The organism is Haladaptatus sp. W1, from assembly GCF_001723155.1.
In the GTDB taxonomy this organism is placed as follows: Archaea; Halobacteriota; Halobacteria; order Halobacteriales; family Haladaptataceae; genus Haladaptatus; species Haladaptatus paucihalophilus.
The window spans coordinates 1-48280 of the sequence record NZ_MEIH01000305.1 but is presented as its reverse complement, the minus strand read 5'-3'; the positions used below and the strand labels follow the sequence as shown (position 1 = coordinate 48280).

Sequence of the window (48280 nt, the reverse complement as noted above, 5' to 3'; positions counted from 1 at the left end):
TCGGTGATCCGGAGAGTGATTATGTTGATGACGAGAGCGAATTGCTCTATGCACGTACCAGCAAGGAATCCGAATGACTTCACTCGATCGAGAGCATACGCAGATCACATTCTGGTCGACTTCTTGTTTGAAGGTGCTCCCTCACACTAGATAGCGATCAGCCATACCAACGAATAACTGCTAAGGTAGAATCCAGATCATCCGACGTGCTTCCGCCTTCTTTTTGCGAGTCTCACCATCATCCGTAAACCTGTTCGAAATCTCATACGCTGTCCGCCATGGCCATCTACGCTCCTCCGCAATTTCACACGTCATATAGCGTTCGAGCGGTTTCATGACCGCAAGGACATCCGCTGGCTTCCGTTCCTGAACGAACTCGCCCCTTCTCCTCGCGCTCTCTCACATCCTCTATCAAGATTTTTTAAACCTGACCTCTGCAACATCCCGAACCGGTTCTGACCCATCTGACGTCGTGTAGTGTGGGTCACCACCTGGATGATCAAATTCCTCGTTACCATCGTCCTTATGGAGTACCGCAGTAAGCGTTTGGGTGCCCGTCTTAGACGGGGACACCGCTATCTTGAGTCCACCGTAGTGACCTTGTTCAAGATACTCAGAGTGACCGATGATATTCATCATCTGATGATCACCTTCGCCGCGCATATGGTCTTCATGTCGACCTTCATGGATTACGATCCACCCGCCTTCCGGAAGATCGGCCCGCGGAACTACGATGGTGGTCGGTTTATCTTCTTGGACGCGACTGGTCTGTTTATTGAACGTGATACGGGGAGTTCTGGAACGTGTCTCGCCGCTGCAAGCCGCTCCCGAGTGCAGTAGTTATTCCTCCTCCAAGGAGACCTATAACTGTTCGTCGTGGTAATTCGTACATTGAGGCGTAACCCTCTGGTACATCCGTCACAATACCCGCAATAAAGATATTGCATATATGATTTATTATTTATCTCTCAATACACTAATTATATTCGTTTAATAATGAATGGGTGTGTTGAGAAAGTCGGTCAGTCACCCTGCTTACCGGGAGATTTCCAGCTGAGGATGACGATTAGCGACTATCTCGAACGACTCTACGATCGAGTTGTGACAATACTAACAGCAGAGTTGGGACGTGATTTATCCGAAAAAGAACTACCAAGCTGTGGTTCTCTACTCCTTTGCGAGCTTCTCGTACGTTTCGGCATGCTCTTTCCGCTCAAGTGCCGCCATCTCACGCATTACTTCACGGCGTTCCTGTGCTGTCTCCGCTGCTTGCAGTTGCTTCCGGAGACGGGCACGCTCGGCCGCGAAGTCAGCTGCTGTGTCCGAGTTCATTCGATATCCACTGGTACCCGCTCGAACCCCATCGTCGAAAAGTCACTGTCGAAGGCAAACAGATGCTCTATCTCGTGCTCTCGAGCAAGCACGGCACTCGTCTGGTCAACAAAGGAAATCTGCTGGTCGCCATATCGTTTCGAACTCCTCACACGCCGCGTCAAACGTCGCCTTGCCCACCGGTAGGATGTTGAACGTCCTGATTGGCGAACCGTCGAAAGGGCCTCAACGGCCGCTGTGTGACCAATCTGGTACAACATTAACGTCGCAAACTCCGAAAGCACATACCGACTGGTAAACACTGGCCCATCGCCGACCCTCACATCGCACGCAAAGCCCAGGAGGCCGTCTCGACGAACTCATCGAGTGTATGGGGTGTAACCAAGGCTGTATTCAGCGCATCTACGACGGTGCGGCCTGCCGGTGTGTGCTGAATCCGGCGACGGGGTTCGAAGCCGAACTCGGCGTCGGGACGCTCACGAAAACGACCGATCCGAAGGACGTCTTCGTGGTCGGGGTGGCCCGGCCGGAATGAAGGCCGCGGAGGTCGCCGCCGTGTTGGTCATCAGGTTACCCTGTGTGAACGGGACGAGACGCTCGGGGGACAGGTTCGATTCGCGAAGGAGATTCCGAACAAGGCCGAGTTCGAGAAACCCATCCTCTGGCTCCGTGAAGCGCTTGACCGGGAGAACGTCGATGTCAGGACCGGCGTCGAGGTGACGACCGAGTTCGTCGAACGAGCGGCCCCGGACACGGTCATCGTAGCGACCGGGTCCTCACAGCCGACGTTCCCGCGGGGGTATCACGGCCTCGGAATTCGTGCCGAAGACGTTCCGGGATGGGACGATGCCCGAGTGATGACAAGCACACAGGTATTGTCAGAAGCGGTTGGTCCGAGTGGAACGACGTACGAGGACCCCGGAGACCGAGTTCTCGTTATCGATGACGGGGAGCACCACTGGAAGGGCGTTGGCACCGCGAAGTTCCTCGCTGAAGAAGGGCGGACGGTGCATTTCGCACAACCGGGAGGTGACCCGGGTGGTGAACTCACCGGCCCGACGAAGGCGAAACTTCATCGCGATCTCTTCGGGATGGAAAACCCGGTCGAACTGCATACGTTTGCAACCGTCGACCGCATCGACTGGCCGACGGTGACACTCCAAACACAAGGTAAAGCGGTCGAACTATCCGACCTCGACGGCATCGTTCTCGCGGGATTTCACCGGTCGAACGACGGCCTCGAAGCTGCACTGTCGGATGTGGTATCGGAGGTTCGCGTCGTCGGGGATGCGGTTGCCCCGAGAACCATCAAAGAGGCTATTCACGAAGGGGAACGGGCCGCTCGTGAACTCTGATTTACGGCCCGAACTCGTCCGGTAACCACTGAACGGGAAACTATCGGCTCCTGTTCGCGGTTCGCACGGCGGCGCTCGTTGCGGAAGAACTTGCTCCATACGCTCCCGAAAAGCAGGGAGTGCGCTGTTCAATACGTGGTACCCGTCATGCCTACCGAGCGATAGTTATCCGCGTATCTCCAACTCATTCGTATGGGGGACCGTGAAGACGAGGAGTTCGACCCGGAGCAACGTCATGCCCGTGAGGTGGCGACGAAGGCAGCAGAGGAGAGTTCCGATTTCCTCTCGTTGATGCCCCACTACTATCGGGGCGAAGTCTCACAGATGTCCACTCGGTTGGACCGCTTGGACCTCACTATCGACTGGGCGATTGCCGTTATCGTAGCGATGCTCGCGCTGTCATTCGAAAGTACGGATAGTCCACCCTATTTTCTGCTGATCGGGATGTTTGCGATGGTCATGTTCCTGCTGTTCGACGTTCGGCGGTATCGCACGTACGATGCGACCCGCTCGCGTGTGCGAATGATCGAAGAGAACATCTTCGCCAATGCGTTCGATCCGGAGGGCGCGGTACACCGTGACTGGCGAGAAAAGATCGGTGCGGACCTTCGGAAACCGACGGTGAAAGTGTCGCTACGGGAAGCGCTGTCTCGCCGATTGAAACGGATCTATTTTCCGCTGCTCACGGTTCTCCTCGTGGCGTGGCTCTTCCGCATTACCGTCTTCGTTCCGAACGAGAGTCCGCTCGCGACCGCTGCCGTCCCGGGAATTCCCGGTGTCGTCGTCATCGGTGGTGTCCTTTTCTTCTATTTGCTAACGGCAGTCGTGACGTTTTGGCCGACCACGCGCGAAGCGAAGGGAGAGTTCCACGGCGAAGAGGCCGGAGACTGGAAAGCAGAAAAATGAGGACCGTACACCCGGACGGATGATTTCGGGGAACTGGCCAAAACGGCTAGAGGAGGGCGATGAGAAGTCGGGTCGTTGCCGGTACGGTCGTATTCAGCACGCCCATGCCGAACCCGAGTCCCGTGAACACGGCGAGGAGCGATACCTCGTCCCGATACGTCGATACAGAACTCCCGAGGGCGGTCAAGCAGATGACCGTGACCGAAAAGAGACAGATAAAGAGGGCAACGAGGAACGCGAGAAGGTCGAACACGAAGTCGGACCGCACGCTCAAAAAGTGGTACGTGAGATGCACCGTCGAGAGCGAGACCATCGTTTCACCACCGAGTGAATAGAGGAAGAAAAGACCGGAGAACACGGTGATGCCGATTGCCCCCAGTCGAAACGTTCGTCGCAGTGTGCGTTCGAATACCGTCGACATGGGCGTCAGTCCGACCGAACCGGCGTGGCCGAATCTCGTTCCTGGTCTCGTCTGAACACTCGCCGGGTAAGCCGACCGAGTGGGGTCAACGCTTCACCGAGACGGCCGGTGATGCCGGTGGGTGTCGCATAGACGATGACCGGGACACCGACGGCGTCGGCCCGCTGAATGACTTGGTCGGGAGTCGACCCGAGGACCCATCGTTTGAGCAACCGCGTCCGGGACGCTCCGATGAACAACGGCCCTCCGTTCTCGGCGGCGACGTCGATCACTCCGTCGGCGACGCTTTCGGCCGTGACCTCGTGGCGCTCGATGGCGATATCGGGTGGCAGTTCATCGAGGGTTTCCTGCATCTCCTCCGGCGTCCCGTTGTTACCGGTCGGGGTGACGTTGATGACGTGAACCGTTGCGCCCGCTTTCCCGAGCGTTCCGACGAGCGAGAGCATCGATTCGTGGTGCGGACCGCCGCCCACACCGACGTTGATGGCGTCGAGTTCCTCCGAGCCCTCCATGTCGAAGTTCTGTGCGAATAGGACGTCACAGGGGGCGTTGTATTCGACCGACTCCGCGATTTCGTAGTGTTCCTCGGGATATCCCATCAGGATGAGGTCCACCTCGGTACTGCGAGCAGTCTCGTTGATATCGAACCCGACGTCCCGTGAGATGTGCCCGCCGACGGTATACTCCGCGTTCACGTCCACGGTCTCGAGTCGTTCCATGAGTCGGTCGGCTCGCTTTTCGGCGGTCTCCTGGACCATCTCATACGGCGTCTGATCTGGTATGTGTGTGACGTTGAGGACGTGGATGATGGGGTTTTCGGCGCGTGCGTTCGCCAGCTTCGCCGCCAATCGCACGTAGTCGGGGGCGCGATTGATGCGCGCCATCGGTACCAGTACGCGGTAGCGGTCTTCCGGTTCCTCTCCTGTCGCCTCCGTGTCAGTATCGAGTTCCGATAGCGTCCCTTCTTCCGCTTGATTGTCCCCGGTCGTTCCGAGCGGTTGCGTTTGTTGTTCGACGGCGTGTCGGACCAGTTCGTCCACGTTGGGTGCGCCGCCCCAGACGAGATACGCAGCGATGAACAGCAGTTCGACGGCGACGCCGACCGCGATTCCCGTCGGCGGCAACTTCGCGATGAGCGCGAGATTGGCGACGATTCCCAACACGGGCAACCACGGCGAGAACGGGACCCGGATGGGCCGTTCGAGGTCGGGGAATCGACGCCGAGAGGCGATGAGCGCGACGTTGACGACCGCCAACGGGGCGAGCAGGTTCAGGTTCGCAAATCCGGTCAGCGCGTTGAGACCGAGGTGAAGCGGGCCGACTCCGCCCTCGCTGGGAAACAGCGTAATGAAGGCGACGATGAGGGCCGAAATGACTCCCGTCGTCGTTATCACGCTCCAGAACGGGGTGGCGTACGTCGGATGAATGCGGCTAAACCGTCGGGGTGCCTGACCTTGTTTCCCCATTAACGAACCGATACCCGACGCCGCCAGGATGGAGGCGTTCGACGCCGATACCATGCTGAAGATGGCACCGGCGACGATGAGCCACTTTCCGAACGAACCCAGGAACGCCGCGGCGACCTTTCCCATGGCGGTTTCGCCCTGCCGAGCGACTACCTCCGCGGGAATCGGCGAATTGACCATGGCGACGATGACGAAGATGTAGAGGACCGTCACCGTGAGAATACTCGCCGCGATTGCTTTGGGGACCGTCTTTCGCGGTTCGATGATTTCGCCCGCACTGGCGGCGATGGCGGAGAAGCCGAAGAACGTGATGAACGCGACTGCGGCGACGGAGACGATGCCGCCGACGTCGGTCTGAAAACCGGTCGCGAACTCCCCGACTGCTTGCGTAGGCCCGGCAAATCCGAAGGCACCGGCGACGAACACCACCAAAACGGCCACCTTCGCGCTCGTTACGAGCACCTGAAACGTGCCGCTCTCCTCGGTTCCCTTCGAGTTGAGGTAGCCGAGGAGAATTGCGGTGAGAACGGCGATACCGCCGTGTGGAATCGGTATGCCGTGGGGAATGATGAACTGGTGAAACCACTCGCCCATGGTGGCGAGGTAGAACGCTGTGGTCGCGCAATATCCGAGAAACAACGATGAACCGATGGCGAATAGCAATCGGTCCTCCTCGAACGTGCGCGAGGAAAACAGATACCCACCGCCGTTTTCGCTGTAGATGGAGGCGAACTCCGAGTAGGTGTACGCCGTGATACTTGCGATGACCGCCGCGATAACGAACGAGATAATCGCGCTGCTCCCCACCGCCGCCACCGCCGTCCCAGACAGTGAGAAGATACCGGCGGCAATCATGGTCCCGAGTCCGAGCGCGAACGCAACCTTGAATCCGAGTGTACGGGTATGCTCGACCATTTTACGTGGGGCCAGTGCTACTCAGATCCGAGCTATCCGGATACGTGGTTCGCTCGTTATCGCGATTCAATTCGCTTATGTCATCAGAAGAGATGCGTCGAAGCGATTCGTACTTTTCAGGGGGTCCGGTATCGTTTTCCGAGCACCATCGTATCATAATAATTCCTTCCAACAGAATGTGGTATTTGAGCATTATACTCGGTGGGGCTGCATATTCAAGCTGTAATTTGACTGTCCGGGAATCAGCTCCAGGATTTCCAGTGAGTGTCCCGGAATTCTCTCGGGAACCCTCCTGCATAGGTGCTCGAATCGGGTGGTCGAAAACACCGCTTCGGACATCACGTCGAAGAATCGAATCCGAGGAGTCGTTATCCGTGTTCGAGACGAAAGGACGGGTATGGCACAGATTACGGACCTCTTCATCACAGGGGCCGGGTCCGAACCGATGCAGTCGGTCACGGAGGTACACGCGGTCGCCGACAGGGGACTCCGGGGCGACCGATATTTCAACGGAACGGGCTACTACTCCCCCTACGACGTCTGTCAGGTCACGTTGATAGCGAACGAAGCAATCGACGAAATCGACCGGGAGTTCGGCCTTGATCTGACGGCTGGCGAGCATCGACGCAACGTCGTCACGGACGGTATCGACGTGCACGACCTCCTAAAGCACCGCTTTCGAGTCGGTGACGCGCTGTTGGAGGGGACGAGACCGCGGCCGCCCTGTGCGCACGTCGAACAACTTAACGAACAGGAGGGCGTCGCCCGAGCGCTCAAAGACGGCCGCGGTGGAATCTGTGCGGATGTGGTCGAATCCGGACGCATCGGCGTCGGCGATTCGATTTCCGACATCGAGGCGATGGACAAGACGGCGAGCATCATCGAGCGACTCCGGTCGAAGTAGTCGGCGAACCCTCACCACGTCGTCGGCCCGGACGGAAACGGACGGTACCACTTACTTGCGGCCGTCCGTAGTGAAGCCGGTATGACTGACAGTCCGTTCGGCGCGAGCATTCGCGTGGCCGAGGTGCGAGAGGCAAAAGCGTTCCCCGAAGCGGAGAAGCCCGAGATGGTCAAACTCCGGTTGGATGTGGGCGACGAATCCCTCCAATCCGCGGCACAGTTGGGGTATCACCACGACGTCGACGACCTCGTCGGGATGCAGGTGCTCTGTGCGACGAACTTGGGTTCGGTTCGGATTGCGGGGTTCGAATCGGAGGCGCTGACCGTCGGCGTCCCGGGCGACGACGGCAATCCGGTCCTCGTCACGCCCGAGAAATCGGTTCCTCCCGGTGGAACGCTCTACTGAATCGGATATCGCTTTTCCGTCGGCGCGCCGCCGCGGAATACCGGTGAAGGCCGTGCGGGAGCCGAACGTTGATGGTCCCGGCATACGAGCGGAGAGCCATGGCGAGAGCGACCGTGTACGAGGACGTCGAGAGCGACCGGGAACGACTGACATCGATGGCTCAGCGCATCTGGGAGACGCCCGAACTCGGCCTGCAGGAAGAGAAATCCGCGCAGGTGCTCATCAACCGGTTGATGGAAGAAGAGTTCGACGTCGAGGTAGGCCTTGGCGGAATGCCGACAGCATTCAAGGCTTCGTACGGAAGCGGCGACCCGACGGTCGGGATACTCGGGAGTACGACGCGCTCCCGGACCTCTCCCAGAAGGTAACGGCGGAACACGACCCCGTTGAACCGGGTGCACCGGGTCACGGGTGTGGTCACAACCTCTTCGGCGTCGCCGGCGTCGGCGGAGCGATTGGCGTAAAGCGCGCCATCGAACGCGGCGATATCGACGGGACCATCGAATTCTACGGCTGTCCGGCGGAGGAGACGCTCGTCGGGAAGGTCTTTATGGCCCGTGATGGCGAATTCGACAGCCTCGATGCGGCTATCACGTGGCATCCATCGACCCTCAGCACGCCCACGCTCGACCGGTCGCTCGCGCTGGACTCGATTCAGTTCACGTTCGACGGCGTTTCCGCACACGCGGCGGCCGCACCGGAATCCGGGCGCAGTGCGCTCGACGCCGTTGAACTCCTCAACACGGGCGTCGAATACATGCGCGAACACATCTCCGAGAAGGCCCGCGTCCATTACGTCATCACGGACGGCGGCGACGCTCCTAACGTGGTCCCTGCGAAAGCCACCGTGTGGTACTACGTCCGTGCACCAACGCGTTCCGAAGTCGAACAAATCAGCGACTGGTTGACGGACATCGCCGACGGTGCGGCCACGATGACGCAAACGGACGTGGATCGCCGATTCATCACCGGCTGCTGGGACTACCTTCCCAACCGTGTCGTCTCCGACGTCATCTGGGAGACCATGCAGGAAGTCGGCGAGGTCGGGTACTCCGACGACGACAGAGCGTTCGCGGGCGAACTCAAGGAAACCGTCTCCGACGAACGGATCGAGGCGAGTCTCGAAGACGTGCCCGAGGAGTACGCGGCGGAAATACGCGACGCGAACCTCTACGATGTCCCGGTTCCACCACACGCGGAGGGTGACGTCGGCGGTGGTTCGACCGACGTGGGTGACGTGAGTTGGATTACGCCGACGGGTCAGTTCCGAGCGGCGACGTGGGCGGTCGGAACGCCGGGACACACGTGGCAGGCGACCGCAGCGAACGGCGATTTCGGGAAACAAGGCGCCGTCTACGCCGCGAAAGTGCTCGGCGGAACCGCGTACACGCTCATCGAGAATCCGTCTATCATCGCGGAAGCGAACGAGGAGTTCGACGCGGAAACCGGTGAACAGAGCTACGAGACGCCGCTTCCGCCGGAAACAGAGCCGCCGTTCGATAACACCGCGCCGTGAGGTGAGTCGAAGTCAGTGGTCGGCGAGGTGGACGCGCCCAGGGTCTTCCGACCGCTCACACGAATATTGTCTCTCTCACAGTAAGGTACCAAAGCAGCGAAATCGGTGCACTCCGCCCGGTCGACGTACGGAATCCGATATCGTCAGACTCGCATCTCGTCGCCGGTCTCCGCGGTCTCTGTGATTCTTAGTTTGGGATAAAGGAGCGTATCGAAAGCAGACGTCGTGTGACGTCTGCCTCGTGGCGTGGACGACAGGCAATCATTCCTGACAACCTTGGTTGGATGACTATACGACGACGATTTTGTGTTAGTCATTCTCTCACATAACCTTTGCTATTAGACAGATGCGCTGTGTAGATTTCCGTTCACCTCGTGACTCAAACGGCACTCCGATCTCAACGGACATCTCCCTTAAAAAAGAGTTCCCGTCCGGTCGCCGTACGAGGCGTTAATCGTCGGCCACAGCGGGTTCCGGATTCCTGTCGAGGAGTCGATTGAACGCATCGAGCATGACGGTGACGCTGGCGCGAGTGATGTCCGAATCGCTCGCGTTCACCGTCACCGAGTGGTCGCCGTGCGAGACCTCGACTTCGACGGTGACGAGCGCGTCCGTCCCGCCGGTAATCGCATCGACGTGATACGATTCGAGCGTTGCATCGATGTCGAGCGCCCGCCGCGTGGCGGTGATGGCAGCATCGACGGGACCGCTCCCGACACCGCTTGCCACCTGCTCTTCGCCGTCGACGGCCAGTCGAACACTCGCTGTCGGCGTCGCACCGCCGCTTGTCGCGGTGAGGTCCAGCAGTTCGACGCGCTGGTCCCGTTCGCGGCCCTGTACTTCGTCGGCGATGGCGAGCAAGTCGGTATCGGTGATACGCTTTCCGCGTTCGCCGATCTCCTTCACCTGCTCCACTATCGCGTTCAACTCGTCGTCTGTCACGTCGACGTCGTGTTCGTCGAGTGCCGCACGAACACCCGCCCGTCCGGCGTGCTTTCCGAGAACGAGTCGCCGCTCGCGGCCGACGGCACTCGGCGAGTACGGTTCGTACATCGCGTCGTCCTTGAGCGTCCCGTCCGTGTGGATGCCCGACTCGTGCGTGAATGCGTTCTCGCCGATGACGGCTTTGTTCGGCGCGAGCGGAACGTCGGTCGCCGTGGCGACCGTCTGCGCGAGGTCGTACAACTTCTCGGTCGAGACGGTCTCGACGTCGTATCCGTGGTCGAGCGCGACCGCGACTTCCTCCAACGCGACGTTTCCGGCGCGTTCGCCGATGCCGTTGACGGTGGCGTGAACGAGGTCGGCCCCGGCCGCGACGCTCACCAGCGCGTTCGTGAGCGCCAAACCGAGGTCGTCGTGGGTGTGCGTGCTCGTCGGACCGAGCGGAGCCAATCGAGAGATGACGTCCGCCGTGCGGTCCGGCGTCGCGTGCCCGACCGTATCGCAGTAGCAGATGCGGTCGGCACCGGCGTCGAGGGCCGCGCGCATCAGTCGTTCAAGGAAGTCGAGGTCGGCGCGTGACCCGTCTTCGCCGAGGACTTCGACCCACAGGCCGTGGTCCTTGGCGTATTCGGTGAGACGGACTGCTGTCTCGACAACATCGTCACGCGTCGTGCCGACTTTCCCCTCGATGTGGCGGTCGCTCGCCGGTACCACGAGATTGACACCGTCGACGCCACAGTCGAGCGCCAAGTCGATGTCGCCCTTGATACCGCGAGCGAAACTCGTCACTGTCGCGTCGAGGCCGAGGTCGGCGACGCGCGAAATCGTTTCTCTCTCGCCCGCTCCCGTGCACGCACTGCCCGCCTCGATGACGCCGACGCCGGTCGCATCGAGTTTTCGTGCGATTTCGGCTTTGTCCGTCGGCGTCAGTGAGATGCCGGGCGCTTGTTCGCCATCGCGGAGCGTGGTATCGAGGAACTGTACGTCAGAATCGGAAGGTGGAGTTTGTTCGGGGAAGTCCCCGAATAAATCGATCCCTGGTCATGATAGCCAGTTCAGTGTGCTACCCAGACCCATATAAGGTGAGTGAGACTGGCAGATATTGTGGTTTGTAAACGACAATGACAATCATTGCGACATAATCGTCGGTTGTGGAACACGGCGCTTTTCGTCCGCCACCGGTGCCGAACCGGGTACCCGAGGAGCAGTCCCAAGCGGTCCAATCGTTCCGATAGTTGAAACTGTATCAGCGGCAACTTTTATCCATATTCGGAGAGAGACAACGGTATGGAAGACGTTTTGGTAGGACGGCTCATGTCTACCACGCTTCAGACGGTAACGCCCGAAACGCTCGTGGAAGAGGCGGCACAGAAGATGCTTTCTAACGACGTGGGGTCGGTTATCGTCATCGACGACGAAAACCACCTCGAAGGTATCCTGACGACCACTGATTTCGTCGAAATCGTGGCCGAACGCCAGCCCAAGGACGAAACGCCCGTCTCCGCCTACATGACTGCCGACGTGAGTACCGCGTCGATACAGGATTCGATTCGAGAGGTCTCCGACCGCATGGTCGAAGGTGGATTCCATCACATGCCCGTGGTCGACGAGACGGAGGGCGTCATCGGAATGATTTCGACGACGGACCTCACTGGGTATCTCTCGCACGTACAAACGCCGAGCCCATCGCAAACGGATTCGGCGCAGTGAATTCCGCGGGAAGTATTCATCCGATGTGGTGAAAGCTGACGAAAAGCGAGGGAGGTGGCTTACCGTGTCGGAATCTCGACGCCGTGCGGATTATCGAGCGATTCACCGGCAAGTGGCATATCCCAGTAGTCTGCCGCATCGACATCCGCAATCGAGCCATCAGCTATCGCCTCGAAGGTGCTCATGAAGCCAATGGTCGTCGCTTGAACCATCCGGCCGATACCTTGTTGCCCTCGATGGTCCGTTTGACCGGATACTTCGTAGAGTAATCCCGCTGCACCGGTCCGCGGACAGACCGTATCGAGATACGAGCCCCAGAGAGGATAGTAGCCGTAGCGAGTGATACTGTCGAAGACGCTGTTGCCCCGTTCAGCGAGTGCTCGTTCGATACACACGTTGAGTTGGAGCGAGCGTTCGCTCGTCTCCGCGTCGATAAACGGGTCGACTACTCGTTCAACAGGTGCAGCAGGGTCGTTGAACGGAGAGCGCTCGCGATATGCAGGACCGTACGCGGGCATGACACTCATAATCGTCTCTTTCGACGGTTGATTTCCAGTCCCGGAGTCCGGGTCGATATACCGTCCCTGATGGTGATGAGTGATGGCATAATCCGGGTCCGCACGGAGTGCCGACTCGGCCACCGCGCGTACTTCCGGGGTGAGCATGAGGCCGCTGTTTTGGAGCGTGTACCCATCGTAGTTGACGTCGTAGTAGCGCTCTCGATACCACTCCGCATCCTGCCCGGCGATAGCGTCGGCATCCAGCGCGATATTGAAATCGCGATTCATGTCGTAGCCCGCGGGCGCATCGTCGGGAACGGCGTAGTGGTAGTACGGCTCGTATGCCGAATCGGTCGGTTGCCAGGCTTGGGTGTTGGTTCGACGGCCGATCCACTCCGTCGTCCCATCGTCGTCGATGTCGTATTCGAACATCGCTCCGTCCGGGTTGACCCGTGGGACGATGGTAAACGAGAGATTCTCGCGCAGCATTTCGATTTGGGGCGAGTCGCCGAGCGCAAGTTTGCGAATCAGGTTGAGCGAGACTTCCGTTCCAATCGGCTCGTCGCCGTGGATTTGGTTGATGAGGTGGATGCTCGTATTTCCAGTCCCGACGGTGACTTCCCAAAGCGGAGCGCCACGACCGGCCGACCGTCCGATTTCCGTCAGTGTGATGCGGTCGCTTTGTTCGTCTATTGTTTGCAGTTCCGTGGTGAGCTCCGCGTTGGTATGCAGCGCATCGAGATTGTACGCGTGCTTGTTCCCTGGCCACGGTCCTCCTGGTCGGTAATCGCCGCGACGATTCTCGGACGTCTTCGCAGCTGCAGATTGGCTGGTGGCGAGTCCGAGCAGAGCGGTGCTTGTCGCTTTCAGGTATGTTCTGCGTTGCATCGTGTATCTTAGTAACTTCCTCGAAGGATATAAAATAAATTACAGTAAAAATATATATTTCTGGTACCGAATAATATTGTGTCGAACCAGCGACGACAGGGATTCCACGCTGGGATGTCAGTCGATACGGTCGAGACCCGTTCGTCGGTCCGCAGAAGGGACAAACCGGCCGAATTCCCCTCCATTCGATACCGATTCACTCGAATGGCAGTCCCTGCCGTTACCAACGTTATTTAGTCTCCGTCCCTACGACAGGTCAGTATACGATGGTACATGCTAGCGTTATCGGGTGTGGAAACATGGGGGGTGCCCTCGTGCGGGGACTCTCCAGAACTGGAAACCATTCCGTGGTCGCATACGACGTGGACCCGGACGCCCTCGATGCGATATCGGGGCACTGCTCGGAGACGACGACGGATATCGCGGTGGCAACCGAGCCGGAAATCGTGTTCGTCGCGGTCAAACCCGATTTGGTCGGGGGCGTCGTCTCCGAACTCGACCTCTCCCCGGAACAAACGCTAATTACCATCGCGGCGGGCGTTTCGACGGCGGCGCTTGAAGCGAGGACCGACGCAACGGTCGTTCGGGTGATGCCGAATCTCGCAGCCGAATCGGGAACGATGGCGGCGGCGGTCGCCGGGGAGGAGGTCACGGAAGACGTCGAGTCGCTCCTCGAAGACCTTGGCGTCTTCGTCGAGATAGACGAAGAGCAGATGGACGTCGCAACCGCCGTCAACGGCAGCGGACCCGCGTTCGTCTTTTACCTGCTCAACGCGATGAAGTGGGCTGGCGTCGAGAGCGGCCTGCGTCCGGAGGACGCGACGGTACTCGCCGCACAGACGTTCAAAGGGGCCGCCGAGACCGTGCTTCGGTCCGACGAGAGCATCGAAGAACTGATAGACGCGGTATGTTCACCGAAAGGAACGACGATAGCGGGGATGGAAGTCCTCCGCGGCAGTTCCGTTGAGGCAACGATTGGGGAAGCAGTGGCGGCGGCGGAAAATCGCTCGAAGGAGTTGGCACCCGACTATGACGACGAATGAGGCCAGAGAAACGCGGGCACTAGAACGCGCGAGACGGACGGCGGCAACGGCCGACCGAATCGTCATGAAAGCCGGGACGAACTCGCTGACAGACGAGACGTCGAAGCTCGACGACGAAAAGCTCGACAAACTCGTCGACGACGTTATGACGCTCCGTGAGCACGGGCGGGAGGTGCTCTTCGTCTCGTCCGGTGCCATCGGTGCCGGGAAGGGCCGGGTTGGGTATCCGAACGATACCATCGAGGAATCCCAAGCCCTGTCGACCGTCGGCCAATCCCACCTCATGCGTCGGTACACGGAGAGTTTCGAACGCTACGACCAGAAGATTGCCCAGATTTTGGTCACGCAGAACGACCTCGATAGCGCAGAACGGTTCACCAACTTCAAGAACACCATCGAAACGCTGCTGGAGTGGGGTATCGTCCCGATAATCAACGAGAATGATGCGGTCGCGACCGAGGAGATTCGGATCGGCGACAACGACATGCTCTCGTCGTCGGTGGCGGTCGGCGTGGACGCGGACCTGCTCGTCACGCTCACCGACGTCGGCGGCGTCTACACCAGCAACCCGAAGGAAAATCCCACTGCGGAGCGCATCGAAGCGGTGGGTCACAACTACGGGGACGTACAGAAGATGGTCGACGAAAGCGCGACCGCCAAGTTCGGCGGCATCCAAACGAAGGTTGCGGGCGCACACTCGGTGAGCGAGCGTGGTATTCCGGCCATCATTGCACGGTCCACCAAGGAGGACGTCGTAGACCGAATCGTAGACGGAAACGCGGTCGGAACGATATTCATCCCGGAAGACGGAGCCAACGATGACTGAAAAATCGACGGAAACGAAAGTGGAAGAGGCGGAGAGTGCCGCACTGGAACTCGCGCAACTGTCGGACGACGAGCGGTCGGCGGCGCTGAACGCGATTGCCGATGCGATTATCGAGCGAAGCGACGAGATACTCGAAGCCAACGAACGGGACGTTAGCGAGGCGGAAGAACTCCTCGCGGCGGGGGAGTACAGTCAGGCCCTCGTGGACCGACTTGAACTCTCGCCGTCGAAGCTCGATAGTATCACCGAGATGGTTCGGAGCGTCGCCGCCCAGGACGACCCGTTAGGAGAAACCCAAACGGCGCGCGAACTCGACGAGGACTTGGAACTGTACAAGTGCACCGTTCCCATCGGCGTCATCGGAACTATCTTCGAATCTCGGCCCGACGCGCTCGTCCAAATCGCCGCCCTCGGCCTCAAGTCGGGGAACGCGGTGATACTGAAGGGTGGCAGCGAGGCGAGCCATTCGAACCGGATACTTTTCGAAATCATTCGGGACGCGACGTCCGAGATGCCCGACGGATGGTCTCAGCTCATCGAGGCGCGAGCGGACGTCGATGCGCTGCTCGACATGGACGACGCCATCGACCTCCTCATGCCGCGGGGCAGTTCGGCGTTCGTCGAATACATACAGGACAACACGAGTATCGCCGTCCTCGGCCACACGGAGGGCATCTGTCACGTCTACGTGGACGACGCGGCGGATCTCTCGATGGCGACGGACATCGCGTACGACGCGAAGGTGCAGTATCCCGCCGTCTGTAACGCGGTGGAAACCTTGCTCGTCCACGAGAGCGCGGCCGCGGAGTTCCTGCCGAAAATCGCCGAGCGGTACGAGGATGCAAACGTCGAGATGCGAGGCGACGAGGCGTCTCGTGCAATCGTCGATATGAAACGGGCAGAGTCGGACGACTGGGCGACGGAGTACGGCGATTTGGTCGTCGCCGTCAAAGTCGTGGACTCGCTTGGCGAGGCCATCGACCACATCACCACGTACGGGTCGAAACACACGGAGTCGATAGTGACCGAGGACGCGGAGCGTGCGAGCCGTTTCATGCGCAGTCTCGATTCGGCGAGCGTGTTCCACAACGCCTCGACTCGGTTCAGCGACGGCTACCGGTTCGGACTCGGGGCCGAAGTCGGAATCAGTACCGGAAAGATACACGCGAGGGGACCGGTCGGCCTGGAAGGCCTGACGACCTACCAGTACTACCTCGAAGGCGGCGGACAGGTCGTCGGAACCTATGCCGGGGCGGACGCCAAGCCGTTCACGCACGAGGATTTCGACGGGTCGTGGACTCCGGGGTCGCTATCCGACCGATAGCGAATCGATAGCGCCAGAATCGGAGCCGAAACGATATATTTCGTATTTTCTCTCACTGAACTCATATTTTCTCGGCGCGCTCGACCGTGACATCGCCAATTTCGTCGTCGGTGACACTCGAGTTTCCATCGTCCTGTAGACCTACCGAGGCGTAGGTGAAGTGGGGCGAACGCTCCCGCTGACTTTCGTGTCGGAGCGGCCGACTCTCCCCCACTTTCGTCCCTGACTGTTCTCAATTTCTACAAATCTTTATACTGATAGCTGTCCTATCTATAGTTGGAGAGGCGAGGGGCGCTCACCGGGGGTATCGACGAACGACTGGTCGTCGGGGGTGAGACGACCGCTATGAATCCGGCCGTTGCGTACGGTGTCCGTGAGGTCCCATCGACTTTCGTATTCCGTCGCGCGATTCCGCGACGAATTTCACGCGTTCCTACTCGGTAGGGGGGTGACACAAATGAAAAATGAAAAACAAGATGTGGGGTCGGAGTACGACCGTGGCTACGACGAGGGATACGAACAGGCATCGCGCCGCACTCGGCGGTCGAACCGCCGTGGAACGCTGTCCATCGTCATCGGAGCGATTGGCGCTCTCTTGCTGGCGATACTGGTGGTACTGGCGCTCTTCCTGGGTGGGATTTGGCTCGGCTCGCTCGTCGCCGACCAGCCAGCGAACGCGCCGGTCACGCCCGTTGTCCCGGCGGGAACGGGAGTCACCGGCGACGTGACGGTGGTAGAAGGAGACACGACGGTGACGGTTGCGGGGACCGGCGTCGCGAACGTGCCGATACCCGGCAGTGGGCACATCGCTATCATCGTCGAACCGACGACGATAACGCTCCCGACGAACGGTGACGTGTCGTCGATTTCGATCCGAACGGGCGGCGTTTCCGTTCGCTGGTAACATCGGTCCTGATTGCCGAACGACTCAGGAGGGATAAACGGTGCACCTTCGGTTGCTCGTCCGGTCGGCACGCATCATCTCGGACGGGGGCCGGTTCTCGGAATCGTCGACTCCTCCATCTCGGTCATCCAGTCCGGGTACTCCTTGCGTTCGGTTCCGTCGTATTCCGGGTCGCCGGACATCGCTTTGATAGTGCGGGCGTCGTCGAGATTCCAGACGGCACCGTCTTCGTGAAAGAGGCCATTCACCACGCCTTGGCGACGGAAGTGGAGTTCCGAGGCCGGCCGTAGCATGAGCGACCAGAAGAAGTTTCCAATGTTCGCTTCGTGAATGAGCGGGGCGAGCGACGAGTAGTCCGGATAGCGTGCTTCGCCAGTCACGTCCGCGAAGAACCCTTCTCCCGGCCGCACCCGCTGCCATTCGGAGAGCCACACTTGCTTTCCCTGTCTGGATTTCGTGAGCGCCGCCTGTTCGAGCACTCGCCGAAACAGCGCTGGGGTCTGTGCGAAATTGTAATGGAATTGGAGAATGTCTAACCCCCAGTCGAGATAGTCGGTATTGTTCGCAAGGCTCGTCGACCCCATGGTGAGCGGAACCGAACCCCGATAGTGTGTCAGCATCTTCGCCATCGCCTCAACGAACTTCCGAGACGACCGCTTCCATCCCGGTTCGTTCGAGAGTTCGATGGCGAGCAATCGTTCGTCATCTCGGTATTTTTTCATGAACCAGTAGATGAAGTCGCGGGGGTTCCCCAGAGTTCCTTGTCCAACATCGTTCTCGTCGATGGGGAAAACGTTTGAACGCCTGTGAGAAGCTCCGAGCCGTACAAGTTCTCCAAGGTCGGCTCTTCGCCGATACTGTCGAACAGGCCGAGAAGGACCTCGATGCCGTACGAGTCGGCTGTTTCGAGAAAATGTTCCAATCGCTCTTCGTGTGCCGTACGGTCTTCGAGCCAGAATTCGTAGCTCAACCACGTCCTGATGGCGTTCAGGTTCAGGCTGGCGGCGTACCCGAGGTCGCGCTCGATAATCGCAGGGTCGTACTCGTGCCACATCTGGTATCGGTTGAACGCCCGCGTCGGGATGTAGATGGCCCCACGGACCTCAACCGGGTCCCGATTCAATGCCAGTTCGCGCGACAAAGCGTTTACACCCTGTGTGCGACCTGTCTCATTGGCTGACGAGACGGACCACGCGTTACAGCCAGCGAATCCGATGGAAGAGGAGGTTGCACCCACTTGGAGGAAACGACGGCGGGAAATCCGGGAATCCATTCCTAGAGGGTCGATTGTCGAGTCGTACGATAAAGACTGTGCCCGCTGGAGATGATTTTACATATCGGTGAGTAGTGTTTCTCCACATCCACATGATAGGAGGCCGAGTGAACGTGGACGCGTACAACGCAAGTCACGTATGCGGACGAATCCGAACGACCAGCACGCCCGTATTTTCGTACGAGATTTCGTATTGGTCACTTCGTTCGAGCGAACGACGCATACGGCTCGATTGTACGGTGGAAACTCCCCGTACCGTGTACTGTCCTTTCGGGATATAGAGGTACGCCGGGTGACGGCCACTCGACCGGAGCGCATCGGTCAGACAGCGAGCCGTGTCGCAATCCGAGAGGCTCCGATAGGCGTCCATCTGCTGTTGATACGCCGCGGGTGTCTTCCATTCGACGCCCCACGGGCCAACGAGAATCGTTCGGTCGGTGAAGTACGGGAACCACTCCGCGGCATCGCCGATGACCACGAACTCCGCATCGGATGGCGTCTCCGACTGTACCCACGACATCGCCGACGTATCCTCGCCGTCGATAAACGACGGCATCGGGTTGTGATTCGTGACCGACTGATTCGCGACGAACATTCCACCGAGACTAACGAACAAGCAGAGGACGACCGCGGTAACGGCAATCTGCGATGTGGCAGTCCGTTCCGACCGGGAGAGACGGGCACGAATAGCTGGCATCACGTCGGTCACCCCGAGCGTGAGAATCATGACGCCCGGAATGAACGCGAACCGTATCTCGTCCATCAGAAAGACGGAAACGCCGAACCAGAGGGGAAGAAAGTACTGTCGCCGCCGGAGGAGGTAGTAGATGCCGAAGGTGAGAAACACGTACCAGACCAAAATCACGGGGAAACCGGCGAACGGGTCGCCAAGTCGGTCGAGAAATACCATCACGCCCGCTCCGAGTCCACCGTGCGTTCCTGCCGCCGATGTGAACACGCCGATGCCGTGAGTCGAGGCGACCCGCACGAGCCACGGGCTTGCGATTAGCAGTCCACCTCCGGCGACAACGAGTCCCCGTCCGAGACCGTCGAGCGACCGGTCCTCCCCGAGGAAAAAGAGGACGTAACTGGCCGCGAAAAACATCGAATACGTCGGATGAGTAAGCAGCATCACCCCGAACAGGACAGTGCCGACGACGAGTGAACGGCGGGTTCGATAGCGGAACAGTCGAATTCCGACGTACAATCCGGACAGGAGGACGAAAAACGCGGGTGCTCGAACGATTCCCCCGGCGGATAGATGCCACTGGAGAAGCATCGGCGTGACGGCAGCGATGATCGCCGCAACACCCGCCCGTTCGGACGATGGGAGGAACTCGCGGGCGAGATAGAAGTACGGAACGAAGGCGATGGACGTCATCATTGCCGGTAGCACGCGCGAGATTTGGAACGGGCTCACGCCGAGGTCGAGAAGGATGGCGTTGATGTAGAAAGTGAGGGGAGGATACGCGAACGGGATCCCACTTCGCGTATAGCCCATCACCCGGTCGGGAAATGCGTAGTTCCCGCTCACGATGGTTTCGGATGTTTTGAGGAAGAGTCCGGCACCGTACGCCGGATAGCGATGCGTCAGGAGATAGGTGGTGCTGACGAAGATGGCAGTCGTGAGGACGAGAACGACTTTTCGGTTCCCCCTGAACAGGGTAGTCGCGAAGAGTTCGTACGACCTTCCGAGGAGGTATTCTATACTTCCCGTCCGTTCATCATCGTCGCTTTCGATATGGCTCATTGAAGAAGCGGGTTAGTGTATCGGAGAGGGCCACCGAACGGTATATGAATTGTGGCCACCGGACTACAAGAAAGTGCTAAGAGTATCAACGAACCACACGAGTGCACCAGACACACCTGCTTAGTCGATTCGACAGAGAAATTTGTTCCCGCGACTATCGAAAAGAAGTGAAAAAATACTGAAGTTTCGTTGGCCGGTATTCGTCTATATGTGTTCAATGTTTCTCGACGGAATCACTTTTCTCGCACTGCAAGCGTCTGACCCCGATATCGTCGCCCGCTATCAAGCGTTCCTCTACAAACTCCTCGTATTCGCGGTGACGTTCGTCCTCGTCGTCCTCCTCGCACGGGTCGCGGCGATTCCGCTCACCGAGCGACTTCTCGACAACGAACGCGTCAGCCTCACCGTTCGCCGACCCGCCATTAGAACCGCTCGCGTCGTCAGTTACTTCGTCGCGTTCATTCTCGGACTGTTCTTCGCCCGGTTGGAATCCCTGTTGACGGTAACGGGTGGGTTCGCCGCTGCGCTGACCCTCGCCATCGGTTTCGCGTCCCGTGATATCCTCAACAACGTCGTCGGCGGCCTGTTCATGATCACCGACCCGAAGTTCAATATCGGTGATTGGATCGAATGGAACGGCGACAGCATCGTCGAGGAGACCGGTAGTGGAGAAAGCAGCAGCGAGGGAATCATCGAGGACATCAGCTTTCGTGCGACGCGGGTGCGAACGTTCCAGAACGAACTCATCACCGTTCCGAACTCGACGCTCGCCGACACTGTGGTAACGAACCACGACATCAGGGACAGGCTTCGAATCGACCATCCGTTCAGCGTCATGTACGACGGCGATATCGATGCCATGCGGACGGTCCTACTCGAGGAAGCCGAGTCGAACCCGCGAATTCTCTCGGACCCCGAACCGACTGTGATAGTGGACGGCGTTACCGCGGCTGGTATCGACATGATCTCCCGGTTTTGGATTTCGAGTCCGAGCCGGGAGAAATATCTTTCTGTCCGGTCAGCGTACTTTCAAGCTGTCAAAGAGCGGTTTGAACGCGAGGGATTCGAGATGTCGCCGGACCTCCTCGAAGTGACAGGGGACGTCGATTTCGACACCACAGCGGTTGCCATGCGGGCAGGGGACCGAGAGATAGACTGACCAGAAGACCGAATCGGTGCTGCTCGAGAGACTCTCGGCATAACACAGCCTCGGGTCAGCATCGAGAAACGGCGAAAACGAAAACGAATCCGATGAACGACTTTCGGCGAGTATTTTTACCGCAGGAGCGAGAACGAAGGGTCCGTGACCAATACAGTCGTCGTCACCGGCGGAAACGGCCGGGTCGGGCGTGGCGTGCTGGCGCACCTGAACGAGGAGGGATATCGAACCGTGAACCTCTCGCGGGGCAAGCGCGACGAGAACCACTCGGACGTCTATCTGCGAACCGACTTAGTGGATGCGGGGGAGGTCTACAGTTCGCTCGGGAAGAGTGACGCCGATGCGGTCGTGCACTTGGGTATGATTCCGACACCGGACGAAACGCCCGGATACCGCACCTACGAGAGTAACGTCATGTCCAGCTATCACGTTCTCGAGGCCGCGGGCGCGTTGGGAATCGAGACGGTGGTACTGGCATCGAGTTTCAGCGCCATCGGCGGCGGATTCGAGCCCGAGGGAATCACCGTCGATTATCTTCCGCTGGACGAACGCCACCGCCTGACGCCATCGAACCCCTACGGATTGGGAAAACAGACGGCCGAAATCGCGGCCGACGGGTTCGCCCGTCGCGTCGACGACCGGCCTCGGACGATTATCTCCCTGCGGTTCCCGTGGGTCGTCGACGATAGTCTCGCCCGCGAGACGTTCGTCGAGGCTGACCGAACCATCGACGGAATGCGAAACTCCGACCGCTTTCACACCCAGCGAAACACGCTGTTCACGTACGTTCACCTGTCGGATGCAGTCCAACTCGTCCGTCTGGCCGTCGAGGCGAGCGTTCGAGGCCACGAACGCGTCTGGGTGTCTGCGCCTGACACCAGCGCCGAGACGCCCACTCGTGAACTCATCGAGGACGTTTTCCCTGACGTCGAGATTCGTGATTCGCTCGGCGATGACGACTACTCGTCGCTGGTCGATACCGGGAAGGCAGGCGACCTGTTCGGATGGGAACCCGAATGGAGTTGGCGACAACTGGAGTAACGCGGTCGTAGATACTTACTCACCGGTCATCGGCTCTGTAGGAGGGTGTCGAACACTTTTTGCTCTGCTTTCCGAAGGTGCTGATGAAACGTCGGGGAAGATATCTCGAGCGACTCAGCGACGTCTTCACCCGTGGTCGAACGAGGCCACTCGAAGAACCCGGAGTTGAAGGCCGCTTCGAGGGCGCTTCGCTGGCGGTCGGTAAGTTCGTCGTTGAGGATTCGCTGTAGGCCGATCGCCGAGTCGTCGGGACGCGAGATTTGGCGTTGCGAGAACAGCTCAGCGGTTGGATATCGTTGCTGTACGACGTTGGTTATCGAACGCACATCGACACTCGGTGGCAGATGAACCCGCATGAAGTAGTCCCCGGACTTGATCTCGATGATATCGATATAGCCACCTCGAGACGCGACTGCGGAGAGAACGGGAGGCTTCGTCAGCCGGAGTTCGAATCTGGTCGCGGTCTCCTTGTCGTCGATGATTCGTATCGAATCCCAGTGTGAGAGTTGCGCAACCATGGCGTCCAGCGCTTTCGTATCGGAATCAGTGATGGTTCCATACACGAGATACCTATCATCACGGGACGGAACGACATCGGTAAACGTGATTCGTTCGTCGGTCGTCATCTCCGCGCCGATCGTGGTGAAGATATTCGAGATGTTGTATTCGACTTCGACGAGGTCGTCGCTCATCAACGCGTGCTTGCGCTCGACCGAAGCGATCGCGTGGCCGACGATTTCGCCCAGCTGTCCGATCACCTCGCTCTCCTGCGTCGCGAACGCATCGGGCCGTTCGGAGTAGACGTTGAGCACACCGTACAGCGTCTCCTCGTGGATAATCGGAATCGCCATCGTGGACTCGATTCCAGCCTTATGGGCAGTATCGGACCAGGGTACGTAGTTCGAATCGGTAGCGACGTCCTCGGTGACCTGGACCTCGCGTTCGAAAACCGCTCTGGCCGTGGGTCCCTTGCTTCGCTCGTCGTCCGGGTTGATAGAAATCGAGATATCGTCCACGTACTGTTCGGCGCCTGCTTTCGCCTGAACGCGCATCGTTTCCGAGAAACTGTCGACGTCACCGATCCAGGCTACCTGATACGACTCCGTGTTGGCAAGCCGTTCACAAACGATCGCTTCTATTTCCTCGCGGCTCGACTGGTTGATGATCGCTTCGTTGATGTCGTGGATGACGTCGTTGATGTGGTTGAGTGCAGTGAGGTGCTCGCGCTGACGCTCCAGTTCTTGTTCCCGCTCGACGTGCTCGGTGATGTCTTGAGACATCGCCATTCCGGCGAATATCGTCCCCTGCTCGTCGTAGACGGGCAAAACCCGAACGTCCCGTATCTGATCGCCAAATTCGATTTCGAACTCGGAGGTTTCACCTTCGAGGGCTGCCCTGTAATTCGGTTCTAACCCTTCGAGGAGGTCCGGAGGGAGTGATTTCGACGGTGTACTTCCTTCAAGCTCAGAAGCCGAGAAGGAGAGTCCGTCGAAAACCTCGCCGCCCGCGGTCAGGTATCGAAGCTCCTCGTCAAACAGAATGACGACCCCGTTCGGGAAGTTATCGACGAGCGTACGGTACCGTTGTTCTGATTTCTCAAGCTGCCGCTCCCGTTCGACGTGGTCGGTGACGTCGCGAACGATACCGATATGACCGGTGTCACCGCTATCGAGTTCGAACGGTGAGACTTGGTTTTCCGCGATAATCGGACCATCGGACGTTCCGTATAGCTCCTCTTCGAGTTCGGTGACCGTTTGGTCGCCGGACGCCTGTCCGGCGTGGTCTTCGATTGCAAAATCGCCGATATCCGCGCCAAATACGGTTTTGGCGTTCGCTCCGATAAGTTCGCTCCGGTCCGTGTCTACCATCGATACGAACCCATCGTTCACCAACGTGAAGCGCTTCGTATCATCCAGGACGTAGATTCCGTCGTCGATCGTCTCTACGACACGCTCGTACTGTTCAAGTCGTTTCTTGTTCTCTTTTCGTTCGGTGACGTCTCGAAGATAGAATGAGAGCCCCGTCTCTGTAGGATAAATCTGGATTTCGAACCAGGTCTCGAGCGGTTCGTAGAACTCCTCGTAGAACCCCGGTTCCTTCGTCTCCATCGCCTTTCGAACCGCTGCCTTCGCGCTGGGTTCCAGTTCGAACGCGTCCCAAAAGTGCTCGCCGAGCAACTTACTGGGGAGCCGTTCGAGTAGTTCACTGGCCCGCTCGTTGACATACGTAAACTGGAATCGTTCGTCGAGTGCAACGAATCCCGCATCCATTCGCTCGTATATCTCTTCCAACTCGCTTTCACGGAGTTGCTGTTCGGCTCTCTTCCGGTCGGTGATATCGTAGTAGAGTTCGATGCGGCCACCCGCGTATGCGCCGGATTCGATAGGTTTACTGCGGTGTTCGAGCCATCGTTCGTTTCGGCCGTCGCCAGCAGTCACGTGACATTCGAACTGTTCAGTGTACGCATTGTTGTCGTAGGTCGAGAGAACGGTTTTCGTGAACGTGTCTGAATCGTCGACGATGGATATGATACGGTCTTCGATGAGCGAACGCTTGTCCGAGCCGATCGCTCGCTCCCGGTCAAGTCCGAAATACCGTTCCATCGTGTCGTTGATCCACGTCACCCGAAAGTCGTCATCGAGAACGAACACACCGACTTCGGCGTCGTCGAGCACGTGGATGAGGGACTCGGCAGCGTCCGACCAATCGGGAACTTCTAAGTCGTTGATTTCCGGTGGCCGCCACCAAACACGCCCACTGGCACCAACTTTCTTCGTTTCGAGACGACCGTGCTTTACCAGCCTTTCCAAGCGACCGTAGGTGCTCCGACGGCCGATGTCGAGGATGTCCGCTATCTCGTTTGTCGTCCGTGGCGTCCCTCCTTTGTCGAAGAGCGCGAGCGTTTCTCGTTGACTCGGAGTAAGGGAATCTAGTGACACTGTAACACGGTAGAAGGGATGCCGCCATTAATCCTCCGCTAGCGGAGTTAAATGGTTGTTAACACTGAACAAGCATATGTTAAAGTGCAAATCTTAATCGTAACATAATTTAGAAACGATTGCTTATTTGATGCGAGATGCCTAACTGATTATGGACTGCTTTTATTGATGACCAAATCACTACAGAGTAGCTAGATAACGATGAGCGACGAACTTTCTCAACCATCGGTCAACACGAGAGATCGGGAGTATGGATTAGCTACCTTAGACGAAAGTGACCGACATCGGTTACTAGTCTCCGAGCGTCGCCGCGTACTTCTTGAAGCTCTTTCCGACTACACGCCCCCTGTTGACCTCGAAGAGATGGCAAGAGCGGTTGCTGCGAGAGAAGATTCCCTCTATCAAGACAAACATGAAAATGTCGATGAAGTATCAATAACGCTTCATCATATCCACCTACCCATGATGGCTGATTTCGGTGTTCTCGACTATGATCCGGATTCGAATCGTATCAAGACGTGGTGAAATGCAGCGAGACAGCGATAGTCGATATCCGTTCGTCCTTCGTGAACCGCCTCGGGGTCAAGCCCCGAGGCACTCGGCCTGCTCCGCCTGTAGAGGTCCCATCGACTTCCCGCTTTCTCCCGTTCATTTTCGCCCCCGCCTATTTCCCCGTCACATCTTCGTCGCTCTTCCGGGGTAACCCGATCCGACCTTCCACCGTAGGTCGCTACCGGTGGAAGTCGCCTGTTGCAAGCGTTCGTCCCAGCGTCCGCTGTTCGAATTAGGTCGATAGACGATACCTACTGGAACGGATCGACGCAAAACGAACCGCGAAGCCCGGTGTGGAAGCGATTCGTATTGAGTGATCGAGTTCTCACTCACTAAATCGAGTTGTTGCTCACTCTTCTTCGCTCAAGTCCCGAACTGTCAGTACCGGTATCTTGGCTCGTCCCAGAACCGTTTCGGCGACGCTCCCCATCACGAACCGGTCGATGCCGGAGCGGCCGTGCGTCCCGAGGCCCACGAGGTCGATATCGCGATCGTCCGCGTAGTCGAGAATTCGGTCCGCAGGGTGGCCGTGAAGAACGTCACTGGTAGTCGTGACGCCGGTGTCCGCCCCCGAGCGACTGCATCGGCGCACGCTTGTTCGGCTTGCTGGGCCATGAGTTCACGCCCCGACCCCTCGCGCATCAGTCGTGAATCGACGACCGAGACGACGTGTACGGTCGCATCGTACGCGGCGGCGAGCTCGATGCAGTGGGAAATCGCCCGACGTGACCCTTGCGTTCCGTCGGTTGCGAGGAGGATATCCGTATACTCCGTCGTCGGAGCGGTTTCGACCGCCCGAACCGTCAGTACCGGCACCTTCGAAAGGCGGACCACCTTCTTCGCCGTACTCCCCACGAGCCGGGCCTTGGAGCTTCCGGCACCCTCGGTTCCCATCGCTACGAGGTCGATGTCGTGCGCGTCGGCGTATTCTATGATCGACAGAAACGGGAGCCCCGTCGCAACCGTTTCCGTCACTTCGAGACCGTGTTCGCGCGCCCGCTCTGCGACCGAAGCGGTCGCGTCCCGCCCCTCTTCGTTCAGCTTGGCTTCGAGCGGTTCGACCCGCTGTTCGGCCCGCGACCCGGAGAGATACGGTAAATCGACGACGTACAGCGCATGTACCGTCGCGTCGCACGTGGCGGCGAGTTGAATACCGTGTGTGATCGCTGGCTTCGTCCCGTCTTTGCCATCTGTTGGAATGAGAATCGAGTCGTACATCGAACCCCCACGAAGCGTTCGTCTCGAAGCGACTTCAATCGCGTTCCCGATTCCGTGGGTGTACTCTCCGTTGAGTGCACTCCCTTCAAAAACGAGTTCCGTCGCCTCGTGGCTTACGAACTCCGTTTCACCACGACCACCGGAACGTCGACCGTTCGGAGCAGGGTCGAGGTGACGCTTCCCAGGAACTGCCGCCCGACGTTTGACCGGCCGTGGGACGCCATGACGACGAGTTCGATGTTGTTTTCCTCGACGTACTCCTGGATGCCCGCGGCGGCACCCTCGAAGGACGTCGTGCGTTCGACGGCGGTTTCCACCGGTCTGGAAACGCCTTCTTCGACCTCACCTGCAACCTTCTCGACCGCGGCTTGTCCCCGCTCGTCGAGTCGCTCGATAAATTCGGTTTCTAGGCCGCCCGCGTCGAACGCTCCCCCGGCCACCTGTAGGTCCACGACGTTCAGGACGTGAACGGCCGAATCGTACCTCCGAGCGATTTCGATTCCGTGTGGGACCGCGACGTCGGCATTTTCGCTCCCGTCCGTCGGGATGAGGATGCGAGCGTAGTCGGTCGCCTTCACCGTCTGCTTCCCATCCTTGGGGACGACGAACACGGGAATTGCGTTCCGATGGAGGAGCTGTTCGGTGACGCCGCCGAGAAGCTGTTTTTCCATCCCGGACTTTCCCTGACGACCGATGACGAGGAGGTCCGCGTCCCGCTCGGCGGCGAACTCGCTGATTTGGACCGCGGGCTTGCCCTCCCGAAGCGCCGTCGTCACCGACTGCCCGCGTTCCGAAGCGATGTCCTCGATGTCCCCGAGGATTCGCTCGCCGCGCTCTCGAAGCCGTTCCGCTTCGTCGGCGCTCGTCGTAAGTCCGAGCGCCTTCCGTTCGACGACGTGGAGGACGTCGACGGTTGCGTCGAACTCCCCCGCGAATGCGAGACCCCGCCGCGCCGCCCGGTTCGCCTCGTCGCTTCCATCGACGGCGATCACGATGTGAGAGTACATTGTCCTACGGTGAGATTCGCTGTCCTCCCCCTTCACCGTTTGCCGGTGTGCCGTCGCCCGCGTCCATCGTCGGCAGTCATCGGTCGGCGGTTTTCCATTCGCCGATTTCCTGCTCGACGCGCACTCCTCGCCGGTCGAGTGCCGCGAGCACGTGGAGGACGTCACGGTCGCCAACCACGTCGAACGCGGTGAGTTGTGGACGGAACGGGGCCTCTCGACGGGTCGCCAATTCGAAGAAACTGGGACCGAGCGACCGGAGCGTGACTCGGTCCACATTCCGGGCGATGCCCGCGGCGTACAGGCTGTGATACGCGCCGATTCCTTCGCCGACGAACGAGACGCGCTCGGCGTCGGTTTCCGAGCGGAGGAACGACGCGGCGCGGAACACGTCGAAAACGCGCATTCCGAGGAGCGACGACCCCAATAGCAATGCGTCGTTCGCCAGTTTGAATTCGGTGCCGTACATGCCGTCGTGGTGGTCGGCCCAGTTCGGCACCGGGATATTTCGGTTCCGCACCGCGCCGACGCCGCGCGGGTCGAAGACGAACGCCGCCCCGTGCTCGCGTGCGAGGGACGCGACGTCTTCGCTCCGCTTCGGGAGTTCGTCCGTCCCGCGTTCGTACAGGACCACGGCGGGGGATTCAGTGGCCGATTCGGGGTCCGTGACCAACACGCCCGTACAAACGATGTCCGGGTCCCGTTCGGTTTTGAACCAGACGCGCTCAACCTGCACCCCGTCCGATTCGGTTCGACTGATGAGACGCGGGAACAGCTCACAACTCTCCCGGTCGGCGACGAACGCCTCGGTGAGCGTCCGTCGCAATCGCTCGGCGTACTCGCAGTCGGAATCGACGGCCGGTTTCGTCCCCGCATCCGGATACGCCTTCGTGACGTACTCCCGGATGAGGTCGTCTATCGTCCGTTCGTCCGCGTACGCGTCGCAGACGCACCCACGAGGTGTACAGTGGAGTTCGGCTTCGTCGAGGGTCGGTAGCTCGTCGTGTGGTTCGTACTCGATGTCGCCGAGCCGTTTGCATAGCCACTCGAACACCCCGTCTCCGAGTTCGTACACGGAACAGTGTCCGGTATCGCCGACGACGAGGTTCACCCGTTCCCCGGCGTCGTAGATGTCGTAGAGACGCCGGACGGCGGCGACCGTCTCGTGGACGCCTTCGATGGGAAAGTACCGGTCGGACGCCGCCGCGCCGATGCAGACCGGCCGGGGTGCCATCGCGGCCACGAGGTCGGCGTCGTCGATTCCCTCGGCGACGCTGCCGGTAATCGCCTGTTCGGCGTGGGTTCGTCCCCCCGTTTTCAGCCGCTCGTAGCGGTGCGAAATCGAGCAGCAGGGGACCGCGACGTCGGCCCGCTCGTCCAGAAGCGAGAGGTACAGGGTCTGTATGCCTCCGCCAGAGGTGCCCGCGACGCCGATTCGGTCGTCGTCCACGTCGTCTCGACTGTGGAGGTAATCGAGCGCACATCGGTCGTCGTTTATCATGTATCGCGCGAGGTTCGCCCCCGCGTAGAAGCACTTCTGGCCCGCATAGCTGTGCGGAAACGTCCCACCGCCGCCACTCACGGCCGTTCCCTCTAGTTCCACGTCGGGGTACTGCTTGCGTTCTCCCTGCCCTATCGGGTCGATGATGAGGACGACGAACCCGTGTAGCGCCAGTTCGATACACGCCTTCTGGTTCAACGGGTCGGATTTCGGCGGCTCGGCGTGGCCGCAGAGAAAGAGAAGCCCCGGATGCGGCCCGTCACCGTCGGGGACGTAACAGTTCGCGGTCACGTGGAAGTCGGGACGGCTTTCGAAGGTGAGCAGTTCGACCGAGTACCCGTCTCCCCGACGGCGGCCGGTCGTCTCGACCGACAGGTCGTCGGGTCGCTCGGGGACGCCGCCGATACGCGAGCGGAGCGTCGAACGCACGCGCTCGCGGTGTGCTTCGAAGTCCTCTCGTGAATCGATGGCGGCCGTTCGGTCTCGTCCCTTCGAGCCGAGGTCATCCGCACGCTGCAATAAATAGCGGGAGAGCTGGTCTTCGACGTCGAAATACCCATCCACGGCGTCACCGAACCCGTTCATATACCCGTCGGTAACCAGTCAGTGCACAATAAGGATTCCCCGTTCGCTCGCCATCGGCGTGTTCGAGAACTAGTTCGGGGGTGCGGAGTACGAAATCGTGACCGAGAGTCCGTCGGTGGCGTTGACCGACATCATCACGTCGGCGACGCGCGTGTAGTATTCGCTGGTGTGTTTCCCGGTCCGACGGATACTGATGGTTTCCTCCAGCAGTCCGACGTCGGTGAGACAGTCGAGTTTCCGATACGTGGTCGAGAGCGGGATGTCACAGAGTTCGGATATCTCCTTCGTCGAGAGGACCTCATCGCCGGTCACGTCGAGGATTGCACGGCAGTCGGCGTCGTTTATCGTATCGAGAACCGCCTGTACCTCGGCGGCATCGGTGACGACCGTCGAATCGGTTGCGTATCCCTGTCGTACCTGCGTTCCGACCGCCGCCATAGATGATTGGCTCATACACTATTGGATGGCTGCTATCGAAACCAGTCTGCACCACTCATATCGGGGGTGGTTTATATACTCCCGCCGAATATCGGCGCGAGGCGGTTCGAGAAGCGAACCGAACGGACGTGCCGATTCACAGAACGTCTTCGAAAATCTTCGACTGTGCCGCGACCAGATGTTCGGTAAACGTCGATTGGCTGATACCGAGTTCCGAAGCGATTTCCGTCGCGTTCGCCCGCTTCGGTCGCTCGAAGTACCCCTTCTCGTAGGCGGCTTGTAACACCTCCAGCTGTCTGTCCGTGAGTTTCCCTCGGTTCACGAACACCCGCTCTTCCGGCGTTCCTTCCAGCGGCGGTTGGAGTAACTGCTGCACGTCGACCGACGTGTACCGCTCCCGGAACTCCGCCATCACGTCCTGTAGTTGGCGGAAATCCTCCGCGTGGAACACGAGCGTCAGCGCACCCTCCGCTGCTGTGTATCGGTGGACGGGACAGCCGAACTGACCGAGACACTCGCACGGACAGCATACGTCTCCATCGTGCGCGATTCGATACAGGTTCGACGACCCGTACGAGAACACCGGTTCCCTGTCTCCGTCGTCCGGGAGGTCGTCCACGGCGACGAAAAACTCGGTGACGCTCCCCGCCGAATTCGGTAGGGCGACGCTCGACGAGACGTGATTGATAGTCGTGTCCGCTGTCTCCGAGAATCGGGCGAGCGGACACTCACCCGGAGAATCGAATTTCACCGTTGCTCGTATCCCGGACGCCATCGTACCACTCCTGTCTTTCCCTCCGCGCACCTTTAGCGTACTGGTGGTGACGCACGCAGGAACCTCTGCCGTTCGCCGACGTAGCGGTTCGACGGGTGTGTTCTCACGCCCTTGGAAATAGAGGACGTCATTTATCCCTGAACGACATTCTACTAACTAATGATGAGCAGCACCGAGAACTACACCTTCGTCTGCCCAGAGTGCGCCAGGTCGATCACAGTCGACTCCTCCATGAAGGACGCCCTTCTCGACCACGGATGCGCGGTCTGTGGGAGCGTCGTTTCGTCCGATGTGTTCACGCCTGTCTGAGCCGTTCGCGGTTCATGTCGATTTTGGAAGAGGATGGGGCTATCGCAGTGGGAATAGTTTAAGGCAGAACGCGCGTTCGGTGAACGTACTGACCATGACACTCGCCCACGAAACTGAGATGACGGAGTCGGAGATCGACGATTTCCTCGGTGAGCACGAGACTGGCGTCTTATCTCTCGCTCAGGGCGAACAGCCGTATTCGATTCCCATCTCGTATGGGTACGACGCCAGTGAACGGACGTTCTTCATGCGACTCGTTTCGACGCCAGAGAGCGAAAAGCGACGTTTCCTCGCGTCCTCACCGCATGCCCGCCTCGTCGTGTACGATGAGACGGGTGACAAAACGACGTACAGAAGCGCCGTCGCCGTCGGACTGCTCGAAGAGATTCCCCCGAAGAACTGACCGTCGAACACATCGAACAGTACGGTGCGGCAAAGCGTCCCCTCTTCGAAATCTGGGGCAAGTCGAAACAGAATCTCGACATCCAACTCTACGAATTCGAACCGACCACGTTGAGCGGCCGTCGAACGGAAATCGACCGCGAAGAGGTCGAATAACGACCGTTGGGACCGAGAGCGTCGAAAAGACGAGCGAACGGTCGGGTTCCTAACACGGAGCGAAATTGTCCGGACTGACGGCCGCCCCACACACGGGACACCCGTGCGTGAGGGTCGCCTCGCGCATCGGTCCGTTGATTTCGATCTGTTGCCCACACTCCGAGCAGGTGAATTCGTATTCGTTCATTGGGTATCGGTTCCTTCGTTGTGGAGACAGTTGCTAGTGATGCAATGTATCCGCCCTTATATAGATAGTTGCTAGCGCCGGAGTAATGAGTATCCCCTCGACATATGGGGGACTTTAAACGCTGAGGAAGGCAACCGACCTTCATATCGAATGATACACTCTATTCCGCGATATCGATTGTCGGCGGTGGTTCCGAAGGCGCCCCGCTCGAGGAAGTGGTTCTTGCTCGAACTGTATCGAATCTCCTCCGGTGTTCGACGCCCGAAGACCTGTTTGCGGTCGTACGTCGGCGAAATCCGATCGCGATTGACGTGACTGGACGATGGAATCGACGAGTCGGGGTCGTACTGAGATTACAAATATAGCGGTGTAATAGAGGTCGTTCGTGGTTGAAACCGCATGACTGCTTCGTGTTTCTCTTCGTTCGAGAAGGATGGTCGCTGTGAGACGAGAGTACACTACCGGCCGGACCGCGGTGAGGCCGCCTCTTTGTCTGATTCCCGGTATCGACCCCCTCTTCTACCAGGTGCTCCGGATGCGGGCGTCGTCGTTAGTCCGGTCGCTCGTCGGTGCCCAAAAACGTCTCTCGGTGAAAGCATCGCTCTGTGTGTTGATCTCGGGTGGTATTCGTGAAACGACAAGTATCTTACCGCGTCAGCACACAGAGAGTGTAAGGGACGCACAATCGAGAACGCATGAGCGAAAACCAAACCACTCAGAGGACGAGTAAAGTACAGCGGGTTATCGACGAATACGGGTTAGATACCATGGGTGACCGACTCGAGGCGTACTGGATCGGCGACGGCAACGACCAGTACAGTCTCCGTGAACTCGCGGACCTGTTCAATCGCGAGGTTCTCCGAGCCGCACTGACCGACGCCGGGGTATCGACCCTTGACGGCGAAGTAAAGAACACCTACCGACTGCTGACGAGCGACGAGATTAGTAGCGGCGTTCGGACGGAGACGGAGAACTCCCTCGAACGTGAGGGACTCGATATCACGAAGCTGAAACGGGATTTCGTCTCCCATCAGGCCATCCATACCTACCTCACCAAATACCGAAGCGTGGATTATCCCGCCGAGGACGACGGGAAGACGCGACTCGAAAAGGATACGGAGACGATTCAACGACTGCGCAGTCGAACGAGCGCGGTGACGGAAACGACGCTCGAAAACCTCGCGAAATCCGGCGAGCTCACCCTCGGCGATTTCGAGTTGTTCGTTGATTTACGGGTCGTCTGTAACTCTTGTGGTCGTTCGTATTCCGTCGACGAACTCCTACAGGCGGGCGGCTGTGACTGCTCATCTGAAAACTGATTGTTGTATTTCCGGTGATCATCCGACGGCCGATGGCTTCGAGCTGTAGTCCAACACGGTGCTGTCTCATTCCTGCATGAAAATGAACCATTTATATTGGAGCAAGAGTAACGCCCCTATATGCAATTATCGGATCGGACGTTGAGTCAGGTACATCTACACGTCCGTAACGTCGGCGGTATCGACGAAACGGAGATCAGCTTTTCTCCGGGAGTGACCGCCCTTACCGGTCGCAATGCGACCAACCGAACATCCCTGCTTCAGGCTATCATGGCGACGCTCGGAAGCGACCAATCGTCGCTCAAGGGGGACGCCGACGAGGGTCGAGCCGAACTCACGCTCGGCGACGAGACGTATACCAGGACGCTGACGCGGCAGAACGGAACGGTTTCCATGAGCGGTGATCCGTACCTCGACGACCCCGAACTCGCCGATCTCTTCGCGTTTCTGCTCGAATCGAACGAGGCCCGTCGAGCCGTCGCACGCGGAGACGACTTGCGCGACCTCATCATGCGACCCGTCGATACTGATGCGATCCAGGCAGAAATCGAGGAGCTAAAGAACGAGAGACAGCAACTCGATGACGAGCTCTCCGACCTCGAATCGCTCAAACAGCAACTCCCCGAGCTCGAGGAGGAGCGAACGCAACTGCAGGACGAGATTGCCGAGAAACGGACTGCGCTCGCGGAGAAGGAAGCCGAACTGGAGGCCGCCGATGCGGACCTCGGCGAGTCGAAATCCGAGAAGGCAGCGCTCGACGAGAAGCTCGAAGAACTGAGCCAGACCCGTTCGCGCCTCGAAGACGTTCGATACGACATCACGACCGAAGAGGAGAGCATCGAAGCGGTCGAAAACGAAGTGGATGACCTCGAAGACGAGGCCGCTGACGGTGCTGAAGTCTCGGAGGCGGACCTGTCGGCGGTGACAGAGCGAATTCAGCAACGACGGGAGGAGAAACAGCGGTTGGAGTCGACCATGGCCGAACTGCAGACGATCATCCAGTTCAACGAGGAGATGTTGGACGGAACGAGCCCGGAGCTACTTTCCGCACTGCGGGGCGACGAGCACGGTGCTCATTCGAGCGATTCCATCACCGACCAACTCGTGGACGACACCAAGACGGTCGTCTGTTGGACGTGTGGTACGGAAGTCGAGGAGCGAACTATCGAGGGGACCATCGAACGACTCCGTGACCTTCGAAAGGAGAAGCTCGCGGACCGTAACTCGCTCGAAAGCGAGATTTCCGAACTCCGAGACGAAAAGCAGGAACTCGAAGAGACGCGCCGCCAGCGCGAGCGAACGGAACAACGGCGTCAACGGCTCGAATCGGAAATCGAGGACCGGAAGGCCCGTCTCGACGACCTTCGGGAGACGCGGGCGAACCTCATGGAGGAAGTCGAAACCCTCGAAGAAGCGGTCGAGGAACTCGAACAGGAGGAGTACAGTGACGTTTTGGACCTCCACAAGGAAGCGAATCAGATAGAGTTCGAACTCGACCGACTCGAATCCGACCTCGAAGACGTAGAGGACGAAATCGCGTCTATCGAGTCACAGGTCGAGGAACGCGAGCAACTGGAGGACAGACGGGAAGCGATCAGCGACGAGTTGGCGAACCTGCGCACTCGCATCGAGCAGATCGAGACCCGAGCAGTCGAGCAGTTCAACGAACATATGGCGACCGTCCTCGACCTGCTCGATTACGACAATCTCGAACGAATTTGGATCGACCGAACGAAACGGGAGGTTCGAGAAGGGCGCAGGAAGTCCACGAAAAGCGTGTTCGACCTCCACGTGATTCGGAGCACTGAGTCGGGAACGACCTACGAGGACACCATCGACCACCTCAGCGAGAGCGAACGGGAAGTGACTGGTCTCGTGTTCGCCCTCGCGGGCTATCTCGTCCACGAGGTCTACGATATCGTTCCGTTCATCCTCCTCGACTCGCTCGAGGCCATCGACTCGGACCGTATCGGCGTGCTCATCGACTACTTCAGTGAGTCGGCGGGCTATCTCGTCGCCGCGCTGCTCCCCGAAGACGCCGCCGCCGTCGACGAGAAACACGAGCGCGTGACCGAAATCTAAAGGAAGCAGCGCGAGTTCCACGGGTCACCTGACCCGTGGTCGTTTACGTCTATGCGGTCACCTGTTCGGCCAGATTGTCGATGTCCTGCAGGTCGTTCGGTACCAAGACCAACCGAAGTCGCGGACGGCCGACGTCGATGGGAACCTTTTCCGTCTCTATCAGGCCGCGGTCTTCGAGTCGCGTTTTCGTCCGCGAAAACGTTGCTTTACTCGCGACGCCAGTGTCCTCGCCCCATTTGCTGATGTCGTAGAGCAGTTCCTTGTTGTTCGCTCCGACCAGCAACGCGATGGCGACCTCATCGAGTTCGTCGTCCTCCCCCGGAATCGTGTCGACCGACTCGACGACCATCATGAAGTCGTCCTTGACGTCTTCCCCGAAGTCTTCGTCGAGCGTTTCTTTCACGCGCGAGAACGGCGGGGTTCGCAAATTGAACGTATCGCCCGTCTCCCACTCGTCCATGAACGTCGTCCGAACGTTTTCGACCAACTCCTCGTCCGACGACTGCAGCCCCGTCAGTTTCCCGTCCAAGGTTATCACCGTCACCACTATGTCATCGCTGACGAGCAGGGAATTCCGTGCGATATCTGATGTCGTGCGGAGTGTCAGTACTTCCTGGTCGACCAAATCCGCGATCTGACTTGCGAGGATGAAGTCCTCGACGGCCGCTTTCAGCACGTCCGAACTGGCGAGCACCTTGAGGTCGGGGAGGTCGATGTCGGATTCGACCGCCGTCATTATGAGTGCTCGGAACACGGGCGGTGCGGGATTCACTATCAGTACGGAATCCGCATCTTCGAACAGCGAGTGAACGGTTTCTTCGAATTGTTCATCGACGACAGTTGTTTCGGATAGCATACATCCACCATCGAGCGGAGGTATCTTTGTTTCGACCACATTACTAATCGAAAGAGACGGCTAAAAATAGCGGATGGAACGGATTAACTTGGGATGCGGAGAAATGCGAAAAGTCTCAGAACACGACGGCTCGATTTGTTACCAATGTGTGACCACTTACTGAATTCAGTCTCGTGAGTGCATCCTGCTAGGCCTCCCAAAACGTGCAAAAAATAATATGATATAGAGGGCGAACGGAGCAATCAGTTCCCTTTTGAGAGAGAGCGGTGTATAGGCGGTTTGTATCCGGTGATAATTCGAATATCGGTTTCACGGATTTCAGAAGAGACTTTGAACCAACAACTTCCAAAACTGTCCTTTTGGGGTTCCGTTCTCGGCTTCAGGTCCCGGTGCTAGAATCGGTATCAGAACTGTATCCGAAAGTTCGCTCGGACTACCGGTAGTAGCGTGCATACTCTTCGAGTATAGTCGGTGATTACCACCGTTTTCGCTGCCGGATGAGCCAGGAACGCTCCGGTAACGACGATCGTCGAGGAGTCGAGTTCGAGGGCGACCGCTACCGCGATTCCTCAATGACCTCGACAGGATGGCGCACGTCGGCAGACAGGAGGTCCACGAGCTGCTCCGTACAGGAGGTCCCGGAGGCGACGATGGTCCGGTCGGTCTCGTCCTCGAACTGGTCGCGGAGCGTCTCCCCGACGTCCATGCTCAACTCGTAGTACTCCGATTTGTACCCGAAGCTCCCGGCCATGCCGCAACACTCCACGTCCGACGTAACGACGTCGTAGTCGAGGCGCTCGAAGACCGCCTCGGTGTAGGCGTCCAACCCGAGCGTTCGCTGCTGACAGTGGCTGTGATAGGCGAGTTTCGTGCCCGGACTCGCAAGCGCGTCGACGTCAGCGCCGTTTTCCACCAGTCCGAACACGTATTCGAGCACCTCGTAGCTGTTCTCGGAGAGGGTTTCGAAGGCGCGTGCGGGGAGCAACTTCTCGTACTCCCGTCGGAACATGGCGAGGTCGCTCGGTTCGATGACGACGACGTCGTGGCCGCGGTCGATGTGTCGACGGAGGCGGTCGAACACGCGGTCGGCCTTCGATTCCGCGGTGTTGACCATCCCCTGCGAGAGCGGTGCGCGGCCACTTCCGGGAACGTCGGGAACGACCACCTCGACGCCGAGGGATTCGAGGAGGGACACCGCCGCCTTCCCGCGGTCTACGAGGACGTAGTTCGTGTACACGTCGGGATACAGGACGACGGTTCGGTCGGCGTCGCGGACGCGGCTCCCGCCACGCGCCGCGAACCACTCGACGAGCGATTCGCCCTGGAAGGTCGGCAGGTCGCGGCGCCGGTCGATACCCGCGAGTCGACTCATCGCGGCACGAACGGGAGACGAACCGAGCAGTCGATTCGAGACGGGTGCGGTTTTGCTCGCCACCTTCGCCAGTGTCTCGAAGTTGCCGAACGCCCGCTTCTGGAGGTCGAGACCCGCGGGTTCCTCGTCCGGCGTCAGCCCTTCGACGAGGAAGTCGAACTCGGAGGGGTCGTGTTCGCGGTTGAGCCGGTCCCGGACGACCGTGTTTATCCACGGGATGTCTATTTTCACCGGGCAGGCGTTCACGCAGCGCGAGCACCCCGTACAGAGGTCGTTGAACTCGCCCGCGCTCTCGATGCCGTGGACGCCGGTCTCCCAACCGGTGGCGATGCCGCCGGTGTACGTCTCGCCGCCGAAGGCGTGGCCGCCGACGTGCTGGAAGTTCGCACAGGAGTTCGCACAGGCACCACAGCGGATGCAGTACAGCGTTTCGCGCAACTGGTCGTCCTCGCGCATCGCCATGCGGCCGTTGTCGATGAGGACGAGGTGGAACTCCCGGTCGCGCTGGGGTCCGAATCCCGGCTCGTCGGAATGCTCGAAATCCAGCGTGGGCGAGTCGGTCGGCGGACTGAACAGCGAGACGTACTGGGCGATGTCCTGCCCGGTGGCCGACCGGGCGATGAGTTCCACGAACGGCCCGAGTTCCGACAGCGACGGGATAATCTTCTCGACGCCGGTGACCGCGATGTGGGTGTCGGGCGTCACCGCACACTTCCGCGCGTTCCCCTCGTTGGTGACGAGCGTTATCGTTCCCGAGTCGGCGAGGACGAAGTTCGCGCCGGTCATGCCGACGTCGGCGTCGCGGATTCGCTCGCCGAGGTAGTCCCGGGCGAAGTCGGTGAGCTGTTCCGCCGTCTCGAACGGTTCGTCCGGGTCGAAGTACTCGTTGAAGAGGTCGGCAACGTCGTCAGTCGTCCGGTGGAACGCCGGTCCGATGAGATGCGACGGCGCTTCGTCCGCGACTTGGATGACGAACTCACCGAGGTCCGTTTCCCAGACGTCAACGTCGTCGGTTTCGAGCGCCTCGTTGACGTCGAGTTCCTCGGTCGTCATCGACTTGCTCTTGACGACGGATTCCGCGTCGGTATCGTCGGCGACGGTTCGGATGTACGCGTTCGCGTCCGCGGCGTCGTCAGCGACGTACAGGTGGCCGCCGTTCTCCTCGACCGACTCGCGGAGGGTTTCGATCAGTTGGGGAAGTCGGTCGATGGCGTCCTCCTTGATGGCGCGCGCTTCCTCGCGGACCGCTTCGTACCCGTCGAACTCCTGGACCGCGTCGTAGCGTCCCTCGTTGAAGTGCGTCGTGTTCTCCTGAACGCTCTCTCCCTCCGTTTCCAGCAGGTGGCGGATTTTCGCCGCCGTCCGGCGTCGGCTCTCGCCGCTCATCAGCGTCCCTCCACGACGATGACGCGGACGTCGCCCGGTCCGTGAACGCCTTCCACGAGCGCGCCCATGTCGCCTGTGGCGCTGACGCCGGTGGCGAAGACGGCGGACCGCCGACCGGCGTCGAACTCGCCGTCGAGCCGTTCGAGCGCGTCTCGAACGCTGGGAACGATGTCGCTTTCCCGAACCACGGCGACGTGACGGGGGGGATAGAGACTGACGGGTTCGGTCCCCTCTGCAGACGATTGTAGAAGGAGGCTCCCGTGTGCCGCGACGCCGAGCGCAGCGGGCGTAACGCCCGTCTTCGCGTCCGCGAGTTGTCCCGTCGACGGCGAACGCGTCACGTCCGCGTCGTCCAAATCTATTCCGTCGATGTCCAGTGGGACGCCTACCGCGGGTGCCTCGATTGCCGCATCCAGTGCGTCGGGGAAGTCATCGACGGTCGTCACTGTGCACGGCACGTCGAGCGTCCGTAACGACGATTCGAACGTCGCGGTCGATTCCGTCGGCATGTTGGGGTCGTTGTGGAGGTGGCGTAATAACCATTCTCGTGGCGGTGATATGCTGATCGTCCTCTGGGAACGGGGGACAAAAACAGCGCGCCGGAAGTCATCGCGTCGATGGGTCAGAGCCTGCGGGGCCGTATCTCAATAATCTCGGAGCCACTCTCTCGCTTCGTATATCATCATGCGATTTATTCTTCCCTCTCATCGGTATTGGTGATACATCGCGTCGAATTCTGTTTTCGATAGTACCGAAATCGGGTGGCTCACCGTCGGAAGCAAATATCGAAACCGACTCGACGGAATTGGTAGAGCATATGCACAGAAATTCCGACTCCCTTGTATCGTCCGGCCAGCCGTTTCCCAGCCTCACCTCGATACACCAACTGCTCGGCCACCTCTGGCTCCCCTCCGGGAGCATTTTTCACGCCGACGTCCCCTGTCGTCGGACGCTTGGGTCGTAATTCCATTTTCACGCCGTGAGAATCGGAATCCAATTTGATTAGCTGTCGAGAAGTAGGTATAACCGTACCATGTCTTTGACACTCCGCACTCGGATCGACCCCATCAAAATCGCGCTCGGTGTCTTCACCGTCCTCGGACTCGCCCTGACGGGAGTCGCGGGATACGCACTCCTGTCCACGGGCGGCGGTTCGGTGTTGATCTCGGCCAACACCGCGGTCGCGCTCCTGTCGGGCACGTCGCTCGTCGTATTCGTCCTGCTCGCCTCGAAGGTGTTCGAGCGCCGGATGGCCGGTCGGGGTCACTGAACACGACGCGACGCGGTTTCGAGAACGGACGACCGCGAGCGGTCGTCCCTCTTTTTTCGACGACAACGACAGAAAGAGGACGGCGAGCGGTCGAACGACGATTTCGATAATTCCGATGGTTCTGGGTTCGATGGTCCGTCAGACCGACACTGAGCCGCCCAGCGGTGGCTCAGTGGCTTGCTCTGGACGCCCGCTTGCTCCCGTCGTACACGGCAAGGACGGCGAGCACGAACAGCGCTTCCACGATGGCGACGACCACGATGGGAACTTCGATACTGAAGAACCCGAAGAACGTCCGGAGTTCGAGGGCTATCGGGATGCTCATCGCCACGAGGATGAGAGCACCGGCTGCTGTGAGTTTCATGCTATCACCCCCATTAGCAGGTTGAAGCCGTCTATCAGCACCGGGATGGCGACGGTCCTGCCGAACAGCCCGGCGTCCCTGATGATGCTCGCCAGCGGGATGACGTAGGCGAGAATCACGAGGATGGCCGCGATGGCCGTCCACAGTTTCAGGTTGTCGAGGACGACCGGACTTCCGCTCGCTCCCGAAAGCGGTGCGGGAATCCGGTCGTCGACCGGTATCTCAATGGGGTCCTCGATGGACGAGAGGAGGATATTGAACAGGAACAACACCACCGACAGGAACAGCAGGGCGGCACCGATAGCGATTTGCGCGCGGAGTTCGGCCACCGACCCGATGGTCGCCGTGAAGTCGAAGTTCTGGTACTGGGGTTCGGCGGTCCGCCGGGGAATGCCGAGGAGCCCGGCACGGTGCATCGCGTTCGACATGAGCACCATCCCGACGAACCACGTGACGACCTGAAACAGGCCGATGGGACGGCTGTAGAGCCGCCGTCCGGTCAGTTGCGGGACGAGCCAGTAGGCACCCGCCATCATCGTCAGCGCCACCGCGGTCCCGACTGTCAGATGGAAGTGGCCGGGAACCCACAGCGTGTTGTGGACGAGGTAGTTGATGTTCATCCCGGCGTTGATCATGCCGGAGAACCCACCCGCCGCGAACATGAGTCCCGCGAGCGCCATCCCGGTGAACGCCGGGTCACGCCACGGGAGGACGCCAAGCCACTTGAGATAGCCCTTACCGCCGCGCTGGCGCGCGCCGTGTTCCATACTGGCGACGACCGTGAACGCGGTCAGCAGGCTCGGGAGCAGGAGGAACATCGTGTTCGTCATGGCGATGAACTTGAAGCCCTCCGCGATGCCGGGGTCCAGATACTGGTGGTGGATGCCGACCGGCGTCGAGAGCAAGAGGAACAGCACGAACACCACGCGCGCGAGCGGGTCGCTGAACAGACGACCGCCCGAGAGTTTCGGCAGCACGGTGTACCACAGCAGGTAGGCTGGCATCAGCCAGAAGTAGACGACCGGGTGGCCGAAGTACCAGAACAGCGTCCGGGTGAGAAGGGGGTTGATGGTGTCGATGAAGCCGAGCGACCACGGGATGAAAAAGAACACAACCGAGATGGCGACGCCGAGGGTCGAGAGGTACCACATCACCATCGTCGTCAGCACCATGAACGTCTGGAGCGGAATGCGTTCGTCGGGGTGCTCGCTTCGCCAGTTGCGGAAGGCGAGGAACCAGTCCGCGCCCGCCATCCACGTCCCGATGATGAACATTGCCAATCCGACGTAGAACAGCGGATGGGCTTGTAAGGGCGCATAGAAGGTGTACAACACGTCCGCGCTCATATCGAGGCTCGGGAACAGGCCGGCGACGATGGCAATTGCCGCGAACGTCGCGCCGGCCGTCGTCAGCCCGAACCACGCCCACGTCAACTTGATGTTCGGGAGCGGCGATTCCAAACTCCGTGTGACGGCCCACGTGAAGAGGCCGAGGAGGTAAAAGATGGTGAACACCAGCGCGAGCAGGACGCCGTGCCCCGTGAGGATGGTGTAGTAGTCGGTCGAGGGAAGGACCCGAACGAATCCCGTCCGGTGGAGTCCCTGTATCAGTCCGAAGAACGCGCCAATGCCCAGCGCGACGAACGAGACGAGGAACGTCGCTTTGATGACTTTGGCTTCCTCGGGATACTTGTCTACGTACAGCGACATCTCAGGCACCTCCCGCCGTCGCGTTGAACTCATCCTCGGGGACGACCTTCAGCGTTCCTTCCATGCCGTGGTGGCCCGCGCCACAGTATTCGTTACAGAGGATACCGTACTCCTGTGGACTCGAGACTTCGACGGTGAACGTCGCTATCTGCCCCGGAATCACCATCGTGTTGGCGTTCGTGCCGACCACCTCGAATCCGTGTATCACGTCCGCGGACGTCACGTGGAACGTGAGCGTGCTGTTGGCGGGCACGACGATAGGCTCGTTCGTGCCGGGTTGATACACGAATTGCTTGGCGACGACGTACACGTCGTACTCGTTCGCCCCGGTTTTGTAGACGCCGGGGTTACCGAATTTCGGGTGTTGGTCGACCGCCTTCGGGTCGATGGTTCCGCCCTTGTCGTCGATCATCGAGACGCCCACGCCGACCGCACCGTACGTGACGGTCGCGATAATGCCAACTATCAACAACAGCGACGCGGCGAGCCAGAATTTCTCGTACTCGTGAATCTCCATGTTATCCCACCACCGTGATACCGCGGCCGAGGAACTCGACGAAGTACATGAACACCCACATCAAGGCCAAAATCATGAAGTACACGAAAATCAGTGTCAGTGTTCCAATGGGGTCAAAATCGTCGTGTTCCAGTTCCCGTTCGATGCCGTCGGAGGCCGACCCGACGAGGTATCCGCGTGGACGCTCCGCCGAGTCGCTCTCTTGAACCGAACGTTGCTCCAATTCTGTCGACATAGCTCAGGCTACGAAGAGATTTTTTAAATTATACAACCGTAATTCTCATCGGCTGGAAATCGGCGAAGTACCATAAGTGCAGTAGTCCCAATTACGGGTATGGACCCGTCGAAACGTGATTCTCGGCTCAAAGCCGAGCTGTCGAAGCATTCGCCTCGAAGTGTGAGTATTATCGCTCTCCTTGCACTCGTTCCGGTGATAGCGTTCGCCTTCGAGAAGAGTCTGTATGCGGGCGTCGTCACGTCTATCAACGTGAGTCTCATCTTTACGAGCATCTACCTGCTCGTCTCGCCGACGGAGGGTGACCACGGGACCGACGTCGCCGAATCCACGGCTTGACGACGATGTTCGTTCCGCTCCACGGTCACGGCGTGGCGCTCCCGACTGGGAACGTGGATGCTGTGGTGTTTCTCGTCATCGGCTTCCTCGGCGGCGGCCACTGTCTCGGGATGTGCGGCCCGTTGGTGAGCGTCTACGCCGACCGACTGCGGGAGATGGAGGGTACCGAGGCTGGGACGCTGACGCTCCTGCAGGTGCGCCAGCACGTCGTGTTCAACCTCGGCCGGACCGCCGGGTACGCCGCCGTCGGAGCCCTTCTCGCCACGCTCGGTGCTGTCACGGTCGGGTCGATGAGCGCGGTGCTGTCGGTCGGCACCGGGATTCAGGCCACGACCGCACTGCTCTCGGGTGGATTTATCGCCATCATGGGATTTTCGTACGTCGGCGGGTCGGTCAAGCATCCGTCCATCGGACCGCTGAACGACCTGTTCGGGCGACTAAGCGGCGTGCTGACGCGCCGGGTGGACGATTTCGTCGGCGATACCCGCATCGCGGGGCTCGGGGTCGTTCACGCGCTCCTTCCGTGCCCGATAACGTACCCGGCGTACGTCTACGCGTTCGCGCTCGGCGACCCGCTCCGCGGCGGGTTCCTGCTCGCGCTCGTCGGTCTCGGAACGCTCCCGACGCTGCTGGTCTACGGCACCGTCTTCGGGTCGCTGTCGGCGAGCAAGCACCTGCACCGTATCTTGGGTGTCGCGTTCGTCGTCCTGGGCTATCTGATGCTCGCACACGGACTGATGCTGTTCGGCATCGACGTCCCGCGGGTGGCGCTCCCGCTTCCGTCGCCGAACTATCGACTGGTGGGGTGAAACGGTGAGCGAGTCAACCGCCGCGACGGACGACCGACGCGCACCGGACGAACGACGTTCGACTGACGAGTGTACGCTCTGTGGATTACCGACCGGCGACGCGCCCGTCACCGACGGCGACGTTGATGGGGGCTACTGCTGTCGTGGCTGTCTCGAAATCGCGCGAACGTTGGACGACGTGGAGGCGGCCGACGCCGACGAGGTGCGAAGCGAGCGGAAAACGGGGACGGAAAACGCGCCCGAGGACGCGGACCACACCTACCTCGCGGTCGATGGAATGCACTGTGCGACCTGCGAGACGTTCATCGAATCGACCGCCGCCGACGCGGACGGCGTGTACGGGGCGGACGCGAGCTACGCGACGGACATGCTTCGGGTCGCCCACGATGCGGACACCGACTTGGAGGACGTCCGTCGCGTCCTCGACCGCTACGGCTACGGCGTCGGCGACCCCGACGACACCGACGAGGAGCGCACCGACACGCAACTCGTCCGTTTTCTCATCGGCGGCGGCGTCTTCGGGATGATGGTGATGATGTGGTACGTCCTCTTTTTGTACCCGAGCTATCTGGGCTTCGAGCCGCTCGTGGACCTCGGCGGCTTCGACGGCCTCTACCTGTTCGGCAACGTCTGGCTCATGTCCTCCATCGTCCTCTTTTACACCGGGTATCCGATACTCCGCGGTGCGGTGGTCAGCCTCCGTGCGGGCCAACCGAACATGGACCTGCTCGTATCGCTAGCGGCCGTGAGCTCCTACTGTTATAGCGCCGTCGCGGTGCTCGTTGGGGGGACCCACGTCTACTTCGACGTGACGGTCACCATCGTCATCGTGGTCACCATCGGGAACTACTACGAGGACCGCATCAAGCAGCGCGCCACGAGCGGCCTCTCCGAGCTGACCAGCGCGCACGTGGACGACGCCACCCGCATCATCGAGGACGACGACCACGAGACCGTTCCCGTCGAGGACCTCGTATCGGGCGACCGCGTTCTCGTCCGACCGGGCGAACGTGTTCCGGTGGACGGGACCGTTGTCGACGGCAGCGCCGCCATCGACGAGTCGCTCATCACGGGCGAGTCGATTCCCAAGACGCGACGTTCCGGCGACCCCGTGCTCGGCGGCACCATCGCGTCCGACAACCCCATCGTCGTCGAAGTCGGTACCGACGCGACCAGCACGCTCGACCGACTCGTCGAACGGTTGTGGCAGATTCAGAGTTCGCGGTCGGGAATTCAGCGACTCGCGGACAAACTGGCGACCCTCTTCGTCCCGACGGTGCTCGTCCTCGCGGTGGTCACGACGGGCTACCACCTCGTCACAGGTTCGACGGTCGCCACCGCCCTCCTCACCGGTCTCACCGTGCTCATCGTCTCGTGTCCCTGTGCGCTGGGGCTGGCGACGCCGCTGGCGGTCGCGTCGGGTATCCGGGAGGCGGCCGACCGGGGAATCGTAGTCGCTTCTGACGCCGTATTTGAGTCTGTCCCCGACGCCGATGTCGTGGTCTTCGACAAGACCGGCACGCTCACCGATGGCGCGATGACCGTCCGGGATATCGTGGTCAACGATGACGCCGACGACACCGACGCCGACGCGGTACTCGCTCGTGCGGGCGCGCTCGAACGCTTTTCCGCTCACCCCATCGCGGCGGCCATCGCGGACGCGGCCGAGGAAACCCTCGACGCCGAAGACGTCGAGACGCACGACAGAGGCGTGACCGGCGTCGTAGACGGCGAGCAGGTCGTCGTCGGCCACCCGAGCCTCGTGGAGTCTCGTGGCGTTGCCCTCACATTGTCGGACGAATCGACGATGGCCGACGCCCGCAATGCGGGTCGCGTTCCAGTCGTCGTCGCGTGGGGTGGCCGCGTCCGCGGCGTCATCGTCGTCGGAGACACTCCACGACCCGAGTGGGAGACGGCCGTCGCGGCTATCGGCGGCGACCGCGACGTGGTGATACTCACGGGCGACGACGAGCGTGCCGTCTCCCGATTCCGCGCCGACCCGAACGTCTCGGAGGTGTTCGCGGGCGTTCCCCCGCAGGCCAAGCGGGAGACCATCGAACGCCTGAAATCTCGGGGGACGGTGGCGATGGTCGGCGACGGGAGCAACGACGCGCTGGCGCTCGCGGCGGCCGACATCGGCATCGCGCTCGGAAGCGGCACCGACCTCGCGGGCGATGCCGCAGACGCGGTGCTCGTGCGCAACGACCTCGATGCCGTCCCCGAGGTGTTCGCGGTCGCTCGCGGTACGAACCGGCGACTCCGACGCAACCTCGGGTGGGCGTTCCTCTACAACGCGGTCGCGGTCCCGCTCGCGGTGTTCGGGTTATTGAACCCGCTGTTCGCGGCGGTCGCGATGGGAACGAGTAGCCTCATCGTCGTCGTCAACTCGGCACGGTCGTTGGACTGATTGCTGCTCTCTTGATCGTCCCTTCCCCGCCCTATACACTGGCGACCGTATCGGAGACTCGAACGCGTGCTTCGGTCGATACGTAAGCAACTAGCCAGTAGTGATTATGCGCTGGCCGTTGCGCTCTGTTTCCGCTCGACACGAGCGGACGAATCGAGAAGCAGAACTTCGAACGAAAACCGACCCAGCTCATTCCGACCAGAGATGTCTGATACACACGTTCCAGATGAAACGGAAGTCGTCATCGTCGGCGCGGGTCCGGGTGGCTACGTCGCGGCGATTCGCGCCGGGCAACTTGGACTCGACGTCACGCTCGTAGAGAAGGAGGCGTACGGCGGTACCTGTCTCAACTTCGGGTGTATCCCCTCGAAGGCGCTGATATCCGCGACCGACGCCGCCCACGAGGCGGCGACGGGGGAGAACCGGGGTATCCACGCCGACCCAGATATCGACCTCTCGGAAACCGTCGATTGGAAGGACGACGTCGTGGACCGACTCACGGGTGGCGTCGAGCAACTCTGTAAGCGGGCGGGCGCGACGCTCGTCGAGGGGCGGGCCGAGTTCGCTGACGAATCGACGGTCGCGGTCCACACCGACAATGGCGATTACGAATTGTCGTTCGACCACGCCGTCATTGCGACCGGCAGTCGCGCCGTCGAACTCCCCGACTTCCCGTTCGAGGAGGACCCGATTCTCGACTCGCGGCAAGCACTCGCGCTCGAAGAAGCGCCGGAGTCGCTGGTCATCGTCGGTGCCGGCTACATCGGCATGGAACTCGCCAGCACGTACGCCAAGGCCGGAACCGACGTGACCGTCGTGGAGATGCTGGACGAGATACTGCCCGGCTACGGAGCGGCGGCGAGCGAACTCGTTCGCGAGCGCGCGACGGACCTCGGCGTCGATTTCCACTTCGGTGAGCGCGCGGCGGACTGGCAGGACCGCGACGGCGGTATCACCCTCGTCACGGAG

46 protein-coding genes and 3 pseudogenes are annotated in these 48280 nt (G+C 60.0%); 24 read left to right on the top strand and 25 right to left on the bottom strand.

The features are described 5' to 3' along the window. Positions 1–411: 411 nt before the first annotated feature. The 3 genes from BG842_RS28950 to BG842_RS33170 form a co-directional block, all read right to left on the bottom strand. Positions 412–639 carry a hypothetical protein gene (locus BG842_RS28950; RefSeq protein WP_139136140.1) on the bottom strand — a complete coding sequence of 76 codons (228 nt, stop codon included), beginning with the start codon at positions 637–639 and terminating at the stop codon, positions 412–414. 528 nt (positions 640–1167) lie between these two features. Continuing rightward, complete coding sequence (locus BG842_RS28945) at positions 1168–1332, bottom strand: hypothetical protein (RefSeq protein WP_139136139.1); 165 nt, start codon at positions 1330–1332, stop codon at positions 1168–1170. Continuing rightward, on the bottom strand, positions 1329–1592 hold the full coding sequence (locus tag BG842_RS33170; RefSeq protein WP_394327482.1) for a hypothetical protein: 264 nt from the start codon (positions 1590–1592) through the stop codon (positions 1329–1331). The genes BG842_RS28945 and BG842_RS33170 overlap by 4 nt, the downstream gene beginning before the upstream one ends. A 110-nt stretch (positions 1593–1702) precedes the next feature. Between BG842_RS33170 and BG842_RS29945 the strand changes: the two genes are divergently transcribed. The 3 genes from BG842_RS29945 to BG842_RS15545 all read left to right on the top strand — a co-directional run bounded on the left by BG842_RS29945 (position 1703) and on the right by BG842_RS15545 (position 3593). Then, complete coding sequence (locus BG842_RS29945; protein ID WP_175424169.1) at positions 1703–1867, top strand: hypothetical protein; 165 nt, start codon at positions 1703–1705, stop codon at positions 1865–1867. A gap of 181 nt (positions 1868–2048) precedes the next feature. After that, positions 2049–2687, top strand: a complete 639-nt coding sequence (locus tag BG842_RS15550) for a hypothetical protein (protein WP_069451451.1) — start codon at positions 2049–2051, stop codon at positions 2685–2687. A gap of 192 nt (positions 2688–2879) precedes the next feature. Beyond that, positions 2880–3593: a DUF2270 domain-containing protein gene (locus BG842_RS15545; protein ID WP_069451450.1), complete on the top strand. Its 714-nt coding sequence runs from the start codon at positions 2880–2882 to the stop codon at positions 3591–3593. A gap of 46 nt (positions 3594–3639) precedes the next feature. Here the strand turns inward: BG842_RS15545 and BG842_RS31780 are convergent, their stop codons facing one another. Both BG842_RS31780 and BG842_RS15535 read right to left on the bottom strand, forming a co-directional pair. Beyond that, positions 3640–4014 carry a hypothetical protein gene (locus BG842_RS31780; protein ID WP_254663222.1) on the bottom strand — a complete coding sequence of 125 codons (375 nt, stop codon included), beginning with the start codon at positions 4012–4014 and terminating at the stop codon, positions 3640–3642. A 5-nt stretch (positions 4015–4019) separates the two neighbouring features. After that, a complete protein-coding gene (locus BG842_RS15535) occupies positions 4020–6395 on the bottom strand; it encodes an amino acid permease (protein ID WP_069451449.1) in 2376 nt (791 codons plus the stop codon). Between the two features lie 397 nt (positions 6396–6792). Here BG842_RS15535 and BG842_RS15530 point away from each other — a divergent pair, with 397 nt between their 5' ends. The 3 genes and pseudogenes from BG842_RS15530 to BG842_RS15520 all read left to right on the top strand — a co-directional run bounded on the left by BG842_RS15530 (position 6793) and on the right by BG842_RS15520 (position 9220). After that, the gene (locus BG842_RS15530) at positions 6793–7299 is read left to right on the top strand and encodes an MOSC domain-containing protein (RefSeq protein ID WP_069451454.1); all 507 of its coding nucleotides are present in this window, start codon (positions 6793–6795) and stop codon (positions 7297–7299) included. An 81-nt stretch (positions 7300–7380) separates the two neighbouring features. After that, positions 7381–7704, top strand: coding sequence for a tRNA-binding protein (locus tag BG842_RS15525; protein ID WP_069451448.1), 324 nt, complete (start codon positions 7381–7383; stop codon positions 7702–7704). A gap of 98 nt (positions 7705–7802) precedes the next feature. Next, positions 7803–9220, top strand: a pseudogene (locus BG842_RS15520) (amidohydrolase). 450 nt (positions 9221–9670) lie between these two features. On the opposite strand, the gene BG842_RS15515 reads toward BG842_RS15520, so the two are convergent. Then, the gene (locus BG842_RS15515) at positions 9671–11197 is read right to left on the bottom strand and encodes a (R)-citramalate synthase (protein WP_069451447.1); all 1527 of its coding nucleotides are present in this window, start codon (positions 11195–11197) and stop codon (positions 9671–9673) included. 252 nt (positions 11198–11449) lie between these two features. Here BG842_RS15515 and BG842_RS15510 point away from each other — a divergent pair, with 252 nt between their 5' ends. Then, positions 11450–11872 carry a CBS domain-containing protein gene (locus BG842_RS15510; RefSeq protein ID WP_069451446.1) on the top strand — a complete coding sequence of 141 codons (423 nt, stop codon included), beginning with the start codon at positions 11450–11452 and terminating at the stop codon, positions 11870–11872. Positions 11873–11931: 59 nt separating this feature from the next. Here the strand turns inward: BG842_RS15510 and BG842_RS15505 are convergent, their stop codons facing one another. Beyond that, a complete protein-coding gene (locus BG842_RS15505) occupies positions 11932–13260 on the bottom strand; it encodes a M14 family zinc carboxypeptidase (protein WP_069451445.1) in 1329 nt (442 codons plus the stop codon). Between the two features lie 299 nt (positions 13261–13559). On the opposite strand from BG842_RS15505, the gene proC reads away from it, so the two are divergent. From proC to BG842_RS15485, 4 genes are all read left to right on the top strand, one after another. Continuing rightward, positions 13560–14303, top strand: a complete 744-nt coding sequence (gene proC, locus BG842_RS15500; protein WP_069451444.1) for a pyrroline-5-carboxylate reductase — start codon at positions 13560–13562, stop codon at positions 14301–14303. Next, positions 14290–15129 carry a glutamate 5-kinase gene (proB, locus tag BG842_RS15495; RefSeq protein WP_069451443.1) on the top strand — a complete coding sequence of 280 codons (840 nt, stop codon included), beginning with the start codon at positions 14290–14292 and terminating at the stop codon, positions 15127–15129. The genes proC and proB overlap by 14 nt, the downstream gene beginning before the upstream one ends. Beyond that, positions 15122–16453, top strand: coding sequence for a glutamate-5-semialdehyde dehydrogenase (locus BG842_RS15490; protein ID WP_069451442.1), 1332 nt, complete (start codon positions 15122–15124; stop codon positions 16451–16453). Before proB ends, BG842_RS15490 begins: the two co-directional genes overlap by 8 nt. A 457-nt stretch (positions 16454–16910) precedes the next feature. Then, positions 16911–17357: a hypothetical protein gene (locus BG842_RS15485; RefSeq protein WP_254663221.1), complete on the top strand. Its 447-nt coding sequence runs from the start codon at positions 16911–16913 to the stop codon at positions 17355–17357. Between the two features lie 74 nt (positions 17358–17431). Here BG842_RS15485 and BG842_RS15480 read toward each other — a convergent pair whose 3' ends face one another. The 3 genes from BG842_RS15480 to BG842_RS15475 form a co-directional block, all read right to left on the bottom strand. Beyond that, on the bottom strand, positions 17432–18079 hold the full coding sequence (locus tag BG842_RS15480; RefSeq protein ID WP_254663220.1) for a hypothetical protein: 648 nt from the start codon (positions 18077–18079) through the stop codon (positions 17432–17434). Continuing rightward, positions 18076–18498: a hypothetical protein gene (locus BG842_RS31770; RefSeq protein ID WP_254663219.1), complete on the bottom strand. Its 423-nt coding sequence runs from the start codon at positions 18496–18498 to the stop codon at positions 18076–18078. Before BG842_RS31770 ends, BG842_RS15480 begins: the two co-directional genes overlap by 4 nt. 265 nt (positions 18499–18763) lie before the next feature. Further along, entirely contained in the window at positions 18764–20380 is a 1617-nt protein-coding gene (locus BG842_RS15475) for a glycosyltransferase family 39 protein (RefSeq protein WP_069451441.1), read from the bottom strand. 217 nt (positions 20381–20597) lie between these two features. Here BG842_RS15475 and BG842_RS15470 point away from each other — a divergent pair, with 217 nt between their 5' ends. Both BG842_RS15470 and BG842_RS15465 read left to right on the top strand, forming a co-directional pair. Continuing rightward, positions 20598–21539: a mechanosensitive ion channel family protein gene (locus BG842_RS15470; RefSeq protein ID WP_069451440.1), complete on the top strand. Its 942-nt coding sequence runs from the start codon at positions 20598–20600 to the stop codon at positions 21537–21539. 144 nt (positions 21540–21683) lie between these two features. After that, positions 21684–22580: an NAD(P)-dependent oxidoreductase gene (locus BG842_RS15465; RefSeq protein ID WP_069451439.1), complete on the top strand. Its 897-nt coding sequence runs from the start codon at positions 21684–21686 to the stop codon at positions 22578–22580. A 26-nt stretch (positions 22581–22606) separates the two neighbouring features. Here BG842_RS15465 and BG842_RS15460 read toward each other — a convergent pair whose 3' ends face one another. Then, positions 22607–25519, bottom strand: coding sequence for a PAS domain-containing protein (locus tag BG842_RS15460; RefSeq protein WP_069451438.1), 2913 nt, complete (start codon positions 25517–25519; stop codon positions 22607–22609). A 201-nt stretch (positions 25520–25720) separates the two neighbouring features. On the opposite strand from BG842_RS15460, the gene BG842_RS28935 reads away from it, so the two are divergent. Next, positions 25721–26044: a hypothetical protein gene (locus tag BG842_RS28935; protein WP_175424168.1), complete on the top strand. Its 324-nt coding sequence runs from the start codon at positions 25721–25723 to the stop codon at positions 26042–26044. A gap of 376 nt (positions 26045–26420) precedes the next feature. Here the strand turns inward: BG842_RS28935 and BG842_RS31765 are convergent, their stop codons facing one another. The 6 genes and pseudogenes from BG842_RS31765 to BG842_RS15435 all read right to left on the bottom strand — a co-directional run bounded on the left by BG842_RS31765 (position 26421) and on the right by BG842_RS15435 (position 31592). Beyond that, positions 26421–26663: a universal stress protein gene (locus BG842_RS31765; protein WP_254663218.1), complete on the bottom strand. Its 243-nt coding sequence runs from the start codon at positions 26661–26663 to the stop codon at positions 26421–26423. Positions 26664–26704: 41 nt separating this feature from the next. Beyond that, a pseudogene (locus BG842_RS15455) lies at positions 26705–27289 on the bottom strand (universal stress protein); the annotation flags it as partial. 113 nt (positions 27290–27402) lie between these two features. After that, positions 27403–28296 (bottom strand): universal stress protein, encoded by an 894-nt coding sequence (locus tag BG842_RS15450; RefSeq protein WP_069451437.1) that lies wholly within the window; start codon positions 28294–28296, stop codon positions 27403–27405. A 76-nt stretch (positions 28297–28372) separates the two neighbouring features. Then, positions 28373–30379, bottom strand: a complete 2007-nt coding sequence (locus BG842_RS15445; RefSeq protein ID WP_069451436.1) for a S9 family peptidase — start codon at positions 30377–30379, stop codon at positions 28373–28375. 69 nt (positions 30380–30448) lie between these two features. Continuing rightward, a complete protein-coding gene (locus BG842_RS15440) occupies positions 30449–30832 on the bottom strand; it encodes a helix-turn-helix domain-containing protein (RefSeq protein WP_069451435.1) in 384 nt (127 codons plus the stop codon). A gap of 121 nt (positions 30833–30953) precedes the next feature. Next, a complete protein-coding gene (locus BG842_RS15435) occupies positions 30954–31592 on the bottom strand; it encodes a helix-turn-helix domain-containing protein (RefSeq protein WP_069451434.1) in 639 nt (212 codons plus the stop codon). 162 nt (positions 31593–31754) lie between these two features. Here BG842_RS15435 and BG842_RS30640 point away from each other — a divergent pair, with 162 nt between their 5' ends. Together BG842_RS30640 and BG842_RS15430 are read left to right on the top strand one after the other, a co-directional pair. Next, positions 31755–31901, top strand: a complete 147-nt coding sequence (locus tag BG842_RS30640) for a hypothetical protein (RefSeq protein WP_254663216.1) — start codon at positions 31755–31757, stop codon at positions 31899–31901. Between the two features lie 94 nt (positions 31902–31995). Further along, positions 31996–32459 (top strand): annotated as a pseudogene (locus BG842_RS15430) (pyridoxamine 5'-phosphate oxidase family protein). Between the two features lie 49 nt (positions 32460–32508). Here BG842_RS15430 and BG842_RS15425 read toward each other — a convergent pair. Further along, positions 32509–32646, bottom strand: a complete 138-nt coding sequence (locus tag BG842_RS15425) for an FmdB family zinc ribbon protein (RefSeq protein ID WP_069451433.1) — start codon at positions 32644–32646, stop codon at positions 32509–32511. Positions 32647–33341: 695 nt separating this feature from the next. On the opposite strand from BG842_RS15425, the gene rdfA reads away from it, so the two are divergent. Both rdfA and BG842_RS15415 read left to right on the top strand, forming a co-directional pair. Beyond that, positions 33342–33965, top strand: coding sequence for a rod-determining factor RdfA (rdfA, locus tag BG842_RS15420; protein WP_069451432.1), 624 nt, complete (start codon positions 33342–33344; stop codon positions 33963–33965). Positions 33966–34085: 120 nt separating this feature from the next. Beyond that, the gene (locus BG842_RS15415) at positions 34086–36047 is read left to right on the top strand and encodes an archaea-specific SMC-related protein (protein ID WP_069451431.1); all 1962 of its coding nucleotides are present in this window, start codon (positions 34086–34088) and stop codon (positions 36045–36047) included. 49 nt (positions 36048–36096) lie between these two features. Here BG842_RS15415 and tbsP read toward each other — a convergent pair whose 3' ends face one another. The 3 genes from tbsP to BG842_RS15400 form a co-directional block, all read right to left on the bottom strand. Beyond that, positions 36097–36903, bottom strand: coding sequence for a transcriptional regulator TbsP (tbsP, locus tag BG842_RS15410; protein ID WP_069451430.1), 807 nt, complete (start codon positions 36901–36903; stop codon positions 36097–36099). A gap of 556 nt (positions 36904–37459) precedes the next feature. Further along, positions 37460–39661 (bottom strand): LUD domain-containing protein, encoded by a 2202-nt coding sequence (locus BG842_RS15405; RefSeq protein ID WP_069451429.1) that lies wholly within the window; start codon positions 39659–39661, stop codon positions 37460–37462. Next, positions 39661–40170: an LUD domain-containing protein gene (locus BG842_RS15400; RefSeq protein ID WP_069451428.1), complete on the bottom strand. Its 510-nt coding sequence runs from the start codon at positions 40168–40170 to the stop codon at positions 39661–39663. The genes BG842_RS15405 and BG842_RS15400 overlap by 1 nt, the downstream gene beginning before the upstream one ends. 308 nt (positions 40171–40478) lie before the next feature. Between BG842_RS15400 and BG842_RS29940 the strand changes: the two genes are divergently transcribed. Next, on the top strand, positions 40479–40625 hold the full coding sequence (locus BG842_RS29940) for a hypothetical protein (RefSeq protein WP_175424167.1): 147 nt from the start codon (positions 40479–40481) through the stop codon (positions 40623–40625). A gap of 69 nt (positions 40626–40694) precedes the next feature. After that, positions 40695–40931, top strand: a complete 237-nt coding sequence (locus tag BG842_RS15395) for a hypothetical protein (protein WP_069449208.1) — start codon at positions 40695–40697, stop codon at positions 40929–40931. A 169-nt stretch (positions 40932–41100) separates the two neighbouring features. Here the strand turns inward: BG842_RS15395 and BG842_RS15390 are convergent, their stop codons facing one another. From BG842_RS15390 to BG842_RS15375, 4 genes are read right to left on the bottom strand one after another with little or no spacing between them, the layout of a single operon-like run. Then, positions 41101–41295: a CbaC protein gene (locus tag BG842_RS15390; RefSeq protein WP_069449209.1), complete on the bottom strand. Its 195-nt coding sequence runs from the start codon at positions 41293–41295 to the stop codon at positions 41101–41103. Further along, a complete protein-coding gene (locus tag BG842_RS15385; RefSeq protein WP_069451427.1) occupies positions 41292–43004 on the bottom strand; it encodes a b(o/a)3-type cytochrome-c oxidase subunit 1 in 1713 nt (570 codons plus the stop codon). The genes BG842_RS15390 and BG842_RS15385 overlap by 4 nt, the downstream gene beginning before the upstream one ends. A gap of 1 nt (position 43005) precedes the next feature. After that, complete coding sequence (locus tag BG842_RS15380; protein WP_069451426.1) at positions 43006–43521, bottom strand: cytochrome c oxidase subunit II; 516 nt, start codon at positions 43519–43521, stop codon at positions 43006–43008. A gap of 1 nt (position 43522) precedes the next feature. After that, the gene (locus BG842_RS15375; protein WP_069451425.1) at positions 43523–43756 is read right to left on the bottom strand and encodes a hypothetical protein; all 234 of its coding nucleotides are present in this window, start codon (positions 43754–43756) and stop codon (positions 43523–43525) included. Between the two features lie 99 nt (positions 43757–43855). On the opposite strand from BG842_RS15375, the gene BG842_RS15370 reads away from it, so the two are divergent. From BG842_RS15370 to BG842_RS15355, 4 genes are all read left to right on the top strand, one after another. Further along, on the top strand, positions 43856–44095 hold the full coding sequence (locus BG842_RS15370) for a hypothetical protein (RefSeq protein WP_069451424.1): 240 nt from the start codon (positions 43856–43858) through the stop codon (positions 44093–44095). 5 nt (positions 44096–44100) lie between these two features. After that, positions 44101–44904: a sulfite exporter TauE/SafE family protein gene (locus tag BG842_RS15365; protein WP_069451453.1), complete on the top strand. Its 804-nt coding sequence runs from the start codon at positions 44101–44103 to the stop codon at positions 44902–44904. Between the two features lie 4 nt (positions 44905–44908). After that, positions 44909–47311, top strand: a complete 2403-nt coding sequence (locus BG842_RS15360; RefSeq protein ID WP_069451423.1) for a cation-translocating P-type ATPase — start codon at positions 44909–44911, stop codon at positions 47309–47311. Between the two features lie 204 nt (positions 47312–47515). Further along, positions 47516–48280, top strand: a 765-nt coding sequence (locus tag BG842_RS15355) for an NAD(P)/FAD-dependent oxidoreductase (RefSeq protein WP_139136138.1), incomplete at its 3' end; no start/stop codon positions are given.

Bases quoted from the DNA above. Each gene is read 5' to 3' on its own strand.
- BG842_RS28950 (WP_139136140.1), bottom strand. From the start codon at position 639: ATGATGAATATCATCGGTCACTCTGAGTATCTTGAACAAGGTCACTAC.
- BG842_RS28945 (WP_139136139.1), bottom strand. From the start codon at position 1,332: ATGAACTCGGACACAGCAGCTGACTTCGCGGCCGAGCGTGCCCGTCTC.
- BG842_RS33170 (WP_394327482.1), bottom strand. From the start codon at position 1,592: ATGTTGTACCAGATTGGTCACACAGCGGCCGTTGAGGCCCTTTCGACG.
- BG842_RS29945 (WP_175424169.1), top strand. From the start codon at position 1,703: ATGGGGTGTAACCAAGGCTGTATTCAGCGCATCTACGACGGTGCGGCC.
- BG842_RS15545 (WP_069451450.1), top strand. From the start codon at position 2,880: ATGGGGGACCGTGAAGACGAGGAGTTCGACCCGGAGCAACGTCATGCC.
- BG842_RS31780 (WP_254663222.1), bottom strand. From the start codon at position 4,014: ATGTCGACGGTATTCGAACGCACACTGCGACGAACGTTTCGACTGGGG.
- BG842_RS15535 (WP_069451449.1), bottom strand. From the start codon at position 6,395: ATGGTCGAGCATACCCGTACACTCGGATTCAAGGTTGCGTTCGCGCTC.
- BG842_RS15530 (WP_069451454.1), top strand. From the start codon at position 6,793: ATGGCACAGATTACGGACCTCTTCATCACAGGGGCCGGGTCCGAACCG.
- BG842_RS15525 (WP_069451448.1), top strand. From the start codon at position 7,381: ATGACTGACAGTCCGTTCGGCGCGAGCATTCGCGTGGCCGAGGTGCGA.
- BG842_RS15510 (WP_069451446.1), top strand. From the start codon at position 11,450: ATGGAAGACGTTTTGGTAGGACGGCTCATGTCTACCACGCTTCAGACG.
- BG842_RS15505 (WP_069451445.1), bottom strand. From the start codon at position 13,260: ATGCAACGCAGAACATACCTGAAAGCGACAAGCACCGCTCTGCTCGGA.
- proC (WP_069451444.1), top strand. From the start codon at position 13,560: ATGGGGGGTGCCCTCGTGCGGGGACTCTCCAGAACTGGAAACCATTCC.
- proB (WP_069451443.1), top strand. From the start codon at position 14,290: ATGACGACGAATGAGGCCAGAGAAACGCGGGCACTAGAACGCGCGAGA.
- BG842_RS15490 (WP_069451442.1), top strand. From the start codon at position 15,122: ATGACTGAAAAATCGACGGAAACGAAAGTGGAAGAGGCGGAGAGTGCC.
- BG842_RS15485 (WP_254663221.1), top strand. From the start codon at position 16,911: ATGAAAAATGAAAAACAAGATGTGGGGTCGGAGTACGACCGTGGCTAC.
- BG842_RS15480 (WP_254663220.1), bottom strand. From the start codon at position 18,079: ATGAAAAAATACCGAGATGACGAACGATTGCTCGCCATCGAACTCTCG.
- BG842_RS15475 (WP_069451441.1), bottom strand. From the start codon at position 20,380: ATGAGCCATATCGAAAGCGACGATGATGAACGGACGGGAAGTATAGAA.
- BG842_RS15470 (WP_069451440.1), top strand. From the start codon at position 20,598: ATGTTTCTCGACGGAATCACTTTTCTCGCACTGCAAGCGTCTGACCCC.
- BG842_RS28935 (WP_175424168.1), top strand. From the start codon at position 25,721: ATGAGCGACGAACTTTCTCAACCATCGGTCAACACGAGAGATCGGGAG.
- BG842_RS15450 (WP_069451437.1), bottom strand. From the start codon at position 28,296: ATGTACTCTCACATCGTGATCGCCGTCGATGGAAGCGACGAGGCGAAC.
- BG842_RS15445 (WP_069451436.1), bottom strand. From the start codon at position 30,379: ATGAACGGGTTCGGTGACGCCGTGGATGGGTATTTCGACGTCGAAGAC.
- BG842_RS15440 (WP_069451435.1), bottom strand. From the start codon at position 30,832: ATGAGCCAATCATCTATGGCGGCGGTCGGAACGCAGGTACGACAGGGA.
- BG842_RS15435 (WP_069451434.1), bottom strand. From the start codon at position 31,592: ATGGCGTCCGGGATACGAGCAACGGTGAAATTCGATTCTCCGGGTGAG.
- BG842_RS30640 (WP_254663216.1), top strand. From the start codon at position 31,755: ATGAGCAGCACCGAGAACTACACCTTCGTCTGCCCAGAGTGCGCCAGG.
- BG842_RS15425 (WP_069451433.1), bottom strand. From the start codon at position 32,646: ATGAACGAATACGAATTCACCTGCTCGGAGTGTGGGCAACAGATCGAA.
- rdfA (WP_069451432.1), top strand. From the start codon at position 33,342: ATGAGCGAAAACCAAACCACTCAGAGGACGAGTAAAGTACAGCGGGTT.
- BG842_RS15415 (WP_069451431.1), top strand. From the start codon at position 34,086: ATGCAATTATCGGATCGGACGTTGAGTCAGGTACATCTACACGTCCGT.
- tbsP (WP_069451430.1), bottom strand. From the start codon at position 36,903: ATGCTATCCGAAACAACTGTCGTCGATGAACAATTCGAAGAAACCGTT.
- BG842_RS15405 (WP_069451429.1), bottom strand. From the start codon at position 39,661: ATGAGCGGCGAGAGCCGACGCCGGACGGCGGCGAAAATCCGCCACCTG.
- BG842_RS15400 (WP_069451428.1), bottom strand. From the start codon at position 40,170: ATGCCGACGGAATCGACCGCGACGTTCGAATCGTCGTTACGGACGCTC.
- BG842_RS29940 (WP_175424167.1), top strand. From the start codon at position 40,479: ATGCACAGAAATTCCGACTCCCTTGTATCGTCCGGCCAGCCGTTTCCC.
- BG842_RS15395 (WP_069449208.1), top strand. From the start codon at position 40,695: ATGTCTTTGACACTCCGCACTCGGATCGACCCCATCAAAATCGCGCTC.
- BG842_RS15390 (WP_069449209.1), bottom strand. From the start codon at position 41,295: ATGAAACTCACAGCAGCCGGTGCTCTCATCCTCGTGGCGATGAGCATC.
- BG842_RS15385 (WP_069451427.1), bottom strand. From the start codon at position 43,004: ATGTCGCTGTACGTAGACAAGTATCCCGAGGAAGCCAAAGTCATCAAA.
- BG842_RS15380 (WP_069451426.1), bottom strand. From the start codon at position 43,521: ATGGAGATTCACGAGTACGAGAAATTCTGGCTCGCCGCGTCGCTGTTG.
- BG842_RS15375 (WP_069451425.1), bottom strand. From the start codon at position 43,756: ATGTCGACAGAATTGGAGCAACGTTCGGTTCAAGAGAGCGACTCGGCG.
- BG842_RS15370 (WP_069451424.1), top strand. From the start codon at position 43,856: ATGGACCCGTCGAAACGTGATTCTCGGCTCAAAGCCGAGCTGTCGAAG.
- BG842_RS15365 (WP_069451453.1), top strand. From the start codon at position 44,101: ATGTTCGTTCCGCTCCACGGTCACGGCGTGGCGCTCCCGACTGGGAAC.